We start from the raw sequence: 55,536 nt of genomic DNA on the forward strand, positions 1-55,536 counted from the left end.
GGGCTTAAAGGTATATGGCCCAAGTTGGAAAATCGCATCTTCAGATTGTTCGTGTTGGCGCAGTTGCGCGCGAATGCGCGCTTGCAACACCGAAAACTTGAACGGCTTGGTGACATAATCATTTGCGCCCGCATCGAGGCCCAAGATCGTATCAGCATCGCTGTCATGGCCTGTGAGCATGATGATCGGGCATTTGATCCCTTGCTTGCGCATCAAGCGGCACAAATCGCGGCCATCCGTATCGGGCAGGCCCACATCCAAAATCACCAGATCGTAAATTTCCTGCTTGGCCTTTTCCATCGCTTGCGCGCCCGTGCCCGCCTCGAACACATCGAAATCCTCAGTCATCACGAGCTGTTCTGACAACGCCTCGCGGATATCTTCGTCATCATCGACAAGTAGGATTTTTTTCAGGTTCGCCATGTCAGCCCTCCAAAGGCAAAATTATGCCCGTCTCACATGGGTGTGATGTACCCTATTTGAAAAGGGTTTGAAAAATATCCTCACGGCTCTGTGTTGTTCTGTGGCCAATTGTTTCAAATTCTGACAATCGGGGCTAAAGCTAATGCCCAGACCATAAGATCAGGACGGACAAGATGAGCCTTGCGCCAACCGCCAATGAAATCGCCGCCCGCGCCCGCGCTGATTTGCGCGCAGGCTTGCCTGTGGTGTTCAGCGATGGCGCAAAGGGGTTGATCGCATTGGCCTCAGAGACAGCAAGCACGGATCGGGTAGAAGATTTCCGCGCGCTTGGCGCGCCCTTTATCGTGCTGTCCGATTGGCGGGCGCGCACCTTGAATCTGCCACTTTATGAGAGCGATATCGCGCGTATCGCATTGCCCAAAGATGCAGGCAGCCGCATCCTAAAGGCACTGGCCGACCCGAAAGATGATTTGGATCGCCCGATGAAAGGCCCGTTCCAAAGCCTTCAAGGGCCGGAACACGGCTCGGCTGATGATGCGCGCACCGCCATTCATTTCGCCAAGTCGGCACAGCTTTTGCCCGCGATGCTTTGCGTGTTTCGGGATGACGCCGTGGCGATTGCGCGGGAACATGGGCTGACCGTTCTGCCATTCTCGGTGGCGCGGTCACAATTGGCAGAAAGCCAACCCTTTCACGCTGTAGCTGCCGCGCGTCTGCCGATGGTTGCCTCTGAGGCGGGGCGCCTTCATGTGTTTCGCCCCGATGATGGCAGCGCCGAGCATTACGCCATAGAAATTGGTCGCCCAGATCGGGACAAACCCGTTTTGGCGCGTCTGCACTCTGCCTGCTTTACGGGCGATGTATTGGGCAGTCTCAAATGTGACTGCGGCCCCCAACTTCACGCGGCATTGGCACAAATGGGCCAAGACGGCGCGGGTATCCTTCTCTACCTCAATCAAGAGGGGCGCGGGATTGGTCTGGCCAATAAAATGCGCGCCTATAGCCTTCAGGATCAAGGGTTCGACACAGTCGAAGCCAATCATCGTCTTGGGTTCGAAGATGATGAGCGCGATTTTCGCCTTGGGGCAGAATTGCTGCAAAAATTGGGTTTTGCCTCGGTGCGCCTGATGACCAACAACCCTCGAAAAGTTGAGATGATGCGCCAATCAGGCATAGAGGTCACAGAACGCGTGGCGCTCCATGTCGGCCAAAACGCGCATAACGCGCATTACTTGGCGACCAAGGCCGCGAAATCAGGACATTTGCTGTGACCCTGCCCCGCCCCGAAGACCTTGTGATCACCCATCAGGGTGCGCAGTTTATGGGACGGCGCTTTCCCTGCAGCATCGGGCGCGGCGGGATGAGCCGCAGCAAGCGCGAGGGCGATGGGGCCACCCCAGTCGGCATTCACCGCATCGTTGGCTGCCTCTATCGCGCAGACCGCATGGCGCGCCCTTGTGATTGGGCCCTCAAAATTGGGCCGCGTGATCTGTGGTCAGATGATCCGCGCGATGAAGACTATAATCTCCTGGTGCGTGCGCCCTACGCGCACAGCCACGAGAAACTGCGGCGCGCAGACCCGCTTTATGATTTGGTGCTGATCACCGATTGGAACTGGCCCTATGCGGAACGCGGGCGTGGCTCTGCGATTTTCATCCACCAATGGCGGCGCGCGGGCTATCCGACCGAAGGATGTGTTGCGTTCTCCCGTGCAGATTTGCGATGGATCACTGCGCGCATTTCCTACGAAACACGTTTGATCACGCGGGACGCGAAAAGCTATCCGTGAGGGGCGACACGCGCGCCGAATATGGCAGAGCCCACACGAATATGCGTGGCCCCTAACCGCAACGCTGTTTCATAATCTGCGCTCATTCCCATCGACAATTCCGAAAGCCCGTTGCGCGCAGCAATCTTGCCCAAAAGGGCGAAATGCAGGCTTGGCTCCTCGTCCACGGGCGGGATGCTCATCAAACCTTTCAGCGGCAAATCCATCGCGCGCGCAGTTTGGATAAAGGCATCTGCATCGGCAGGTAGGATGCCCGCCTTTTGCGGCTCGGCACCTGTGTTGACCTGAATGAACAGATCGGGACAGCGGCCCAATTCTTGGGCCATATCGGCTATGCGGCGCGCCAGTTTTTCGCGGTCGACTGTGTGGATCGCGTCAAACAGCTCCATCGCGGGGCGCACCTTGTTACTTTGCAATGGGCCAATCAGGTGCAAATCCACCCCCTCAAATTGGGCTTTGAAATCGGGCCATTTGCCCTGCGCTTCTTGCACGCGGTTTTCACCAAAACTGCGATGGCCCGCTTGCAACACCGCCTCAACCCGTGCGTTTGGCTGGACTTTTGAGACAGCGATTAGTTTTGCCGCATCAGGCGCGCGCCCCGCTTCGGTCAAAATTCGCGCAACATCTGCCTGAATATCCCCAAGCGCCATTTTACCCTCACCCGTCACCAAATGAAAAAAGAGCGGGCCAAAGCCCGCTCTTTCCCTAGCAGATAATTCGTGAGGATTAGAAGCTGAATGTCAGACCGAAATCTGCTGTATTGCAGTAGGCGCAGTATACACCAATTTGAACAAAACCGCCCGCGCAATAGCATCGAAATTGTAGGCTAATTATTATAATGACAATTATTCAGGTTTTTGGCTTGACGGGGGGCAGTCTCGTTTATATTACGCGGGCCTCAGGCGGGCCCGTAGCTCAGTGGTAGAGCAGTTGACTTTTAATCAATTGGTCGGAGGTTCGAATCCTCCCGGGCTCACCAATAGCAAGATATGACGCGTATCTGTTACCCCCAACTCAGACAGTCAGCCACATTAATGTGGGCGGTTTATCTCACGAAAATTGGTGTATTGGCCGGCGTATTTCCCGCCTGGTCACTCTCAATCCGTTTAAGGTTGATGCCTCCAAACAAAAACCGTAGGTGCAGCCCACTGCCTTGCTAGAGGCTGGGCCTCTGACAAAGCGGATGCGCTCATAGGCTTACGTCCCCATCGCAGCGCTATGAGCGGGCAGGGCATGATTTCTGATCACACTCCTTAGCGATTGGTCGCGCAGCGTGAGAAACGAGTCGGATTTATCACCATAGAAATCAGAAAAAATCGCATATCTTGACCCAAGGCGCAGCGCAGATCGGGGCAATTGCATTATGTTTCTGTCAGTTTTTGATATTTTCAAAATTGGGATTGGCCCCTCCTCCTCCCATACGATTGGGCCAATGAATGCCGCCGCGCAATTTCTCGACCGCCTGCGCCATGGCACTCGAGAGCCCGGCGCCGGTGAGGTGGCGGCCTTGTCATGTCATTTGCACGGATCGCTTGCCTTTACTGGCAAAGGTCACGCCACTGACCGCGCTGTAATTTTGGGCCTTGCTGGGTTTCGCCCCGATAAACTTGACCCAGACCAGGCGGATAGCGCCATTGCAGCGATCAAATCAGCAGGGCATGTTACCCCTGACGGGCTGCCGCAACTGCGCCTCAACCCAGAGGAAGATATCATCTTTGACTATGGCCCCGCCCTAGTGGGGCATGCCAATGGTATGATCCTCCGCGCTTATGACGCCAACGGGGCGCTCTATATGGAGGAAGTCTTTTACTCCATCGGTGGTGGTTTCGTAATGACCGCGAAAGAATTACAAGCGGCCAAAGCCGCCCGCAAGAATTCACTCGCCGCCCAAAAGGCGGATGCAGGATACCCCTATCCCTTTGGCACAGCTGAAGAAATGTTGATTATGGGGTCAAAGGCGCAAAAATCTATTGCGCAGATGAAATGGGAGAATGAATGCCACGGCGCGCCGCGCGCCGAGGTGCAAAAGCGCCTTGAGGCAATCCGAGATGCGATGCTGTCCTGCATTGAGCGCGGCTTGCGGATGGAGGGTGAATTGCCCGGCGGTTTGCGGGTCAAGCGCCGGGCAAAGGCGATCCATGATCAGTTACAGGCCGAGGCGGGGCGCAACATCACCCAACCCCATACAATCAACGATTGGCTTTCGGTCTATGCAATGGCCGTGAACGAAGAAAACGCGGCAGGGGGCCGAGTGGTTACCGCCCCCACCAATGGGGCGGCAGGCGTGGTTCCAGCAGTTTTGCATTATTATCTAACCCATTGCATCGGCGCGACCGCAAAGGGCGGGTTGGATTTCTTGATGGTCGCGGCGGCAATTGGCGGGTTGATCAAGCATAATGCCTCGATCTCTGGGGCCGAAGTTGGCTGTCAGGGCGAGGTCGGATCAGCCGCAGCCATGGCCGCAGCGGGGCTTTGCGCGGCACTTGGCGGCACCAACGAACAGATTGAAAACGCTGCTGAAATCGCGCTTGAACATCACTTAGGCATGACCTGTGACCCCGTAGCAGGATTGGTTCAGGTGCCCTGCATCGAACGCAACGGCCTCGGTGCGATCAAGGCTGTATCGGCCGCTTCATTGGCGCTGCGGGGCGATGGCACCCATTTCATGCCGCTTGATAATTGTATCGAAGCCATGCGGCAAACGGGCCATGATATGAACCTGAAATATAAAGAAACTTCGCTTGGGGGCTTGGCCGTCAATCTGCCTGAATGCTGAGGCGGGTCAGCCACGCTGACGCACGGTGTCACCCGCCAAGAATTCTGGCGACAATCCGATATCGGCCCCCGAAAGCGCGCGCCCTGCAATGATTTTGGCCGCCTCACGTCCAATATCTGCGCGGCGGCTGTCCATGGTGGCGATGCGCAAGGGCAGCCCGTCCAAAATGGCAAAGGAATTGAACCCCGCAATGCCAATTTGATTGGGAATATCATACCCCTTTTCCAACAGATAAAGCAGGCCGCCCGCCGCGTTCATATCCGTATTATAATAGAGGAAATCAAGATCAGGGCTGCGGCTTAGCAAATCTTCGGTCATCGCGCGGCCTGTGCCAAAACCCGAGGGGCCTGCATAAAAAATCTTATCCGCCAAGGAGAGACCCGCCTCCTTCAGCGCATCCTCAAAGCCCTGCTGCCGCTTTTGCGACCGAAAATCGCGCAAAGAGCTAGAACCCAGATACCCAATTTTGCGATAGCCACGGGCAAGGATTTCTTCGGCCATGGCGCGACCTGCCGCCACATGTGAGATGCCTACGCGGGCCGCCACACTTGGGCCGTCAATGTCCATCACCTCGACAACAGGAATCCCCGCATTCTCCATCATCTTCCGCGCGGCATCTGTATGTTCCAACCCCGCTACGATCAGACCAGAGGGCCGCCATGACAGCATTTCGAAAATGACTTTTTCTTCCTGCCCTAAATCATAATTTGAGGTGCCAACAACGGGCTGCAAATCCGTTTCATGCAGACCCTCACCAATGCCTGTAAGGACATCAGGGAAGACCATGTTGGATAGAGATGGGATCACCACGCCAACCAGATTGACGCGGTTCGATGCCAAAGCGCCCGCGATTTTATTGGGCACATATCCCAAGGCGCGGGCAGCTTCAAAAACCTTGCTGCGCGTGCGCTCAGAAACATCCCCCCGATTGCGCAAGACGCGGCTGACGGTCATTTCCGAAACCCCCGCTGCCTCAGCCACATCGCGCAAAGTCATCTGGGGTTTGCCATCAAAGGGATTGCGTCCGCGCACGTCTGGTATCCTGTCTTCGGTCGTCTGGTTCCTATTGATACGCCGAACCATCCCTATTTGCCAAGCGTTCGGTTTTTTGGATCGACTTGCGCGCCATAGCAAATTCCAGCAAAAAAGCAGACATGGCCCCGTGGCTCAACTGGATAGAGCAATCCCCTCCTAAGGGATAGGTTACAGGTTCGAGTCCTGTCGGGGTCACCATGCAATTTGTCTATTTTGATTGACAGTCTGGCTGTCGCGCCTGATCATTGATCTTGGACCAAAGGAAAGTTGACCAAGATCATGTTGGATGCGCAGCGGGGAACACTCGCGCCTAAACTTGGTAAAGGGCCGCGTGCGGGGCTTTGCACCGATTGCGGGGTCAGTCGCATGTCTGATGATCGCGCCTGCGGGCGGGCCTGTCAGTTTATCGCCCCAGATTATCCGCACGCCGAAGCCCGCATTCATGGGCGTATCAGTGATCCTGCGCGTCATGAAGAAGCGTTTTTTGGTGTGACCGAAGCGATGTATCGCGCAAGGCTGACCCCTGTGGCCGAAGGCGCGCAGTGGACGGGCATTACCACGGCGCTCGCGGAAACCTTATTACGGGCGGGGGCGATTGAGGCGGTCATCACAGTGGCGCCTGACCCAGACGATCAGTGGCGCCCTGTGCCTGTGTTGGTCACCGAACCAGACGACTTATCCGCCTGCCGCGGGATGCGCATGGGTTTTGCCCCAAGCGTGGCCTTGTTAGAACTCGCAAAGGCGCGCGGGATCACGCGCTTGGCCTTTATCGGCATCCCCTGTCAGACCTATGCCCTGCGTGCGCTTGAGGCCGAGTATGGGTTCGAGCGGCTTTATGTCATCGGCACGCCCTGTTCGGACAACACCACAACCGCGCGATTTCATGATTTCCTTGCACTGCTTGATGCCAAGCCAAATAGCATCAGTTATCTTGAGTTTCGCGCGGATTACTCAGTCGAGCTGCGCTTTTCAGATGGGCGCCCGCCCCGTTTCGTGCCTTTTTTGAAATTGCCAATCTCGCAATTGCCTGCGGATTTCTTTCCGATGACCTGCAAGACCTGTGTCGATTACACGAACCGCTTGGCCGATATCACGGTGGGCTATATGGGCGGCGATGGGGCGCAGTGGATCTTGGTGCGCAATGCCCGTGGCGCAGAGATGCTTGATGGCATCAAAGATCGGCTCTGCCTGTCGCCCTTGACCGATAAGGGGGATCGTACAAGCGCGGTCAAAGGCTTTTTGGCCAATACGGAGCGCGCGGCGGGCGGTTTGCCCCTGCGGAGGATGCCCAACTGGCTGCGACCATTGATGGCCTATCTGCAGCCCCGTCTTGGGCCGCGTGGCTTGGAATTTGCCCGCGCGCGGGTCGAGATGAAGGCGATTGAAACCATTTTACATTTGCGCCGCAGTCATCCTGCCAAGATGAAGAATATGGTTCCCGCCCATGTCTGGAGCCTCGCTGCGCGCTATGGGTTGGTGCCCAATCCATCCGAGATTGCGCGCGAGGATGGTAATCCGTAATCTCGCAGCTATGACCAAACCCAATCTCGCGCCAGATTTCAGTTTTGAGACGCAGATCGGCGGCCTTGTCGCGGGCGTGGATGAGGTGGGGCGCGGCCCGTTGGCGGGGCCTGTTATGGCCGCAGCCGTTATCCTAAACCCAAGCGATATTCCCGAAGGTTTGCATGATTCCAAAACCCTCAGCCAAAAGCGGCGCGAGGCGCTGTTCGATGAGATCGCCGCGCGGGCCGAGGTCAGTATCGCAGAGGCAAGCGTTGCCGAGATTGATGAGCTGAATATTCGCAACGCCACTTTTTTGGCCATGCGCCGTGCGGTGCTCGGTCTCTCCCGCTGTCCAGATCATGCGCTGATTGACGGCAATGCCATTCCCCCTGATTTGCCCTGCCCTGCCACCGCAATCATCAAAGGTGATGCCCGTTCCGTTTCGATTTCGGCGGCCTCTATCATAGCCAAGGTAACACGGGATCGGCTGATGGTGACATTATCGCAACAGTTTGCGGGCTACGGCTGGGAGAAAAACGCAGGCTACCCCTCAAAAGCCCATCTTCAAGCCCTTCAAGATATTGGGGTGACCCCGCACCATAGACGTTCATTCAAGCCCGTCCACAATATCTTGTATCAACGTCATCTTATAAGTCGTTGATTCAAAAAATAAATTGACGGCGAATCAGTTTCGACTCATCTTAGGCCTCAAGATGAGCGTCAAAAAATGGCGCCGTGACGATTAAAAGTCAGAGGCAGTAATGAAGACGAAAACCAATCCCGCGGGGGCGCATGCCCTGCCGCTTAACCAGATATTGGCTAGTGATTGCATTGATGTGATGAACAGCCTTCCTGAAGGTTCGGTCGATCTGATTTTCGCCGACCCGCCTTACAATCTTCAGCTCAAGGGTGATTTGCATCGCCCCGACAATTCGCTTGTAGATGCGGTGGATGATCATTGGGATCAATTCGATAGCTTCCGTGCCTATGACGAATTCACGCAAAACTGGCTCGCTGCGGCGCGCCGTATCCTCAAGCCTAATGGCGCGATTTGGGTGATTGGCTCGTATCACAACATTTTCCGCGTGGGGGCCGAACTGCAAAACCAAGGCTATTGGTTGCTGAATGATGTTGTTTGGCGCAAATCCAATCCGATGCCCAATTTCCGCGGCAAGCGTTTGACAAACGCCCATGAGACGATGATCTGGGCTTCGAAATCTGAAACTGCGAAATACACGTTCAATTATGAGGCGCTCAAATCTCTAAATGAGGGGATTCAAATGCGCTCTGATTGGCTTTTGCCGATTTGTAATGGCGGTGAGCGTTTGAAGAACGCGCGGGGCGAAAAGGCACATCCAACGCAAAAGCCTGAATCGCTGCTGCACCGCATTTTGATTGCCTCAACAAATCCAGGCGATGTGGTTCTTGATCCTTTCTTTGGCACTGGGACAACGGGCGCCGTTGCAAAAAAATTGGGGCGCGATTTCATCGGCATCGAGCGTGAGGAAGAGTATCGCGAAATCGCCGAAAAGCGTATCGCCAACACGCGCCGTTTTGACAGTGATGCGCTTGAAACCAGCCTCAGCAAAAGATCGGAACCGCGTATTCCCTTCGGTCAATTGGTCGAGCGGGGCTTGCTGCGGCCTGGTGAGGAATTGCACAGCGGTAATGGCCGCCATCGTGCAAAAATTCGCGCCGATGGCACGCTTGTCGCTTTGGACACCAAAGGGTCGATCCACCAAGTGGGGGCGAAACTTGAAGGCGCACCTTCGTGCAACGGGTGGACATATTGGCATTTCCGCCGTGACGGGAAAACCGTGCCGATTGATCACCTTCGTCAACAATTGCGTTCCGAGTTGGGCGAGTAACGCCACCTCCAAGACAGCTTTCGATATACCGCCCGTGCCTGTGGCTTTTGCCTCGGGGGCACGCACCTTACCCTCGCCCATCGGGCGGGGGTTTTTTATTCCGTTTGAAGCAGCCCTTTCGAATAGGGCGTCCAATCCTTGACTTGCGGATAATGTTGCTTGCGCCAAGCGCGCACCTTGGGGTTCATAACCCGCCGCCACAAAGGCAGGCAGAGGGCCAAAATCCCCATTACAGGATAGCCATAAGGCAGTTGCGGCGCGGCATCGTGATCATAGGTTTGTAACAGCGGATAGGCCCGATCTGGACGATAATGATGGTCTGAGTGACGCTGCAAGTTGATCAGCAACCAATTCGTGGCCCGATGATCCGCATTCCACGAATGGCGGGGTTTGACATGTTCATATTTCCCCGCGCCTTTGTAGGCCCGCGTGAGGCCGTAATGTTCGATGTAATTTGTGATTTCCAAATGGAACACCGCAACAAAGGCCTGCACAGCGAAGAAAGCAAGGCCCCATTTCCCGCCAATGGCATAGGCCAATCCCATCATGCCTGCCTGCAATCCCCCGTAACGCCAGAACGGATTGCTTTTATGCCATAGTGCAAGCCTGCGCTTTTCGAGGCGCTGCGCTTCGGCCCGCCATGCAGATTTGAACGACTGGATCAAAACGCGGGGGAAAAAGCGGTGAAACCCCTCATTATATCGCACAGAAGCAGGGTCACGCGGGTGGCCACATGGATATGATGCACCAAAAGATGTTCGGTTTTGAAATGCGAATAAAGCGTCATCGCCCGTAGGATATCGGCCAAGCCACGTTCCAACCGCGTGGGGCGGTGCATCAATTCATGGCTGTAATTGATGCCAATCATTCCCGTGACAACACCCAAAGAGGCCGCCAACCCGAATTGCTCGGTAAGCGTCAGATGTGCAGGATTGGTGGCGAGATATGCAATCAACCCAAAGACCAATCCGAATTGTAACGGTGCCCAGATCAAGGTGATTGCGCGATACCAAAACAGCGAGTTGAGACGCGCGGCCTCATCAGGGTTGGTTGGATCGCGGCCGAATACTTGATCCAACAGCGGAAACAGCCACCATGTGGCCGCAAGCACCAAAAGGATGCTCCACCCGCCCCATTGGCTGACTGCGACCAAAAGAGGGATGAGCATAAGCGAGACCCAAAACGGGGCTACATCACGAAGCGATGCCAAATAATTTGACCTGAACATCCCTCTACCTCACAGCTCATGCTGTCATCCTAAACGTAGATAGGGCGAAATATTATATATGAAAATATATAATTAGGCTCAGGGTGAAGGCCGTGTGTCGATGCGGCAAAGGTCAAACGCTTTGCGCATCACTGTTGGCATGTCCGCAACGCGGAACTTGGCGCGGGGCAGGAAATAACCTTGCTGCGGGCTCGCGTTTTCAGAGGCATGGCACAGATGCACGCGCAGGCGCAGATGGAAATGGGTAAAGGTATGGCGCACCTCTTGGCCCGTGTCGTGCCATTCGCCCTCAATGGGAGGCGCAAGCGCCTCCACGATCGGCGCCGCGGGATCATCTACCCCCGCCCAAGGGCTGGTGACAAAGCCAAGCATCCCCCCCAAAAGACCCGTTTCGGGGCGTTGCTCGACCAAAACCGAACCATCGGGCCGAAAAGCCAAGTAAATATGACCAACCCGCGTTGGTTTGGGCTGTTTTGGCTCCTTTCGCGGCAATTCCGCCGCAATGCCCGCTTTGTGGGCGGCGCATTGAGTCATGATCGGGCAAATGCCACAGGCGGGGCTGCGTGGTGTGCAAATCGTGGCACCCAAATCCATGACGGCTTGCGCGTAATCCCCCGTCCGCTGTGCAGGGGTGAGGGTGGCGGCATGGGCCTTCAACTCAGGCTTTGCACGGGGCAGCGGGGTTTCCACTGCGAAGAGGCGCGCCATGACACGCTCTACATTGCCATCCATGACGACTGCGCGGCGGTCAAAGGCAATCGCCGCGATCGCAGCGGCGGTGTAAGGACCAATTCCGGGAAGCGTCAAAAGCGCCTCTTCGGTTGTCGGGAATATCCCCGCGTGTTGATCATTAACCACGCGCGCGCATTTGAGCAGGTTGCGCGCCCTTGCATAATAGCCAAGCCCCGCCCAAGCCGCCATGACATCCGCATCTTCCGCTGCTGCAAGATCCTCAATCCGAGGCCAGAGAGAGATGAACTTGGTAAAGTAGTCACGCACAGCTGCCACGGTTGTTTGCTGTAGCATCACCTCAGACAACCACACATGGTATGGGTTTGGACGCTGCCCTGATTTGCGCGCCGCGGGCCCGACCCGCCACGGCATATCGCGCGCATGGTCATCATACCACGCCAACAAGTCACGCGAGAGGTCATCCGTTATTTCAATCTCGTCACGCAAGCTTTATCACCCTGTCTTCGGTTTTGATTGGTCAATCTGTCTCATACCCCCTAAATTGACCCGCAGATGAGAAAAGCAAGCGATCATATCCCGCCCAAAGAGGCAAGCCGCCGTAACCGTGGGTTTGAACCCGCGGCCAAGCTTGTTATGGCGCAAATAAAAAGCCCCGCAGAACGGCGTGGTTTCGCTGAGGCACGGCTGATCACCCAGTGGCGGGAGATCATGGGGCCTGAGATTGCAGATATCGCGCGCCCTGTAAAACTTTCGCATGGGCGTGATGGGTTTGGGGCCACCTTAGTGCTTTTGACGAGCGGGGCGCATGCCCAAATTCTTGAGATGCGCAAAGAAGATATCAGAACAAAGGTAAACGCGGCTTATGGTTATAATGCTGTGTCCAAAATATCCTTGACCCAAACGGCGGGACAGAGCCTTGCGCGTGACTTCATCGCACCACGCCCCCGGCCAGAATTGCCCCAAGAGGCAATAGAAATCGTGAACGCCAAGGCCAAGGCCGCAGCAGCGCACATCAACGATGAGGGGTTGCGCGATGCTCTTGAACGTCTGGCGCAGCGCGTCATAAGAAAACAGACATCCTAATTTACAGAGAGAGAATATTATGGATCGCAGACAGGCCTTGATCGCAGCATCCGCAGCGGCTTTTGTATCCGCCCTTCCCAGATTTGGCATGGCTCAAGACGCAAGCGCCGCCCCTGAGATTGTGGATTTTGCTCTTGGTGATCCGAATGCGCCTGTCGAGTTGATCGAATATGCCTCATTCACCTGTCCGCATTGCGCCACTTTTCACCTACAAGTTTTGCCTCAGCTAAAGCGCGATTACATTGAAACAGGCAAAGTGCGATTGGTTTATCGTGAAGTTTACTTTGACCGCCCAGGTTTGTGGGCGGCCATGGTGGCGCGTTGCGCAGGCGAAATGCGCTATTTTGGCGTGGCCGATATTGTTTACCGCACGCAGCGGGAATGGATCCAAGGTGATGCTGCGACCATCGCGGGCAATCTGCGGCGCATAGGTCTTTCTGCGGGTTTGACGGATGCAGAATTGGACGCCTGCATGCAGGATGCCGAAACCGCGCAGGCCATGATCGATAATTACGAAGCCAATCGCGTAGAATATCCGATTGAGGGCACCCCCGCCTTGGTCATTGACGGCACGCTGTATGGCAATATGGCCTATGAGGACATCGCGTCGCGGATCGAAGACGCGCTTGCCCGCAACCAATGAACAAAACCCCCCTTGCAGGTGTCAAAGTTCTAGAGCTTGCCCGCATTTTGGCGGGGCCATGGGCGGGGCAGGTTTTGGCAGATTTGGGCGCCGAAGTGATCAAGGTCGAAAGCCCCGATGGTGATGACACGCGCCATTGGGGCCCGCCCTTTATCTCTCGTGAGGGGGATGAAAGCGCGGCTTATTTTCATGGAACCAATCGCGGCAAAAAATCCATCATCGCGGACTTTAAATTTGCCAAAGACCGCGACCGCGTGATTGCTTTGGCGCGCGAAGCGGATGTTTTGATTGAGAATTTCAAACTTGGTGGCTTGGCCAAATTTGGCCTCGATTACCCAAGTCTGGCCCGCGAAAACCCTGCATTGATTTATTGCTCGATCACGGGGTTCGGCCAAAATGGGCCATATGCGCATCGCGCGGGCTATGATTACATCATCCAAGGCATGTCTGGGCTGATGTCTGTTACAGGCGACCCCGAGGATCATCCCCAAAAGGTTGGCGTTGCCGTCACGGATATTGTCACTGGTCTTTATGCCTCAAACGCCATTTTGGCTGCGTTGCACATGCGCGCGCGCGCAGGCCAAGGGCAGCATATTGATATGGCGCTTTTTGATGCCGCGACCGCGATGATGGCCAATCAGGCAATGAATTATTTGGCAACGGGGCAAGCCCCCAATCGTATGGGCAATGCCCATCCCAATCTCGCGCCTTATCAAACCTTTCCATGCGCGGATGGCTGGATCATCATCGCGGTTGGCAATGATGGGCAATTCCAAAAACTATGCGAGATTTTGGACTGTGCGGAGTTGGGACAGGATCCGCGATATCGCACCAATGCAGATCGTGTGAAGAACCGCGACAGCCTAAACGCCGCGCTTGAACCTAAGACGCGCAGCCTCAGCAAATCTGCCCTATTAGAGGCGTGCGAAGTGAAATCTGTGCCTGCGGGGCCGATCAATTCACTTGCAGAAACCTTCGCCGATCCGCAGGCCGTGGCGCGCAGGTTTCGCCTTGATCTTGAGGGCGTGCCAAGCACGCGGCCGCCTTTTCATTTTTCGGGGGCTGATTTGGCGCTTGAACGTCCCGCGCCGAAATTGGGCGAGGATGATGGCATCACAGGCTTTTCGAAAAAATCCCGCTAAGGCGATCCCGCAAAGCGTGGTCTTGGTCTAGTCGCAGGCGCACGGGCACCGTCAACACCTCACGCCGCAGCGCATCAGGCAGGCGCACCGCATCTTTTTCGGTTGTGACAGGCTGCGCCCCAAGGCTTTGTGCTTCGCGCAAAATCCGCGCCATCAAGGCATCGCTTAAAGGTTGGTGGTCGCTGAGGGCCTCAGCCCGCAATATACGCGCACCCATTTTGCGCAATGTGGCAAAGAACTTTTCAGGATGACCGATCCCTGCAAAGGCCAAAACGGGCATATCTTGGAAGGACATCCCCATATTTAACGGCGCCAGATGGCCCGTAAGATGGGGGCAAGGAAGGTCTGGATGGCGCATTGAAAACGCCGCCTGCTGATCTGCCTCACCAATGGATAGAACAAAATCTGCACGCGCGAGGCCTGTTGCAATCGGCTCACGCAGCGGGCCTGCGGGGATGACCAGACCATTGCCAAATCCACGCGCGGCATCCACCACAATCAAGGACAGATCATAAGCCAGACTTGCATTTTGAAACCCGTCATCAAGGATCAAAATATCGGCCCCCGCCGCAATGGCCGATTTGGCACTTTGCAGACGATCTTGGCCCACCCATACAGGCGCAAAAGCTGACAAAAGCAAGGGTTCATCACCACAGTCAGCTGCACTGTGACGGGTCGGGTCTACGCGTGTTGTTTGGGTGAGTGTTCCACCATACCCACGGCTGAGTATGTGGGGGGTGGCGCCAAGCCCTGCTAGGATTTCCCAAATGGCAATCACTGTGGGCGTTTTCCCAGTTCCGCCTGCGGTCAAATTGCCAACACAGACCACAGGCACGCCAAGTTTCGCCCAAGCGCCTGTTGCCAATTTGCGCGCCGTGCCTGCCGCATAAAGCGCGCTCAGTGGGCGCAAGGCATAGGCCACTGCATTAGGCTGCGCGCGATACCAAAATCTAGGTGCTTGCATTGCGCTGATCCGCTTCGCGTTGTTCCAACCGCTCTAGGATAGCATTGAGGGCACGATCCGTCACCGCAGCCCCTGTTGAGGATACTTCCCATGCGGCATTGGCCATAGCGGCTGCCCGTACTGGGTTCATCAACTCATCCACTGCACGGGCGAGGCTTTCGGAATCGCGCACCTGCCGCGCGGCATTGACCACCTGCAAGCGATCATAAATATCGGTGAAATTGCTAACATATGGCCCATAGAGAATGGCGGACCCAAGGGCCGCAGGTTCAAATGGATTATGCCCCCCGATATCAACCAAAGAGCCACCCAAAAAGGAAATCGGGGCAAGCCGATACCAAAGGCCCAACTCGCCCAAACTATCGGCAAGATACACTTGGGTGTCGCGATCAGGCAGAGCGCCTGTGCTGCGCTGCGCAAATGTCCAGCCATCGCTTTCTAAGAGTTTCGCAATATCTGCGCCGCGCTCAGGATGGCGTGGCACGAGCAACAGAATGGCCCGCGGGTTTGACCGCAACACGGCCCGATGCGCGGCCAAGACCAAGTCCTCTTCGCCCGCATGGGTGGAAGCCGCCACCCATGCGGGGCGGGTGCCAAGGCGCTGCGAGAGATCTTGGCGCTGCGCCTCATCATGGGGAAGCGCCGCCGCACCTTCCTTGAGGGTGCCTGTCACTTCGATGCGAGATGGCAACAAGCCCAACCCCCGCAATCGAGAGGCGGTCAGATCATCTTGCGCTTGCACCAAATCAAAGCGCGACAGCAGCGCGCGGGCCATTCCGCCCAACCACCGCCAATTGCGCGCTGACCCTTGCGAGATGCGCGCATTGAGCAACATCATCGGGCATCCTTGCAGATGCGTCTCAACGATCATGGCAGGCCACAATTCGGACTCTGTCCAGATGGCGAGGTCTGGCTGCCAATGGTTCAGAAAAGATTGAACAAAACCTATAATATCCAAAGGCACGAATTGATGGATTACATCAGCAGGCAAACGCCGCCCCATTACGGCCGCAGATGTCACGGTGCCTGTCGTAACCAGAATCGTGAGGTCTTCGCGCTCTTCACGGATGCGGCGGATCAGCTCAAGAAGGGAAAGCGCCTCGCCGACAGAGGCCGCATGAAACCAGATCAATGGCCCATCGGGTCGCGCTTGACTGGCAATACCGCGCCGCTCATTGATACGCGCCGCGTCCTCTTTGCCGCGCGCCAAACGGCCCGTCAAAATCCGTTCCGCCAAACCCGTGGCATGACGCGAAAACAGAAGATAAAGCCAAAGCAGCAAGGAGCGTGAACGCATCCGATGCAATCCCTTACTCGCTTTGCGCGGAATTGGCCTGCTCTTCATCGCGCAGGCGATGCAAATGGGCGATGAAGTAGCGCATATGCGCATTGTCTACTGTGCGCTGCGCTTCAGATTTCCATGCGTTATAGGCGCTGTCATAATCAGGGAAAATACCCACGATATGAATATCGTTCACATCGCGAAACTCCGTGCGGGCCGGGTCGACCAATTCGCCCCCAAACACCAAATGCAGACGCTGTGCCATAGATTATTTCCTTAACAAGAAGCCTTGAAAACCTGCGCGCACCCTAAGGTTTTGGCTCAGGCGGTCAAGCCAGTTTGACCCGAAAGCCGCGCCATGAATTTATCCACCAAGGCGCGTGATCCTGCAAAAACGCCCGCACTTCGCGGGTCGGGGCGGTTAAAGCGCAAAGCCTGCCCCTCCCGGTCGCAGACCTTGGCACCTGCCTCGGCGGCAATAAGACTGCCTGCGGCGCTGTCCCATTCCCAAGTTGGGCGAAAGGTCAGCATTCCATCATAGCGCCCTTCGCCCACAAGGGCCAAACGATAGGCGAGAGAGGATCGAAAATGGCGGCTCACAGGTGGCGCGCCATGTGGCCAATAGCGCGGTTCAAAATTGACCTTGGTGGTCAGAATGCGCGCGCCCGCTTCTTCACCATGACCTGAAATGCGCAAGGGTGTCTCATTGCACAGCGCCCCCCAATCGCGCGCAGCGGCGTAAAGCCTGCCGACAGCAGGCAGATAGACCACCGCCGCACGCACGAGCCCATCTTCCACAACGGCCAATGCATGCGAGAAATCACCAGAGCCATCCATAAAGGCGCGGGTGCCATCGATGGGATCAACGATGAAACCCCGCTCCGCGGCCAGACGGGCAGGGTCATCTTGGCTTTCTTCAGACAACCACCCGTAACTGGGACGCGCGGCCTGAAGATCGCGCGCCAACATCTTGTCGATTTCCAAATCCGCTTCTGTGACGGGGCCTGCCCCTTCGGATTTTTCCCACGCCTTGGGGTCATTTTGCCAATAGCGCAGGGCAATCTCGCCTGCGGCACGGGCCGCTTCTATCAATAGTGTCAGATCATCGCGATCTTGCCGCTCAGGCCCCTGCAAGCGTCATCTCCTCTACCAGAAGCGAGGGGATAACCCGCGACAGATGCGGGCGCGCATCATTTGCTGCACGGATCGTGCCAAGCATGTCGCGCAAATTTCCTGCAATGGTGCATTCATTGACCGCATAGGTGATTTCGCCGTTTTCAACCCAAAACCCTGACGCGCCACGCGAATAATCGCCTGTGGTTGGGTTGATGGAACTGCCGATCAAGGATGTCACCAATAGCCCCGTTCCCATCTCACGCAACAGCGTCTCACGTTCGACCTCTGGCCCGACCAAGGCGAGATTCCCAACGCTTGGCGAAGGCGGGCTAGTGAGCCCGCGCGCGGCATTGGCGGTGCTTTCCAGACCCAATTTTCGCGCAGTCGCCAGATCAAGCACCCATGAGGCCAGCTTGCCATCTTGTATGAAGGCGCGCTTTTGTGTCGCCAAACCTTCGGCGTCAAAGGGGCGCGAGCCGCCTGCACGCTTGCGCAAAGGGTCTTCCAGCAGATCAAACCCGACAGGCAAAACCGCCTCACCCAATGCATCGCGCAACCAACTCGACCCGCGTGCAATCGCGGTGCCATTGATCGCGGCCAAGATATGACCGATGAGGGTTGAGGAGACACGTTCATCAAAGAAAACCGGATATTTCCCTGTTTTTGGCTTTCGCGCCCCTGCGCGCGCTGCCGCACGCATCCCAGCTTCGCGCCCTATTTCTTCGGGGCTAATCAGATCACTGCGGAAAATACGGCCATCCCCGTAGTAATCCCGCTCCATGCCTGTTCCTTCGCCTGAAATCGCCACGCAGGAGAGGCCATAATCACTGCGGACGTAGCCGCCTGCAAACCCATTGCTGCCCGCAAGAAAGATCGTGCGGTGGCTGTAGCCTGCATTTGAGGACTGAATTTGGGTCACTTTGGCAATGGCACGGGCCGCAGCCTCGGCGCGGCGGGCTTCATCCTCCATCTCGGCGGGCAGAGGTGCCGCGCCGTCATCGCTTAACTCAAGACCTGATGCATCGCGCATTGAGCTGAGTTGCGCGGGATCGGCCAAGCCAACGGTTGAGTCTTCGGGGGCAAGCCGCGCCATAGTCACCGCGCGCGCGGCCATGTCACGCAGCGTGTCTCGGCGTAAATCTGCTGCCGAAACACAAGCCTGCCGTTGGCCCACCATGACACGAAGGCCCATTTCCGTGCCCTCGGATCGTTCTGCCTGCTCTAACGCGCCATTGCGCAAGCTCACTGTTTGCGAGACCCCTTGCACCACCATCGCATCTGCCGCATCCGCACCCGCAGATTTGGCAATGTCCAAAATCTGTTCCGCCAGATCCCGCAGCGCCGCTGTGTTCGAAGGGCTGTCTGTCATCGCAAAGCATCCTTTCTGGCCAAAACAGCCCGTCAGGGGCTATGCGTGACCTAAGCGCTGCAAGGACGCAGCGCAAGAACCCTTAACCTTTATTGCAAAGGCATTCCGCCAATCATGATCTTACCCTCTTGGGTCAGATCAATTGCGCTTTCAAGCTGATCTTGGCCTTCGGTTCGGGTGGCGAAAAGATCAATTGCGCCTGCGATCATCGCAAATTGGCTTGGATCAAGATGGCCTGACTGGGTCATCGCCTCCAGAAAGGTGAAAAGCCCGCGCGCGCTGATATCCACCCGCGATGGCCCTGCGCCAGATGTCAGATCAAACCCACCTGTCGCACGGAAATCAAGGCCTGCACCCGTGAGGGTGGCCCTGTTGATTTGCAGCCGCGCCAACGACAAAGGCAGAGGGATCCCCGTTTCGGGGGCAGGCCCCAGATCACCTGCAAGATCGAGATCAATCGCACCAGTTTCGCGGGGCAAACGACCTGCGCGATCTATCCAATCCCAAACGGGGGGTTCGGGCATGGCATCTGCCACTGACACTGTGATGGCAAACGGCCCGCCCTCGCGGTTCAATAATGGCAGATTAGCGGCCAAGCGGCTTGGCCCAATGCGCCACAAAATGGGGATTTCTTCGCCAAATTCGGCCCCCAAAAGCACGCTATCGGTGCTGAGGCTGGCGCCAAAACTTTCGTCTGCTTCCCTGTGGCTGAGATTACCCGCCCCAAGCGCGAAGCCAAGCCGCCCTGCTTGATCCAACCCAATCGGCTTTGCAAAAGCAGAAATCGGATTGCTGGCCACCAGTCCATTGGCCGCCTCAAACCCAAGTGAAGCTGTCTCGCCCCAGCCGTCAAGGGCAAGCGTAGCCCCCTCAAGCGCGAATTGGGCCAAAGCCCCGTCCCCGATTCCGCCTTGCACTGTGCCAAGTCCAAAACGATGCGCAATGGGTGTTTCCGAAAATACAGATTGTCCTTCAAAAGTGGTGCTGCGCAGGGCAAATTCACCCGCTTGGATCAATACGCTGCCCAAAGCCTGAAAGGCCAATTCTTCTGCTTCTGCATCCCACGTTAGCGTTATGCCGTTTGCACTTTGCACCGTCACCTCAGGCAATGCAGGCAGATCCACCACCAGATCCCGCGCGGGCCGGTCTGGAGGGGTCAGCGCGATCACAATCGCCTCAGGCAGTGTGATCACCACATCACCTTCCGCGTTTAGGGCAAAAAAAGCGCGGGCCGTTCTCATGCTTGTATCTACGGTCGAATGCGGATCATCCGCTTCGATAATTTGCAGGTTCTCTACCAACACCTGTGTGCCGATTACCTGTGGCGCATCAAAGCGGAACTCATGCCCTGCATCTGCGGCGATTTCGCGGAACGTCTCAAGCGCCATGTCAACGGGCGCGAGGCTTTGTGCAAAGGCAGGCAGCGAGGACAGGGCAAAAGCCATAGATAGAGCTGGACGCCAAATATATTTTGAATTCATCTTTGACATTCACAGGCCCAACGGCGACACCGACAGTATATCCCAATGTTTCGCCCCCTGCGCTTAAGGTCAAGCGCCTATCCGCCTGCCCAAGAAATAGAAAGCCCCGCGATCATGTCTCATCTCTTTGAAACCGACCTATCGGGAAAAACCGTTGCAATCACAGGCGCAAGCCGTGGGATTGGGGCAGAAACTGCCGCGCTCTTTGCGCAGTCAGGCGCAAAAGTTGCATTATTGGCGCGCTCAGGGGCAGATTTAAAAAACGTGGCAAACTCAATCAGTGAAGGGGCGCGGGGCTATCCCTGTGATTTAAGTGAGATAGGCAAGATTGCCCCGCTCTTTGACGAGATCAAAGCCGAGCTTGGCCACATTGATATCTTGATCAACAATGGCGCGCTTATTGCGCCCATCGCCCGCATGGGGGAGGCAGATTTGCAGGCGTGGGATAATCTGATGCGGGTCAATGTCACAGGGTTATTTGCAACCACACAGGCCTGTTTGCCCGATATGGTAGCGCGGGGCGTAGGCACCGTCATCAATATTTCGTCAGGGGCTGCGAAAAATGCGTATGAGGGGTGGAGTGCCTATTGTGCGTCAAAGGCGGCTGTGGCGATGCTGACACAAAGCCTTGATTTGGAATATCGTGATGCAGGTATCCGTGCGCTTGGGCTGTCACCGGGGACTGTCGCCACGCAGATGCAACGCGATATTCGGGCAAGTGGGATGAACCCCGTGTCGCAGATTGATTGGGCTGACCATATCGCGCCGCATTGGGTGGCGCGCGCGCTCTTGTGGATGACCACATCCGAAGCGGATGGGCATCTGGGCCAAGATATCAGCCTGCGCGATCCCGCTTTGCGGAGCAAATTGGGGCTTGTGTGAGGCGAAAAGGAATTTTGCGATGATCAGGTTAGAGAGTTTCCCAGAAAGCTTGCCCCAAAGCCAAGCACCGCTGTGGCGCGTGACGCTTGATCGTCCCGACAAAGCGAATGCCCTGACCGAAGATATGCTTGCCACCTTGGTCAGCATCGCCAAACAGGCACAGGCGCATCCAAACTTGCGCGCGTTGGTTATTACAGGGGCGGGCGAAAAGGTCTTTTGTGCAGGTGCGGATTTGGACGCGGCCCGCGCGGGTCTGGCTACCTCGCCCCTCTGGGAGGCGTTGTCAGGCGCGATTGCCGCGCTGCCCTGCCTGACGATTGCGGCTCTGAATGGCACATTGGCAGGCGGCGCTATGGGGATGGCATTGGCCTGTGATCTGCGCCTTAGTGTTGATCGCGCCTCATTTTTTTACCCTGTCGCAAAGCTTGGGTTTTTGCCGCAGCCCTCAGACCCCAAACGTCTGACTGCGCTCATAGGCCCTGCGCGCACAAAATTGCTGCTGCTGTCAGGCGCAAAATTTACCGCAAAAGAGGCCCTGTCCTTTGGGCTGATTGACAAGATCGTGCCACAAGAGGCACTTTGGCAGGAAGCGCAACATATGGCCGAGGCCGCGATTTCGGGCAAAGCCGAGGTGCTGCGCGCCATCAAGGCGATGATCCCTGACGGCACGGCATGATGGGCGGACGCGACCCTATCACATTGGACGTGATGATCATCGGCGCGGGGCCGAGCGCGCTGATGGCTGCCGATTATTTGGCCCATACTGGGCGGCGGGTTGTTTTGATGGAGGGCAAAGCCTCCCCTGCGCGTAAGTTTCTCATGGCGGGAAAATCAGGGTTGAACCTCACAATGGATGAACCGCTTGAGGCGTTTCTTGCGGCCTATGGGCCATCGGCTGCGCCGCTTGCGCCGATGATCCGCGCCTTTGGCCCTGAAGAAGTTATACGCTTTACCCGCGATACATTAGGGCAGCCAATCTTTACAGGCAGCTCACGGCGTGTGTTCCCCAAGGCGATGAAAGCCTCACCCATGCTGCGCGCCTGGTTGCAGCGCTTGGGCGGGCAAGGCGTGGAGATTTGGCGCAATTTCACATGGAATGGATGGGGGCCAGACGGGGCGTTTCGCTTTTCCACAGCAGAAGGGCCGCGTGAGATGACAGCCACCACAACACTCTTGGCCCTTGGGGGCGCGAGTTGGCCGAATTTAGGCGGGCGCGGCGAATGGCTTGAATATCTGAGCGCGCGCGGGGTCGAAACGGTTCCGTTTCAGTCAATGAATATGGGGTTTCATATCAAATGGTCAGACCATATGCGCCCGCATTTTGGTCATCCGCTCAAATCCTTGATCTTGCGCGCGGGCGAAAAATCTGTGGCGGGTGAGATCGTGATCACCGCCAAAGGCATTGAGGGCGGCGGGGTTTACGCCCTCTCGCGCGAGATGCGAAAGGGGGCGATGCTCAGCCTTGACCTCTGCCCTGACCGCAGTCTGGACGATGTTGCGGCGCGTCTTGAAAAAGGGGGCAGGCGTAAAGACAGTTTGTCGAATATCCTGCGCAAATCCCTTGGGATAGACAGGGCAAAGCGCGCAGTTTTGTTCGAAATGTGCAAATCCCTGCCCACTGAGCCGAAAGCGTTGGCAGAGCGCATCAAAGCCTTGCCCATCCCCCATAGCGGCCCGTTTGGATTGGATCGCGCAATCTCTAGTTCGGGCGGGGTCGCATGGTCTGCGCTAGACGATACTTTGCAGCTTCGCGCCCTAACAAATGTCTATTGTATCGGCGAGATGGTCGATTGGGATGCGCCTACGGGTGGCTATTTGCTGACAGCCTGTTTTGCCACGGGCCTTTGGGCGGCGCGTGCAGCAGCCTAGCGGGCGTTGCGCGGCATCATGGCCAAGCGGATGAGACTGCGCTCCATCACTGCCAATTGCGGGGCTTGTGAACTTGAACGGAGGGTCAAATCCGTCTCGATCAGGCTTTGCACCGCATCCTCAAGGCGTGTAACGCCCCAAGCCTGCGCTTGTTTCACCATGCGATCCCTGCGCGGGCCAAAGACCCCTGTTTTCGGAGAAAACCCAGCCGCTGGCCCCTGTGGATGACAGGCGGCCATATGCAGCGTGCGAAAATGGCGCAAGGCCGCGATACAAAGTGCAACCGCCGTGACCCCCTGACCACCAAGCCGTGCCATCAGGGCGCCGACACGCGCATGGGCGCCTTCGGCAGCAGCGTGTAAGATTTCGTCAATCTCCGCATCAATCGTGGCAGGCGCTAATGCTGCCACCTCCGCCGAAGAGAGAGGGCTCTCATCGCCCAGTTTATAGAGGGCTAGCTTTTCCAAGAGCTGCCTGAAATCGCCAGGATCAAGCGCGCAAGCGAGGGCAACCAAGTCACGAGAGGCGTCTTGCGCGATTGCAGATAGCCCCGCCTTTTTCAATTCGGCCTCGACCTCAGCCTGACTGGGCGGATCATCATAAACGGCGATACAAAAAGCCGATTTTTGGGTTTCAAACAATTTTCTCAGCGCCGAGCGTGGTGTCAGTTGCCCCGCCGTCACAATGATTTGGGCGTCACCTGCGCCCCATTCGTTTATGGCGCTTGTGATTGCGGTGGCGGCGGCATCTGTTGCATCTTCGACAAAGACGGCGCGCGGTCCTGGAAAGAACCCTGTCGCCTTAATCGCGTCCAAAAGAGCCGCAGGGTCACTGCGCAAAGATGCCCCCATCATACGGGTAAGGCGCATTTCGCCTTCGGCATCTGGCCCCAAAAGATTGGCAAGCAGGTCTTGGCGCTTAATTGCCACCCGCATCGCATCTGCCCCATGAATCAGAACGCCCGCCGCCCCTGTATCGGGGCGGGTGATAAACCGCGCCGCCTCTGAGGTGGAAAGCTTCATCGGGTTACATTGCCTCAAATAACGACATTCACAATCCGCCCCGGCACAACAATCAGCTTGCGGGGCGCGCGACCTTCAAGCGCCTTTGCCACAGCCTCATCCGCCAGAACCAATTTTTCAACCTCTTGTTGCGGCATATCTTTCGCAACTGTCAGTTCCGAGCGGCGTTTGCCGTTGATCTGGATGGGTAAGGTGACGGTATCGGACACCAACATCGCCTCATCGGCTTTGGGCCACGGTGCGGTGGCTACCAAACCAGACCCGCCCTGACGCGCCCAAATTTCTTCGGCCAAATGTGGGGTCATTGGTGACATGAGCTGCACCAAAGTCAGGATCGCCTCACGCTGTGCGGCGGCCGAGGCGTTCGATTTCGCCAAAGTGTTGGTAAAGGCATAAAGTTTGGCGATCGCCGCATTAAAGCCAAAGCTTTCAATGCCGCTTGTCACATCAACAATGGCGCGATGCATGGCGCGCAGTAGGTCTTGATCGCCTGAGCCTGCCGCATCTTTCGGCATATCCGCGATTTTTTCGCTCAAGGCCCAGACACGGCCCAAATGTTTAAACGCGGCTTCGGCCCCCGCAGCCGTCCATTCCACATCACGCTCGGGCGGGCTGTCAGAGAGGACGAACCACCGCGCGGTATCGGCGCCGTATTGGGCTATGATCGCCACAGGATCGACCACGTTGCGTTTCGATTTCGACATTTTGGCGGAAGGGATAATCTCAACCTCCCGGCCATCCTTGAGGAAACCTTTGCCTTCGCGCAGCTCGACTTCTTCGGGGAAGTGATAGAAGGGGCGACCATTTTGATCGCGGGTTTGATAGATCGCATGGGTCACCATGCCTTGGGTGAACAGTGCGTTGAACGGCTCGGCGCATTTTGCGGGCAAATGCCCCGTCTTTTGCATCGCACGCGCGAAGAAGCGCGAATAAAGCAGGTGCAAAATCGCGTGCTCAATCCCGCCGATATATTGATCTACATTCATCCAATATTCGGCCTCGGCGGCATCGGTGGGTGTTGCCGCGCGCGGCGCGGTGAAGCGGGCGTAATACCACGAACTGTCCACGAATGTGTCCATCGTGTCGGTTTCACGCTGCGCAGGCGCACCGCAGCTAGGGCAGCTGCAGTCGCGCCAAGTCGGGTGACGATCCAGCGGGTTGCCTGGAATGTCGAAACTGACATCGCGCGGCAGTTCGATGGGCAGGTTTTCCTTTTTCTCTGGAACAACCCCACAGGTGGCACAATGCACCACAGGGATTGGACAGCCCCAATAACGTTGGCGGCTTAAACCCCAGTCGCGCAGTCGGAACTTGGTCACGCCTTGGCCCCAACCCCTCGCCTCAGCGAGATCAATTGCGGCATCCACTGCGGTGTCACCTGTTTGCACCGCCTCGCCTGCAAAGCCGCGAATATAGCGCACACGCTCGGCTTTGGTTGGCACGAAGGCTTCGGCCAAGGCGGCTTCTTCCGCGCCCTCGGCCACAAAAACGGGGGTGATCGGCAGATCGAACTTGCGCGCAAATTCAAAATCGCGCTGGTCATGGGCAGGGCAGCCGAAAATCGCGCCCGTGCCATAATCCATCAAAATGAAATTCGCGATCCAAACAGGCAATTCCCAGGACGGATCAAGCGGGTGGCGCACACGCAGGCCTGTATCACGGCCCTTTTTCTCGGCCTTTTCCAAGGCTTCGGCGGTTGTTCCACCTTTGCGGCAGTCTTGGCAGAATACGGCAATCTCGGCGTTTTCTGCTTCGAGTGCTTTGGCCAAGGGATGATCGGGGGAGATACCCACAAAACTGGCCCCCATCAGCGTATCAGGGCGGGTGGTGTAAACATCAATCGTGCTGTGACCATGCGCAGGTGCGGTCAGCTCAAAGCCGAATTGCAGCCCGCGGGATTTGCCGATCCAATTCGCTTGCATCAGGCGCACTTTTTCGGGCCAATCGTCTAAACCATCCAGCGCGCCAAGCAAATCATCGGCCATGTCGGAGATTTTAAAGAACCATTGCGTCAACTCGCGCCGTTCTACGTCAGCACCCGAACGCCAGCCTTTGCCATCGATGACCTGTTCATTGGCAAGAACCGTCATATCGACCGGATCCCAATTCACCACCGCGTTTTTTCGGTAGACCAAACCCTGCTCTAGCATATCAAGAAACAGCGCTTGTTGCTGTCCGTAATATTCAGGATCACAGGTGGCAAATTCCCGATCCCAATCAATCGACAGGCCCAAGGGTTTCATCTGGCCGCGCATTGTATCGATGTTTTGATATGTCCAATCGGCAGGGTGGCCGCCATTTTCCATTGCGGCATTTTCGGCAGGCATCCCAAAGGCATCCCACCCCATAGGATGCAGCACATTAAATCCAGTGGAGGATTTGAAGCGTGCGATCACATCCCCCATAGTGTAATTGCGCACATGGCCGATATGGATGCGCCCCGATGGGTAAGGGAACATCTCAAGCACATAATATTTTTCACGCGCAGGATCGCGCTTGGCCTTAAAGATTGCGGCCGCATCCCATGCCTGCTGCCATTTCTCTTCAATCTGGGACGGATCGTAGCGCGACATTGCGAACTCCTGAAACATGGGGCTTTCGGGCCAAACGGGTATAGTCGGGCGCGTGTTTAAGCCGCCCGCTTAGGGAGGTCTAGGGGTATGGCGTGAATTCGCCGCTTGATTACAGGCCCGAGTCGCGGATGCGCAATTGGCGCGCGCGGGTCAAGATCGCATCTTCGATCTGACGCGTGGTTTCGCGGCTGACAGGGCCACCGCGCGTGGCCAATGCAACGCGCAGCGCACGCGCATCCAATGCGGGGTCACTGACATAGACGGTTGCGCGATAGGCTGTGCCGCCACCTGGTGGCGTGCCATAGCCAAAATCAATCACGCCTGAGAATGGATCAGCTGATTCAATCGGCAAGAAGTCTAGCACTTCAAGCGTGGCGTTCCAGATGTAGCGATTGACTTCAACGGTGACATTCGGGTCATCCACGTTTTGGAACAGGTCCCAGATGGTTTCGCGCTGTGGCTCTTGGGCATCTAGCGCGGCGCGCTGTTCTTCGGCGGCCTCAGACCCGCCCAAGCTGCCACCCAACCGCCCGCAAGACGCAAGCGCCAGTGCGGTCGCAACAACCAAGATAGCTTTGCCAAAGCTTGAAAATGCCATGTGACTTTGCCCTTTCGTCCATATTGCGCACTGCGTGCAACGCGGGGGGCAAATGACTGCGCCCGTTGCGTGCCTCTTGGTAACTTAGCCCCGCCATTGCGGCAAGGACTTTGATATTGTCATCAAATTAGACCTAAATAACACACTGTGGCATCTGTGCATCAGAGTTGAGCCAAGATGAAGATGTCTGTCACGGCTTCGTTGCAATGCGCGGCTTGATGCGAGAGACACAGGCATACTCAATTCGGACTTCCCCGTCTTGAGGTGCACCTTAGAAATCAATTACGAGGGAAAAACCATGAAAAAGGTTCTCTTCGCTACTACCGCTTTGATTGCAACCGCAGGCGTTGCATCTGCAGACGTTACTCTGTCCGGTTCTGCGCAGATTGGTATGGCATACACTGAAAATACCAACAACGCAGACAAGACTTCCGAATTCACAACGCAATCTGAAGCTGGTCTCGCCGTTTCTATGTCTGGCACCACTGATGGTGGTTTGGGCTTTGGCGCGACTTTCTCAATCGACGGTGACAACGGCAACAACGCCGACGCAAACGTATTCATCTCTGGCACATTCGGCAAAATCACTGTTGGTAACGATACAGGTCGCGCCAACGCGGTTGCGTCACTGCCTGATTTCGGTTTCGACGGCATGGGCTTCGATGACATCGTTGAAGACTTCCAAGAAACTGGTGGGCACGATACCCGTTGGTCTTACACAGTGGGCGCTCTGACAGTTGGCGCGAGTGCTGATCTAAACTCCAATACGTCGGTAAACTCCACAACCACCGCTTCCGAAGACAATGCTTGGGGCGTTGGTGCGTCTTATGTTGTCAATGACGCATTGACTGTTGCTGTAGGCTACACCGAACAAACCAACGCGAACGGTTTCGGCACTGGTGATGCAGCTGACGACTCAGCGACTTCGCTTGGTCTGACCTACAAAGCTGGCGCAGTGACTGTTAGCTTGGCTGGAGTTGCCCGCGAAGACGGCACAACTGAAACAGACGCAGCTGGCGCGACTATCGCATACGCAATCGATAGCGCGAGCACCATCACTGTTGGTTACGCATCAGCAGAGACTACAGTTGCAGCAAACGATGAAAACGGCTTTGCGATTGGCTACACACAAAGCTTGGGCGGCGGTGCCACTTTCAATGCTGCTTACGGTTACATCGACGACAGCGCACAGACCGAAGAGAATGGTCGTGCACAAGTTGGTTTGACATTCAGCTTCTAATCCTCACGGATTACTTGCTTGGGAAAGAGCGCACTTCGGTGCGCTCTTTTCTTTTGTGCGTGATGCAGAGACGCTCTGCTAATGCAGCTATGTTGATCTCACATCGCACTAACTGTGCACTGCCTGCTTGGACAGGCGCGTTAGCCGAGGGTGATCGCTTTACCGCAGGTTGGGCTACTTCAGTTTTGTCCGATAACAATCACAACGGGTTTGTGGGGTTCGGCATCTCTGCGGAGTATCAGATCAGCGGTCAAAATTTCATCGAGGCCAGCTTTATGCCTTGATATTACAAAGAGGGTGACGTTGATTTGGGGGGCCATATGCATTTTCGCAGCACCCTTGGGATTGGCACCAATATCACCGACAGCGCTGCGCTTTCATTCGCGTTCAGCCATATCTCAAACGGTGGCCTAAATGATCGCAACCCCGGAATGGATATGGTCATGCTGCGTTTGATCCGCCGCTACTAATCCGCACAAAGATTCGAGTCCCATTCACCGCGCGCTTGCGCTATAGGCGCATCCATGTCTGAGCCGCACACATATATCGGCCTGCCCTTCATGAAAATGCACGGGCTTGGCAATGATTTTGTCGTCATGGACGCGCGCAAGCGCGAGGTCACCGTGACGGCTGATTTGGCGCGCGCGCTTGCAGATCGTCATCGTGGGGTGGGGTTTGACCAATTGGCCTTGATCCAAAACGATCACGAGGCGGATTTAGCACTGACCTTTTACAATGCCGATGGGTCACTCTCTGCAACCTGTGGCAATGCCACACGCTGCATCGCGGCCTATGAAATGGCGGCACAGGGCCTTCATCAGATCCGCCTGCGCACAGAACGCGGGATTCTGATTGCGCAGGATCGCGGCAACGGCCTGACCGCTGTGAATATGGGGACCCCGCTGTTGGAGTGGCAGGATATCCCTTTAGCCGCGGCGATGGACACGCTGCATCTGCCCCTAGACGGGGATCCTGTTGGGACAGGCATGGGTAACCCTCATTGCAGTTTCTTTGTGGACGATGCCGAAGCGGTGGATTTGGCTGCCCGCGGCCCCGAAGTGGAACATCATCCGCTGTTCCCTGCGCGCACCAATGTGCAATTCGCCTCACTCATCGGGCCAGATCATCTGAGGATGCGGGTCTGGGAACGGGGAACGGGCATCACGCTTGCCTCAGGATCATCCTCTTGCGCGGTGGCGGTTGCCGCGGCGCGGCGGGGCCTGACAGGTCGTGCGGTGAAACTGACCCTTGATGGCGGTGATATTTTGATTGATTGGCGCGAGGATGGCGTTTGGATGACAGGGCCAACGGCCCATGTGTTCACCGCTGAATTGACCGCAGATTTCATAAGTCGCCTACAAAACCCATGACAAAGCCACCTGAATTTCGAACGCTTGGGTGTCGGCTCAATGCCTATGAAACCGAAGCGATGACCGATATGGCCACCGCAGCGGGCCTCAGGGATGCGGTGATAATTAACACCTGCGCCGTAACGGCCGAGGCCGTGCGCAAAGCGCGCCAAGAAATCCGCAAGGTGAAGCGCGACAATCCAAGCGCGCGGATCGTGGTGACGGGCTGCGCCGCACAGACCGAGCCCGAAACCTTTGCCGCAATGGGCGAAGTTGACCTCATCATTGGCAATCGCGAAAAGATGGAACCTGCAACATGGGCCAAGCTCAGCGGCCCTGATTTCATCGGCCAAACCGAAAAGATCATGGTCGATGACATCATGTCCGTGCGCGAAACAGCCGAGCATCTGATTGATGGCTTTGGCACCCGCGCGCGCGCCTATGTACAGGTTCAAAATGGCTGTGATCATCGCTGCACCTTTTGCATCATCCCATTTGGGCGCGGCAATTCACGCTCCGTGCCTGCGGGTGTGGTGGTGAATCAAATCAAACGCTTGGTCGACCGCGGCTATTTAGAGGTGGTGCTCACAGGGGTTGATCTGACCTCATGGGGCGCGGATCTCCCGCAAGCCCCCCATTTGGGCGATTTGGTCATGCGTATCTTGAAACTTGTTCCTGATCTGGCGCGCCTGCGGATTTCCTCTATCGACTCGATCGAAGCTGATCCGATGTTGATGGAGGCCATTGCCAACGAACCCCGCCTGATGCCTCATCTGCATCTGAGTCTTCAACATGGCGATAATTTGATCCTCAAGCGTATGAAGCGCCGCCATGCGCGCGAAGATGCCATTGCCTTTTGCGAGGAGGCGCGCCGCCTGCGGCCTGAGATCAAATTTGGCGCAGATATCATTGCAGGTTTCCCAACAGAAACCGAAACACATTTCGAAAATTCCCTCAAATTGGTTGAGGAGTGCGGGCTAACCTGGCTCCATGTGTTTCCGTTCTCACCGCGCCAAGGCACGCCAGCGGCGCGGATGCCACAATTGCAAAGCGCCACAATCAAAGACCGCGCGGCACGGTTGCGCGCCGCTGGGGATCGGGCCCTCGCCCAACATTTATCGGGCGAGATTGGCAAAACCCATCAGATTTTGATGGAAAATCCCCATCTTGGCCGCACCGAAGACTTCACTGAAGTCAGCCTCAATGAGGCGCAAGAAACAGGTCAGATCATCACTGCCACAATTTCAGGCCACAAAGACGGACGGCTTTTAGCCTAGATTGCTTCCGCCAAAAGTGCCTCGAAAAAGGCAAATGCCTCGGGGCTGTCCCAATGAGCATCTCCCATCAGCCGCGCAATCTCGCGTCCTTCGGGATCAATCACCAGCGTAATCGGCAAGCCCATCACCGACATTTGGCGCGCGATCTGTTGGTTGATGTCACGATACATCGGCAGATGTTCTACGCCAATTTCCTCAAAAAACCTGCGGATCGCCTGCGGGGAATTGCGCCCCGTGGCGAGCGTGACCACTTCAAACTGATCTGAGCCAAACTGACGTTGCAATGCCTCTAGGCTTGGCATTTCTTCACGGCAGGGCGCGCACCAAGTGGCCCAAAAATTGAGAACCACATATTTCCCGCGATAATCGCTCAAGCGCCCTTCAACTTCATCCTCATCAACAAAAGGCAAATCCGACACAGGCACAGGCTCTGAGGCGATCACCAGACCGCGCATATCCCCATCACGGGGCAGCTGCGAAAGATCTTGCGCAAAGGCGGCATTTGCACAGAAACCCAAGGCAATGTAGAGCAGGGCAATGATACGGCGCGGGAGCATCCTAGCGGCATCCTTTCTTTGATCGGCGGATAAAACAGAACATGGCACAGAAATCTTCAAACGCAATGTGGGGCGGTCGCTTCGCCGCAGGGCCAGATGCTTTGATGGAGGCGATTAACGCATCTATCGGTTTTGACCAAAGGCTCAGCGCGCAAGATGTCACTGGCTCACGCGCCCATGCTGCTATGCTCGCCGCCCAAGGCATCATCAGCAGTAAAGATGCCGAGACGATCAGGGAAGGCCTGCTCACGATCTTGTCAGAAATTGAGAGCGGCACATTCGAATTTTCCACCGCCCTTGAGGATATTCACATGAATATCGAAGCGCGGCTTAAAACCCTGATTGGTGAGCCCGCAGGACGTCTCCATACGGCGCGGTCACGCAATGATCAGGTCGCCACCGATTTTCGCCTATGGGTGCGGGATCAAATGGATGCGGCCATTGAGGGGCTGCAGGCCTTGATCCGCGCGGCATTGGCGCAGGCCGAAGCGGGCGCTGATTGGGTGATGCCTGGCTTTACCCATCTTCAAACCGCGCAGCCCGTCACATGGGGGCATCACATGATGGCCTATGTCGAGATGTTCGCCCGCGATTTATCGCGTTTTCAAGATGCGCGCGCGCGGATGAATGAATGCCCGCTTGGTGCGGCTGCCCTTGCAGGCACATCTTTTCCAATTGACCGCCACATGACCGCAGAAGCCCTAGGTTTCGATCGGCCTATGGCGAATTCCTTGGATGCGGTTTCAGATCGCGATTTCGCCCTAGACTATCTCGGGGCGGCCTCCATTTGCGCGATGCATCTGTCGCGCTTGGCTGAGGAATTGGTGATCTGGTCTTCGGCACAATTCCGCTTTGTGACCCTGTCGGATCAGTTTTCAACAGGCTCCTCCATCATGCCGCAAAAGAAAAACCCTGATGCGGCGGAATTAATCCGCGCCAAAATCGGGCGGATCATGGGGGCGAATGTGGCCTTGATGACGGTCATGAAAGGTCTGCCCTTGGCCTATTCCAAGGATATGCAGGAAGACAAAGAGCAAGTCTTTGATGCTGCTGACAACCTCATGATCGCAATGGCCGCAATGGCGGGGATGCTGGGCGACATGAGCGCCAATAAAGACGCACTAGAGCGCGCCGCCGCATCTGGCTTTTCAACCGCAACTGATCTCGCCGATTGGTTGGTGCGCGAATTGGGTCTGCCATTCCGTGAAGCGCATCATGTAACAGGTGCGCTTGTCAAAATGGCCGAAGATCGGGGCTGTGATTTACCTGATCTCAGCCTTGCGGATATGCAAACAGTGCAATCCAACATCACTGCGGCCGTGTTTGATGTTTTGGGGGTTCACAACTCGGTTGCCTCGCGTCAATCCTATGGCGGCACCGCACCCGATCAGGTGCGCCTGCAAATTGCACGATGGAAAGAAAGGTTGGCGTGATGGGGCGCTCTTTTGCATCATGGATTAAGCTAGGGCTATTGGCCCTGACTTTGGGTGGAACTTTGGCCGCCTGCGGCGCAGATGGCCCCCCTGAACCGCCAAGCGAAAACGCAGTGACCTACTAAGCCTGCGTGGCGTTTCGGTCATTTTCTTGCACCGCGTGTGGCGTTCTGCGTCTTGCCCGTTGAAACTAGGGCAAAGAGCCCCTAACGTCTGGGGTCAGACTGCTCATTTTAAGACGATTGACCATTCCAAGACCTAAGTTTGAGGCCCCGAGTTCCAATGGAAAAAATACCGATGACCCCGACAGGGTATAGCGCCCTTGATGCCGAGCTGAAGCATCTGCGTAGTGTTGAGCGCCCTTCTGTCATCAAGGCGATTGCTGAAGCGCGCGAGCATGGGGATTTGTCGGAGAATGCCGAATATCACTCGGCCCGCGAAAAACAGTCCTTCATCGAAGGCCGCATCAAAGAATTAGAGGGAATTTTGGGCCTTGCACAGGTCATCGACCCCAAGACCCTGTCTGGCCCGATTAAATTCGGCGCCACGGTTGTGTTGATTGATGAGGATACTGAGGAAGAAAAAACCTACCAGATTGTCGGCGAATCTGAGGCCGATATCGAAAAAGGTTTGCTCAATATCAAATCGCCCTTGGCCCGCGCTTTGATCGGTAAAGATGAAGGCGATAGCGTAGAGGTCAAAACGCCCGGTGGCAGCAAGGATTACGAGATCACGAAGGTGACCTACGTGTGATGATCCCCGCAGCATTGCCTCACCCCAGATTGATGCTTGCGCATCGCTTCACGCGGGACAAGCAGATTTGGGTAGGCCGTGCGGTTGGTTTTCTTCAATGCGCCGATGGCGCGATGTCCTTTGGACTGCGCGAAGGCATCTCGCTGGCCTTGGCCTTGCTTTGGATTGGGGCGCTCAGCCTCACGGCGCTGGGCTTTGGCGGTGACACCCCGAATATGGCCGAGATGCTGAGCGGGGTCATGGTTGCGGTTGGGGCAATCTTGCCGCTTGTTTTGTTATGGATTGTCCTAAGCCTCCTGCGCATCACGCAAAGCCTGCGTCTTCAGGCCCAAGATCTGCGGCTGAGGCTTAACAATATTGAGGACGCGCTTCACGGCGGGGCTGTGCCTGCTGATTTGCGAGAGACACAAAACCGCATAGAGGCTTTGGCAGAGGCACAATTGGCCACCGATACCAAGCTCGCCAGTTTTACATCTTTGCGCCTGCAAGACCCTGACCTGCGGGCGGCTGTGCCCCTAAGTCCGCCCCCTGCCCCAGATCGGCCACAATCGGATTTATCGCTTATCCCAGCCGAGCCCGCCTTGAACCATCCGGTCACGCCCGCTGACTTTATTCGTGCGCTCCATTTCCCGAATAATGATCAGGACAAGGAGGGCTTTCGCGCCCTTCGCGCGGCCCTAGAAGACCCTGCAACCCGCCCTTTGATCCGTGCTGCACAGGATGTGTTGACCCTGCTCTCGCAAGACGGGATTTTCATGGATGATGTCAATCCAGACCGCGCCCGCTCTGAGATTTGGCGCAAATTCGCGAAAGGCGAGCGGGGCCGCGCGATTGCATCGCTTGGCGGTATTCGAGATCGGTCTTCCATCGCACTTTCCACTGGTCAGATGCGGCAAGACACAACCTTCCGCGAAGCTGTTAATCACTATTTGCGCGAATTTGATCGCGTTTTTTGTCAGTTCGAGCAGGCTGCAACCGATGAAGATATTGTCAAACTCAGTGCCACCCGCAGCGCACGGGCCTTTATGTTGCTCGGGCGTGTGACTGGGATTTTTGACTAGGGCCCCAAGGCCGCATGGATCGCAGAGCGCAACAGCGCCTCATGCCCCGCACCCAAAACACCGCCCTCCTCGGCATCACCATCGACAAGCATTTTTGCAAGATCATCAGGGGCCAACGCGGCCAAACCCGCTGCAATCACCCGCACCTGCGCGGCATCTGGGATTTCGCCCGCAAAAGCATAATGTGCGATATCTTTAGCCATCAACGATGGCCAACATTCTGCCAAAACAATAGGCCGCTCGATCCCGTCATAAGGCGCCACGGCAAGCGCCGACCCAAACCGCCCGCGCAAGGACTGCAATCTTGCGATCCCAAGGATCGCCTGTGATCCCACAGATCCCGTGGTGTAAAGCTTCCAACCCGGCTGCATTTTGCCATAGGCCAATTCAACTTTGCGCCGTTCTGGCAGATGATGTCCGTGGCGCAGGTCGCGCGCGGGCAGATCAGGGCAGGCCTGTGTTTTGGGCACGCACCAAAAGGGGCCAACCCCTGGAAAACGGCGATTAAGCGTGCGGGCCACATCGAACCGATTATTCGCATTGTCTGGTTCATCCTTTACCATCTGTGCAAAAAGCGGCCAAACCGATAGCGCATCGGCCTTGCCTGTCAGATGCTGTGCAAAGCCCGCAGGGTAGGCGAAGGAAAAGTCAAAGGTCGCCAAGATACGTTCATCCCGCACAAGGGTGTCTATCATCACCTGCTCAAGCACGGCCATCGCATCAGCGCGCGTGCGATAATAGCTCACCTGTGGCGTTGCACCATTCGCCGAATGGGCAATGAAAATTGCGTCCTTCGTGGGGGCTTTGGGGCTTGGGGTGGCTCGTGCCGACCAATCGACCACCACGATATGATCAAAGCGTCCCGCGCTCATAAGGCCATCTCAGCGGCCTGTTCCAAATCAGCCTTTGTATTGATGTTGAAAAACGCCTGTTCACATGCATCGAGAGGGGCAGAAACCCCGCCCAATCGCGCCATGACATCGCGCATTTTGCGGCCACCCCCCCGCAATTCTGCTGCCAATGGATCGGCCAAATCCACATCCCAAAGCGCAAAGGTTGGATGTATGCCCCCGCTTTGATCCTCAGCAAAAACCAATGCGTCATGCCCTTGTGCGGCGCATAATTTCGCCACGATATCGCTTGGAAAAAACGGGCTGTCCGAGGCAAAGCTCATCACCCGCTGCGCCCCAAGCATCTTGGCTGCGCGCAAGGCCGCCAAAACGCCGCCAAGTGGCCCCATCGCGGCAAATGCGCCATCAGCAACCACATCAAGCCCAAGATCCGCATAAAGCGCGGGGTCGCCATTGGCAGAGAGGATCAAATGATCCACCTGCGGGCGCGCGCGGTCAATAACATGCGCATAGAGGCTTTGGCCCCGCAGCAGCAGCCGTCCCTTGTCTTGCCCGCCCATACGGCGCGCTTCCCCGCCTGCCAAGATCACGCCACAGATCATTGCTTTGCCCTTATCCATCCGCGCAGATTGCATCCTTCGCCCATCAAGGCTAGATCGCATGAGCAAAAACGACAATGGTGCAAGATGCGCAAAACCCCGTCAGACTCGGCCTATCTCTCTGGGATCATTGGTGGATTGCCGTTCCTATTGGTGCTCCTGCCATTTGGTCTGTTATTTGGGGTTCTTGGCACAGAAGCGGGCCTGCCCCTGTCGCAAGTCATGGGATTTTCTTTCCTTGTCATTGCGGGCTCGGCCCAATTCACCGCGCTGCAGCTGATGACGGAAAATGCACCCGTCCTCGTGGTTTTAGCCTCTGCTTTGGCTGTTAATCTGCGCATGGCGATGTATTCAGCCTCGATCACCCCGCATTTAGGGGCCGCGCCTTTGTGGCAGCGCGCGCTGTTATCCTACATGTTGGTCGACCAAACCTATGCAATGGCCATGCAAACCTATGAGGCACAGCCTGAACGCTCGGTCAGATGGAAAGTGGTCTATTTCTTCGGACTTGCGACCCCGATCTGCCCCCTGTGGTATGGCGCGACCTATGCAGGCGCAGTCTTAGGAGAAACCATACCACCTGAATTTGCACTCGATTTCGCAGTTCCGATCACCTTTCTTGCATTGGTGGCCCCAGCCTTGCGCACGCTTGCGCATATCGCGGCGGCAATGACCTCGGTGATTATGGCGGTCTTGCTAAATTGGATGCCCTATAACCTTTGGTTGATGGTCGCGGGGATCACCGCCATGATCGTTGGCGCAGAGGTGGAACGGCGCATGAGCCTTGCAAAGGCGAAGCTGACATGAGCGCCTATTCCGAAACCACGGTCTGGCTGATCATCGCTGCGCTTGGCTGCGGCACTTATCTTGTGCGGCTGTCTTTTTTGGGGATTTTGGGTAACCGCGATCTACCAGAATGGGTCTTGCGCCATTTGCGCTATACGCCCGTGGCGATCCTGCCCGCATTGATCACGCCCTTGGTGCTATGGCCGCAAGCCACAGGCGGCGCGCTAGATGCCCCCCGATTGAGCGCGGCAATCGTGGCCTTGAGCGTGGGGGTCTGGCGCAAAAATGCCATCGCAGCTGTCTTTGCGGGCATGGCCACGCTATACGGCGTGGGTCATTTCCTCGGCTAAATCGGCAAGGCAGTTGTTGAAAATACGTTTTTCAGAGCAAAGCTGGATTGCATCTTCGACACCCCCGGCAAACGCGCCAGATATTCGCGATGAACGCGGGCGAAATCTTCGCTGTCGCGTGCCACCACCTTTAGAAGATAATCCGCGCTGCCTGCCATAAGATGGCATTCCAACACATCTGGCACCCGCTTCACAGCCTGCTCAAAGGCTTGCAAAACCTCGTCCGCCTGTCCTGACAGGCTAATTTCCACAAAGACGGTTGTCATCCGACCAATCGCACGGTGATCCACCAAGGCGACATAATCTCGGATGATCCCCTCCTGCTCCAAGCGCGTGATCCGCCGATGACAGGACGAGGCGGACAAATTCACCTGTTCGGATAGCTCCGCATTGGTGATGCGGCCGTTCTTTTGCAAAACTTCCAAGATTTTGCAATCTGTGATGTCCAACTCAAAACCCATATCATCTCTCGCTAAAACAGCTTGCGCCCCGCCATGGTGACGGGGACGCATGTTTTATTCATGCTTACTTCTTGGCCAGAGCATCACGGATTTCAATCAGAATGTCCAATTCGCTTGGGCCTGCAGGGGCTGAAGCGGCTTCTTCCTTCTCTGCTTCTGTCATAGATTTGATGCGGTTGACCAAACGCACCAGCATGAAAACCACAAAAGCTACGATCAAGAAATTGATGACCGCCATCACAAATTTCCCAATCGCAAAAACAGGCGCACCTGCTTCGAGCGCCACGGCAAGCGAGGCATAGTCATTTCCGTCTAAGGCGTAGAACCAACCCGAGAAATCAATCCCGCCCGTAAAAATAGCGATCAATGGATTGATCAAGTCGCCCACGAGTGACGTTACAATCGCGGTAAAGGCAGCCCCGATGATAATCCCCACAGCCATATCCATAACATTGCCACGGGCAATGAAGCTTTTGAATTCTGCAAACATATCTTTCCCCTTCTTGGGCGCAGAGCGCCCTCTCCGTTTTTGAACCCATCATGCCGCCGCATAAGCGTACGGCAGATAGGGTCAGATTAGAGACAGCGGTGCCGATGGAACAATGGGGTTTGTGCAAAGTTTCAAAGAATTCCAAAAGCTGCGCGATGCCCGCCACTGGCAATCGAATGCTCAGCCATAGATGGCCCAAATGCGCTTGCGCGCTGCGCAAAGATGCGGGACAAGCTGAGATATGAGCAGCAGGGATCACATACCAAAGGCGGCATTATATTTAGGCTTGGCGGGGGTTTTGCCCTTTGCCTACGCCGCGCTGTGCTTAGTGATCCCTTCCGCCGCTCCCCTTGGCGACTGGCTTCTGCCGAATTTCGCACCCGATATACTGCTGCGCAATTATGGGATCGTGATCCTGTGTTTTATGGCGGGGGTCATATGGGGCTTTGCTGTGCATGCGCCATCACCGCAGATGATGGGATATGGTCTTGCGGCATCCACGGTTCCCGCATTGGTGGCGTTTTTCCTTGGATTTGGCCCAACCCATCAGGCTTTGCCCATTCTGATCATGGGCTTCTTGGCGCTTTTGCCCCTTGATGCATGGGCGATGCGTGCGGGCCTTGCACCGAACTGGTGGCTGCGATTGCGCAGGCTTTTGAGCAGCCTTGTCATTTTGTGCCTAACACTGGGCGTGCTCTATGCCTGAGCTATTCGCCTATACGGATGGGGCCTGTTCAGGCAACCCTGGCCCTGGTGGATGGGGTGCGCTGCTGCAGGCCAAGGCTGGCGATGCCATTGTCAAGGAACGCGAGCTCAAAGGCGGTGAAGCAGACACCACCAATAATCGAATGGAGCTTTTAGCCGCGATTAACGCACTTGAGGCGCTGGAGCGTCCAAGCACGATCACCGTGGTGACAGACAGCGCCTATGTCAAAGGCGGCATCACCGAATGGCTGCGCAGTTGGAAACGCAATAATTGGCGCACCGCCACAAAAAAGCCTGTCAAAAACGAAGACCTTTGGCGGCGTTTGGATGAGGCGGCAGCGCGCCATCAGGTAACGTGGACATGGGTCAAGGGCCATGCAGGCCATCCCGAGAACGAACGCGCGGATGCCTTGGCCCGTGCGGGCATGGCCCCCTTCAAATAATCACAAGCCCAAAATTGTCCCTGCAGGCAGATCTGCGCCACGCAAGAAATCGGCCGTGGCCATGCGCGGCTTGCCCTCGGGTTGCAGTTCGGTGATCTCAATCGCGCCCGTGCCGCACGCGATTGTCAGGCCATCAATGACCGACCCTGCCGCAGCCCCATCGGGCCGCGCCTGCGCCCTTCGGCAGGCAAGGAATTTCAACCGCCGCCCCGAATGCGTTGTCCATGCACCAGGAAAGGGTGAAAGGCCGCGAATTTGGCGGTCAATCTCTGCGGCATCATTCGACCAGTCTATGGCAGCCTCGGCCTTGTCGATCTTTTCGGCATAGGTCACGCCCTCTTGCGGCTGCGGAACAGGAGTGAGACTGTCAAAATCGGCAAGCGCGGCAACAATCGCCTCAGCGCCAAGCTGCGAAAGACGATCATACAGAGCGGCGGTGGTATCCTCCGCGCCGATTGGCAGGGTGCGGGTCAATAAAACTGGCCCCGTATCAAGCCCCGCCTCCATTTGCATAATGGAAATGCCTGTCTCATCATCCCCCGCCATAATCGCACGATGAATAGGGGCCGCGCCACGCCAACGCGGCAAAAGCGAAGCATGGATATTCACACAGCCCAAGCGCGGCGCATCAAGCACCGCCTGAGGCAAGATCAAACCATAAGCCACAACCACGGCAATATCGGCAGCCCATGCCGTGAATTCGGCCTGTGCCTCGGCATTGCGCAAGGTTTTGGGATGGCGCACCGGCACGTGAAGATCTTCGGCCAAGGCCTGAACAGGGGTCGCGCGGGGTTTCTTGCCGCGCCCTGCGGGACGGGGGGGCTGACAATAGACCGCAGCAATCTCATGCCCTGCTGCAATCAAGGCGCGCAAAGGCGCACGAGAAAATTCAGGCGAGCCCATGAAAACAATGCGCAAAGCTACACCTTATCGCGCGCGATGTCGCGCTTGAGCTTTTGCATCTTTCGGGTGATCAATTGCCGCTTCAAGGGCTTGAGATAATCGATAAAGAGAACCCCATCGAGATGGTCAATCTCATGCTGCACGCAAGTGGCCCATAGCCCCGTAAATGTCTCGCGCTGCAAAACGCCATCGCGATCCAACCATTCCACGGTCACATCGCGCGGACGCTCGACATCAGCATAAACATCTGGGATCGACAAACAGCCTTCCTCGTGGATGTTTTTTTCATCCGAAGATTCCACGATCTTGGGGTTGAACATCGCGGTCGGGCGGGGTGTTGCCCCTTCCTCTTTGACGCAATCCATCACGATCACGCGCTGATCAATCCCAATCTGTGGCGCAGCCAGACCAATACCGGGCGCGTGATACATCGTCTTGAGCATATCATCTGCAAGAGCGCGCAACTCATCCGAGAGGTCGGGCACGTCTTGTGCGACCTTTTTCAGACGAGGATCAGGATGGATTAATATTGGGTAAATCATGGCCTGTGGCATAATCGAATTCTGCGACCCGCGCAACCAGCGCGACTGGGATTTGCGCAGGACAGGCGCGCCTGATAGGCTCATGTGAGAAATCCTATAAATTTAGAACGAATATTCTAATATAATGCTAAATATAAATACATTGTTCTAGTAAATTTTATTTATTTAGAAAATATGTCCATTTATATGATGTATCAAAGAACGCGCAGCACATACCGCCAAAGAATGGATAACACCGATGAACTTTGACGAAATCATCAATCGCCAAAACACCCATTCAATGAAATGGGATATGATGTCGTCAATTTACGGGATTGGCCCAGAAGATGGGTTGTCCATGTGGGTGGCAGATATGGATTTCCGCCCCCCTCAATCTGTGCAAGCCGCGCTGCAAAACATGCTCGATCATGGCATTTACGGCTATTACGGCGATGAACGCGCCTATCGCGCCGCCATTGGATGGTGGATGGCAAACCGCCACGGTTGGGAGATTGAGCCCGACTGGATCTTCACCACCCATGGTCTGGTCAACGGAACGGCCCTTTGCGTGGATACCTATACGCAAGAAGGGGATGGCGTGGTTCTAATGACGCCCGTCTATCATGCCTTTGCCCGCGTGATCCGCGCCGCCAATCGTCAGGTGGTCGAATGCCCGCTTGCACTGATTGAAGGCAAATATCACCTCGACATCCCCGCATGGGATGCGGCGATGACAGGGCGCGAAAAAATGTTGATCCTCTGCTCCCCCCATAATCCAGGCGGCAGGGTTTGGACTGTTGAAGAATTGCAGGCAATTGCCGATTTCGTGCGGAGACATGATCTGATCTTGGTTTCAGATGAAATCCACCATGACCTGATCATGCCAGGCCATACCCATACGCCAATGGCGAAAATTGACGGGATCATGGATCGTTTGGTGATGATGACCGCGACCACCAAAACCTTTAACATTGCGGGTGGCCATTCGGGCAATGTGATCATCCCTGACGCGGAGCTGCGCAAACGGTTTGCCGCGCGCATGGGCGCTTTGGGGATTTCGGCCAATTCCTTTGGCCTCGCAATGGCCGAGGCGGCCTATAGCCCCGAAGGTGCAGAATGGGTCGATGCACTTTGCGCCTATCTCGCAAAAAACGCAGAAACCTTTGATGCAGGCATCGCCAAAATTCCAGGCCTAAAGCCCATGAAATTAGAGGCGACCTATTTGTCATGGGTCGACTTTTCGGGAACTGGCATGAGCCATGAAGAATCCATAGCCCGTGTGGAAGGGGACGCGCGGATCGCCACCAATTACGGGTCAAGCTTCGGCTTGGGTGGCGCGCCATTCCTGCGATTTAATCTCGCCATGCCCCATGCGCAGATTGAAGAGGCGGTTGCGCGGATGCAAAAGGCTTTTGCTGATTTGCAATAGTCACGCAGCGCGGGCCGCACGCCCCCGCGCAAAGCGCATATGCAGCAAATATGTTGCCAGTGAGGCGACCACAATCGCACCGCCCACCATCATCAAAGGGGTCGGTGCCTCGCCCACGCCAACCCAGACAAGGATCGGGCCAAGCACGGTTTCTAACAGCATCAAAAGGCTGACATTGGCCGATGCCGTATATCGGTTTGCCAGCGTAAGCAGGAAGAAACTGGCAGGCAAAATCACCGCGCCCGTCACCAAAATCAAAAACACATCAAAGCTGCCTGCCCCGCTTGGCACGCCAAAGGCCCACCCCACCATGCCCGACACAAAAGCCCCAAGGCCCATACCGAGTAAAATCGGCAATTGATGGTGTTTGCGGATCAGAACAAAGGTCATGGCCAGAAACCCACCCATAGACAGGCCCATCAAGCCGCCCCAAAGCGTGGCTAAATCAAAGGGCAGGCCTGCATCAGATTTGCCGAATATCGCCAGAGCAATCCCGAAAAGAACCGCCCCAATCGTAAACCATGTGGCGCGGGTCGTAGGCTCGCCCAACATCAAATGAGACAGCACCGCCGAGAAAATCGGGACGGTTGCAACGCCCATCAATACCACAGTGACGGGGGCCACCGCGATAGCCACGCTGAAAAGCGCCCCATTCAGCGCCTGACACAAAACCAACAAAGCGCCTGCGCCCGTGGCAAGGGCTGACACTTCAACAAGATGCCGCCCACGCACGGCTATAAGCCAAGCCGCAATCAGCACCAAACCCATCGCCGTGCCGCGCCAGCCCAACATCTCAAACCCGCCCATACCAGACAAGCGCATCAACAAAGTATCAGGCGCGATGATCAACGCGCCCGTCAGTGCAAGCAATAAACCATATGCAGGATGCTGTTTCATAGGTGGCTCCGCAAAATATTTACTTCGCCGCTATAGGCATGATCGGGATCAGCGGCAACGGCACGGGGGTAAACGGGGTCTAATTTCCAGAAATTTCTATTTTGCCGCAGTGCAGCACTTGCGAAACTCCACGTAATATCATACTCAAAGATCAGCAAAAAACGAAACTTCCTTGCGCGACCCTAGCGCATCATCCGCCGAAGGAACATCTGATGAGCTTCCGTCTCCAGCCCCAACCTGTGGCCCGCCCAAACCGTTGTCAGCTTTTCGGGCCTGGCTCAAATGTGAAGCTTTTTGAGAAAATGGCAGCCTCGGCAGCGGATGTCATCAACTTAGATCTCGAAGATTCCGTTGCCCCCAGTGACAAAGAAGCGGCCCGTGCGAATGTGATCGAGGCCATCGGTGCAGTTGATTGGGGCAAAAAGACCCTCAGCGTGCGGATCAACGGGCTTGATACGCCCTATTGGTATCGGGATGTGGTTGATCTGCTGGAAAACGCGTCTGACCGTCTGGATCAGATCATGATCCCAAAGGTGGGAAATGCCGCTGATATTTACACGGTCGATGCGCTTGTTTCAGCGATTGAAGCCGCCAAAGGCCGCCAAAAGCGGATCAATTTCGAGGTCATTATTGAATCTGCGGCAGGCATTGCCCATGTCGAAGAAATCGCCGCGGCATCGCCCCGCCTTGTCGCCATGAGCCTAGGGGCTGCGGATTTCGCGGCCTCAATGGGCATGCAGACCACGGGCATTGGCGGCACGCAGGAAAATTACTATATGCTGCACGATGGGGCGCGGCATTATTCTGATCCATGGCATTGGGCACAGACCGCGATTGTCGCCGCCTGCCGCACTCATGGCGTCTTGCCCGTAGATGGGCCATTTGGCGATTTCTCGGATGATGAAGGCTATCGTGCGCAGGCCCGCCGCTCGGCCACTTTGGGTATGGTTGGAAAATGGGCCATCCATCCCAAGCAAATCGCACTCGCCAATGAGGTGTTCACCCCGTCAGAGGCAGCGGTGGCCGAAGCGCAGGAAATTCTGGCCGCTATGGAAGACGCTAAGCGCAGCGGCGCAGGGGCGACTGTCTATAAGGGCCGCTTGGTCGATATCGCCTCGATCAAACAGGCTGAGGTGATTGTCAAACAAGCACAGATGATTGCGCAAGGCTAATCAAGCGCGCTTGTTCGTTGCATCTTTGGTCAGGCTTAGCCATATAGGCATAAGCCAGTAACGACCCATGCCGCATACGCGGCCATGCCCTGCGGAGGTGTGATGAACTATCTCGATTTCGAAAAACCCTTGGCCGAGATTGAAGGCAAGGCAGAAGAGTTGCGCGCAATGGCGCGTGGCAATTCTGAAATGGATGTCGAGGCAGAGGCAAAAGCGCTGGATAAAAAGGCGCAAGATATCCTGAAGGATCTCTATAAAAACCTCACCCCTTGGCGCAAATGCCAAGTTGCGCGTCACCCCGACAGGCCACATTGCCGCGATTACATCAACGCGCTGTTCACCGAATATACCCCGCTTGCTGGGGATCGGAACTTTGCCGATGACCACGCCGTGATGGGGGGGATTGCACGATTCAATGATCGCCCCGTTGTGGTGATTGGTCACGAAAAGGGCAATGACACCAAATCACGCATTGAACATAACTTTGGCATGGCGCGGCCCGAAGGCTATCGCAAAGCCGTGCGTTTGATGGATATGGCTGATCGATTTGGCCTGCCTGTTGTCACTTTGGTCGACACCCCTGGCGCCTATCCTGGAAAAGGGGCTGAGGAACGCGGCCAATCTGAGGCCATTGCGCGGTCAACGCAGAAATGCCTCGAAATTAGTGTGCCTTTGATCAGCGTGATTATTGGCGAAGGCGGATCAGGCGGCGCCGTGGCCTTTGCCACCGCAGATCACCTCGCCATGTTGGAACATTCGATTTACTCGGTCATCAGCCCCGAAGGCTGCGCCTCAATCCTCTGGAAAGACGCCGAACGGATGCGCGAAGCCGCAGAGGCCTTGCGCCTAACTGCACAGGATTTGCAAAAATTGGGCGTCTGCGACCGCATCATCCCCGAACCAATGGGCGGCGCGCAGCGCGACAAAGCGGCAACCATCGCGGCAGTTGGTCAGGCCATCGAGGCGATGCTTGCCGCAACAAAGGGCATGGATCGCAAAAAGCTGATTTCTGCACGGCGCAAGAAATATCTTGATTTGGGCTCGAAGGGCTTGGCGGCCTAAAGCCCCGTTTCGTCCATCAGTGCATCTGAGGCGGCCTCGATCTCGCGTTCGAGATGCGCCATCACCTGCTGCACATCTTGCCCTGCGGGGATCGGTGGCAAAAACTTAACCACCGCGAGACCAGATTTGCGCGCAATGCCGATGCGGGGCCAGAACAGGCCGACATTGGTCGCCGCGGGCACACATGGCATTTTTGTGCGTTCGACCAATACGCCCACCCCAACCCTATAGGGCTTACTGACACGCGGGGCCACACGGGTGCCTTGCGGGAATATGATCAACTGCCCCTCATCGCCCATGCCCGCCAACACGCCATCGACCATAGCTTGAATGGCCTGCCCCCGCTTGCCGCGGTCAACCGCAACACAGCCAAGCCGCGCTGCATACCAGCCCAAAAAAGGCGCGTTTTTGAGGGATTTCTTCATGATGAATCGCGGGCGCGGAAGCACCGAGGTCAGGATGATAATATCAAAAAAGCTTTGATGCTTTGAGGCCACAATCACCTCACCCTGAGGCACATCCCCCCGCACCTCTGAGCGCAGACCAACCAATAGCGCCGCCGTCCACCGCACATAACGCGCATAAAACCGCACGCCTGCCACAGCGCCTTGGCGCGAGACAATCGCCCATGGGGCGAAGGCCAGCGCGACAAACGGGATCATCAGATACATCTGACCAACAAAGATCAGGGATCTTACCCATTGGATCATGGCATGCCTCGCAAAGTTCGGAAGGCCGCAGCCTTGGTCGCTTGGAAAGACACAAAAGCGATCATCACGGGAATAATCAAGGGCAAGAACCACTCAAGACCCGAAAAGCTGAGACCCACCATAAAGCTTTGCGCGCTTGCTTGATTTGGAAAAACCAACAGCGCGCCTATCCCAAGCGCAGCGCCGCACCCGCCCCCAATCAAACTGCGCAAGGCAAATCTTCGCACGAAGGCCCCCGCGATATAGGCATCACGGGCACCAACCAATCGCAAGACGCGGATCACCTGCACATTGGCCGCAAGCGCTGCTTGCGCCGCCAAACTGACCATTGCAACCGTTGCGGCAAAGATCAAAGCCAGCGCCAGATACCCCATCATGCGCAACCGCCCCGCCGCCGAGATCAACGCCGTGCGCCATGTATCATGATTATCCAAAACAGCATCAGGCGCCTCAGCTTCCAAACGCCAAGGATAGGGCCAAAGCGAATACGGCCAAAAAGGCCATCGCTGCAGATGCAAAAATTGTAAAGCGTGCCGCCGTGCCTGTGAGGGCACCACCCGATCCGAGGCTGCATCGCCGAAGAAAACAGCCAGCATATTCAGGAGGAAGCTCAAAAATCTGCCCCCGCACATTGCAGCTTACCGCCCACAATCCGCAACACCCGCGCCGCCACATGCTTCTTTGCCGCGCGGATAAAGGCGAGATCATGTGTCGCCACCAGAACCGCTTTGCCGAGGCGGTTCAACTCCACCAAAAAGCGCAACTGCCGCATCGCCATTTCCCAATCGACATTGCCCGCTGGCTCATCCGCCAAGATCACATCAGAGTCCATGATAATCGCCCGCGCCAATGCCGCGCGCTGCCGTTCCCCGCCTGATAGTTCGAGGGGCAACGCGGCAGAGCGGTGACGCAGATCAACCCAATTCACCAATTGCGTGAGATTGCGCCGCTCCGCCTCGGATATGTCACGCCCCGCCACATAAAGCGGCAACGCGATATTTTGTACGACATCCAAATGATCCAAGAACTGGCAATCTTGATGCACAACACCGATCCTTTGACGCGCAAGCGCCAGATCATCGCGGGCCATTGTAGCACTGTCATGCCCCATCAAACGAACCTGCCCAGAAAGCGGGCGTAATTCGCCATAACACAATTTGAGAAAGGTGGTCGTGCCTGACCCCGAGGGGCCCGTCAGAAAATGGAACGAGCCTTTGGCCAACCGCAAAGACATTTGCGACAGAACCATATCAGATCCATAGCCATAAGACACATCTTGTAATTCGATCACGAATTTCCCCAAAGCACAGCTAGCACCTTCCTTTGATGCCCGATGCTGTGTTCTGTTGCAATCGCACTGCAACAAATACTTGCGCATCACTGCCTTGGATTGCCCATGCAGCATTGCTAAATGGGGAAGAATACCGCCATATAGAGGCGTTACGCGGCCCCCGTGCAAAGATTGAACTCAAAGGGATTATACCACCCATATGCGCCTAACTTGTACAAATTGCGGCGCGCGTTACGAGATTGATGACGCGCTAATCCCTGCTGAAGGGCGGGATGTGCAATGTTCCAATTGTTCGACCAATTGGTTCCAGTCTGGTGCGGTTGCGGTTGACCCGTTGAGCGCAGCACCTGCAAGCCCTGAACCTGCAAGCCCCGCGCCAGAGGCCCCACGCCGTGAGCTTGACCCAAGCTTGCGGGCACTCCTGCGCGAAGAGGCGGAGCGCGAAGAGCGCCTGCGCCGCGAAGAAGCCGAAGGTTTGGAGCGGCAGGATGAAATGGCGCTGCATGACCCTGCGCCGACAAATACAGCCGCGCCAGAGCCGCGAACTCCAGAACCGCAAACCAAAGATCGCGCAACGCTGTTGCCAGATATTGAGGAAATCAACGCCTCGCTTCAGCCGCAAAAGGCTGCGCCACGCCCCGCGCCGAAACAGCAAAGCGCAAGCCAAGCAACGGCACCTGACGCAGCACGCCGCAAGGGTCGCAATGCAGGTCTATTGCTGAGCTTGGGATTGGGCATGATTGCAATAGGGGTTTACAGCAATGCCGCCCAGTTGGGCGAAGCTGTGCCCACCGCCGCGCCTTATCTAACCCAATATGCCAACGGTGTAGATGCACTGCGTGACCAAATCCTAGACTGGCTGCGCGAAACTTTGCCTGCGCTTCAGGCACAGATTACAGCCTTGATCGCCTCTTTCACTCAGTAAGGCTCAATCAAACGTCTGAGATAATCACGCTCTTGATCTGGGCGCGTGGTTTCACCCGAGCGGCGGCGCAGTTCCTCAAGCAATTCCTCTGCACGCCGCGCGGCCTCTTGGCGGGACAATGGCCCGCCTGCCACACCTGCCCCTTCGCCCCCCGTGGCGCGCCCAAGCGGGTCGGTCAATGGGCGCGCAGATCCTTGCTGCTGCCCACCTTGCTGCGCCTCACCCATCTGCGGCGCATCATCCTCGCGTGGGGTGCCGCCCTCATCGGCAAAAGCGCGCCCCAACTGATCCATACCCTCGCGCAATGCATCCATAGCGTCCGCCTGACGATCTAAAGCACCCGGCATATCGCCCTCTTCCAAAGCGCGCGCCGCATCACGCATCGCGCGTTCCGCCTCGTCTAAGCGATCCCGCGCCGCTTGGCCTTCTTCACGCCCTTGGCCCGGCAAGTTTTCTGCCTGCTCGCGCAAGCTGTCGCGCAATGCCTCTTGGCGATCGGCAAGGGATTGTTCCCCATCTTGGTCAGAAGGCTCGCCCTGACCAAAACTATCTTGGAAAGACCGAAAACTGTCATCCGCCAAACCCTGCTGTTCACGCAACGTGTCGCGCAGATCTTCCATCGCGCGTTCGCCCGCGGAACCCTGCCCCTGCCCTTGGGTCACTTCCATATTTTCAAGCATTTGTGACAAGGCATCCAGCATCGCCTGCGCCTCGGCCATGCGCCCTTGCTCCATCAACTCCTGAATTTGATCCATCATCTGGGACAGATCATTCATCGACAACTCCATCCCCTCTTGTCCTTGATCGGGGCTGTCCGTGGGGGTGTCACTGGGTTCGGCAGATTGCGCCAATTCACGGATGTAATCATCCATGGCACGCTGTAAATCTTCCATCAGCTGAGCGATCTCTTCGTCACTGGCCCCGCGCCGCATCGCCTCGGATAAGCGTTCTTGCGCTTGGCGAAGGGCCGCCAAAGCATCATCTAAATCAATCTCCTCGAGATCTACCGCCACCTGCCAGAGGATTTCCGCCAATTCATTACGTGTTTCACGAGCCAGGGGCGCAGGGGCCGCCTCTATGCGGCGAATAACACTGCGCAGGGGCAAATAGGTTGCCTCATCCTCTAAATAGGTCTGCGGTGCATAGGTGATGGCGCGCAAAACCTGCGCCACGCGCGGCGCATTTTCAACCGACCACAAAAGGTCACGGCGCTGTTCAATGAGGCTCGCCGCGAGCGGGTCAAAAAACCTTCGGGATGGCAAACGTGCCACCTGCAAGGTCGCCCGACCCGTTTGGCCCAAACCATCTTCAACTGTGACAGTGAGGGTCACGGGTAAGTTCGCCAAAACGGATTTGGAGAGATCTTCGATCAAGGTTTCCGAAAAAGCCGCCCGATCCCCCGAAAACGGCATCGGCAAATCAAAAACCAAATCATCGCGGGGTTCAGGCGGAACGCTCAACCCATAGCGCCGCGTCACAGCCTCTAGATCAAGCGATAGGGTGGCCGCCCCGCCTAAAATTGCAAAATCATCTTCCGCGCGATAGGCAATCGCCGTTTGATCAGGTGCCTCAAGCTGCGGCGCCCCTAATATCGTGACGCTTGGGGGCGCATCAGGGGTCACGATAAAACGCCATGCTGCGTCACCAATCGCGACATCCCCTGATTGCGAGATGATCAGATCATCGGCTAAAGCACCTGCCTGATCGCCAAAGCTATGGGTGACCTCCATCGCATCTGCACTGTCATATATGCGCAAAATCAGACGCGTGCCCGTGACAACTTCAATCGCGCTTGCATCCGCATGTGGTAAATCCTGCAGGTAAAGCGTGGGCAGCCCTGTGTAACGCGGCGGCTCAACCCATGCTTCCCAACTGGGGCCTGCAGCAATCTCTGATCCTTGAGACGGTTGCACCTCACGCGCGGCGTTGCCAAAAATCAGCGCCATCGCCAAAGCGGTCAGCGCAATTAAGCGCAGCGCATAAGGATCACGGCGGGCCAAGTGTGGATCGGGTTTAATCGCCTCAAGCCCCGCAAGATCACGCTGCATCCGCGCCAAATGCGCCTCCCACAGGGCCGCAGTGCGGATTTGACCACGGCCGACCGATATCTCATCCAAATATGCGCTAATCGGGCGATGAGGGTGGCTGTGGTCAAGCCATGCAAGGGCTGCATCACGGCGGGGCCATTGAAATGCGGCAACCCCGCGCCACAGCGTTGTGACAAGTAAGCCCGCCAAAACAATCCAAATCGCAGGGTGCAAAAGAGCCGCCCCCGCGAAAACCCAAACCGCATAGCACAGCGCAACAAGGGACAAAAACGGCCAAAAGGCACCCAAGCCGCGCTCCCAGATCATGGCGGCCCATGTCAGGCGCAGAGGCCAGCGGATCTGCTGTATCACCTGTGCGGTTTTGTCGATCTCGTCCATCAGCCCCATCATCTGCGGCCTGATTCCAACCCAATCAGGCGGGTTCTGGCATTATAGCCATTCAGGAACGATATCGCGGTTGATGATTTCGTCAAACTCTGGACGTTTGCGGATGACGCTGAATTGATCGTCTTTCACCAAAACCTCTGGGATCAGAGGCCGCGTGTTATACTCGCTCGACATAACCGCGCCATAGGCCCCTGCCGACCGAAAGGCCACAAGATCCCCCGCGGCAAGTTTCGGCAGATTGCGGGCTTTGGCGAATGTGTCGCCTGTCTCGCAGACAGGGCCAACCACGTCATAGGGGCGCTGCTCGGCGGCGGCGTCTGCCTCAATCACGGGGATGATATCATGCCACGCGCCATACATCGCAGGGCGGATCAGATCATTCATTGCCGCATCCAAGATCAAGATATCGCGCCCCTCGCCCGATTTCAAATAGATCACCTCGGACACCAAAATCCCTGCATTTCCTGAAATCAAGCGGCCAGGTTCGATTTCAACCTCAACACCCAAATCCCCAACACAGCGCTTGATCAAATCCCCGTATTCAACGGGCAAAGGAGGCGCAGAATTTGACCGCTCATAGGGGATACCCAACCCACCCCCCAAATCTAGACGGCGAATATTATGCCCGTCTGCACGTAAAGCGCGCGTTAAATCGGCCACTTTGTTATAGGCCAACTCGAACGGGGCAAGGTCGGTAAGCTGGCTGCCAATATGCACATCAACCCCGATCACATCTATCGCAGGCAGGCTTGCCGCATAGGCGTAGACCTCATGGGCGCGGGCGATGGGGATACCAAACTTATTTTCAGATTTGCCTGTGGCGATCTTTTCGTGCGTTTTCGCATCAACATCGGGATTAACACGAATGGTAATCGGTGCCGTCACGCCAAGGCTTTGTGCGACCTCGGACAAAACCGCCAATTCAGGCTCCGATTCCACGTTGAATTGCCGAATGCCACCTTCGAGAACGGTGCGCATCTCTGCGCGGGTCTTACCCACGCCAGAAAACACGATTTTCGATCCATCAACACCTGCAGCACGTGCGCGGGCGTATTCGCCGCCAGACACCACATCCATACCCGCGCCCAAATTGCCCAAATGGCGCAATACCGCTTGGTTTGAGTTGGATTTCACGGCGAAACAAACAAGATTGTCCAAGCCTGCAAGCGCGTCTTTGAACAAACTATAATGGCGGGTCAGCGTGGCGGTAGAATAGAGGTAGAACGGCGTGCCAACCTGAGCGGCGATTTCGCGCACGGCAACATCCTCGGCATAAAGCTCGCCGTTCTTATAAAGAAAATGATCCATTGCCCGACCTCCGCACGGCATCTTTTGGGTGCGCCTCGCGCTTATCACCCTTGCGCGCGGTTTCAAACCCTCTCTGGACAGGTAGGGGTCTGCGCCCTAGGTTCCGTGCAACGATATTTCTCCAAAGGGAAACGCATATGAGCGATCAGGCAAAAACCATCATCATCGAGGCACATGGTGGATCTGAGGTCTTGAAATTGGTTGAACGGCCCGTGGGTGACCCACAGGCGGGCGAGGTTAAAATCCGCCACAAAGCCGTTGGGCTGAATTTCATTGATGTTTATCAACGCTCTGGCCTGTATCCAATGGCGCTGCCCCGTGCTTTGGGTATGGAAGCCGCAGGGATTGTCGAGGCGGTTGGCGCAGGTGTAACCCATCTCAAAGAAGGCGACCGCGTGGCCTATGCGGCGCAACCGCCCGGGGCCTATACCGAGGCCCGCGTCATGCCTGCCGCGCAAGTCTGCCTTCTGCCAGATGCGATTTCCTTCGAGGAGGGCGCGGCAATGATGCTGAAAGGTCTGACCGCACATTACCTGTTTCGCCGCACCACCGAGATCAAGCGCGGGGATCGGGTGTTGTTCCACGCGGCGGCAGGCGGTGTTGGTTTGATTGCCTGCCAATGGGCGCGTTCCGAAGGGATCGAATTGATCGGAACTGCAGGGTCTGACGCAAAATGTGCGCTGGCGCTTGCACATGGCGCGACCCATTGCATCAACTACAGCACCGAGGACTTCACCGCGCGCACCCGCGAGATCACTGGTGGGACAGGCGTTGATGTTGTGATGGATTCCATAGGCACCGCCACATTTGAAGGCTCGCTTGACTGCTTGCGACCCTTGGGGATGATGATATCCTTCGGCAATGCCTCAGGCCCTGTGCCGCCCGTATCCCTGGCGACATTGGCGGGCAAAGGATCGCTCAAGATCACACGCCCCACATTGTTCACCCATATCGCGGATCACGATACCTGCCAAACCATGGCGCGCGAGTTGTTCGAAAAAGTCACGGCAGGGGACGTGACAATCCGCATTGATCAGCGATTTGCGCTTGAGGAGATTTCTAAAGCCCATGATGCGCTAGAAGCGCGGGCCACCACAGGATCAACCATCCTGACGTTGGATTAAGCCTCAGACTTCGTGGCGGGAGCGCAAGAACAAATAAAGCGGCAGGCCGCAGCTGACCCCGATCCCGTAAATAGCGGGGATTGCCAAAAGCGACACCCAATCGCGCCGCGCAATCCCCTCAACCAATATCCAAACGGTCAGGGTGACAGCGGCAATGGTCAAATCCCAGACCAAACCCGATGAAGCATCATTGGCGTGCCACGCATCCACCATCGCCATAATCGACCAGTCATTCGCGGCCAACCAAGGCAGGAAATATTGCATTGGCAAAATCGTTCCCAAAATAGCAAAGCCTAGGTAGATCATTCGCAGTTTCGACATTCGGCTTCCCCTTTTGCCCATCTTCTGCGCAGCAGATAGCACGCGCGCAAGTTTTGCAAATTATTCAGTCGTAACGCGACAATATATTGTCGCGTATCAATTGACCCCCTGACCCAGATCGCGCTACCTGTTCCTGACAATTTACGCCCAGACCACCCGACTGTCGGAAGGAACGAGACCCATGGCGGATATAGAACGCGAATCCGTAGAATATGATGTCGTCATCGTTGGCGCAGGCCCATCAGGCCTATCTGCCGCGATCCGTCTCAAGCAACTTGACCCCGATCTCAGTGTGGTCGTGCTTGAAAAAGGGTCAGAGGTTGGGGCGCATATTCTGTCAGGTGCGGTGCTTGACCCCGCAGGGCTTGACGCGCTGATCCCTGATTGGAAAGCCAAAGGTGCGCCTGTTACCGTGCCTGTGCGCGAAGATAATTTCTACATGCTCGGCGAAGCGGGCGGCATTCGTCTGCCCAATATGCTGATGCCACCCTTGATGAACAATCACGGCAATTACATCGTTTCGATGGGCAATGTCTGCCGTTGGTTGGCCGAGCAGGCCGAAGGCTTGGGCGTTGAGATTTTCCCGGGCATGGCCTGTTCTGAATTGGTTTATGCGGATGACGGGTCTGTTAAAGGGGTCGTTGCGGGCGTGTTTGGTCTGAATGCGGATGGCACCCCTTCAGACGGCTTTGAACCGGGTATGGAACTGCACGGCAAATATGTCTTCTTGGGCGAAGGCGTGCGCGGCTCGCTGACCAAAGAGGTCATTTCAAAATTCGCCCTTTCCGAGGGCAAAGAACCGCAGAAATTCGGCCTTGGGATGAAAGAGATTTGGGAAATTGACCCCGCTAAGCACCGCGAGGGGACTGTGACCCATACGATGGGTTGGCCGCTTGGGAATAATGCAGGCGGCGGCAGCTTTGTATATCATCTTGATAACAATCAAGTTTATGTGGGTTTCGTGGTGCATTTGAACTATGAGAACCCGCATCTCTACCCCTACATGGAATTCCAACGCTTCAAACATCATCCGATGATTGCTGCGTTGTTGAAGGGTGGAAAACGTGTTGCCTATGGCGCGCGCGCGATTTCCGAAGGCGGCTATCAATCTATGCCAAACCCTGTCGCGCCAGGTGTTGCGATTTTGGGCTGTGGCGTGGGCCTTGTGAACGTGCCGCGTATCAAGGGCAACCATAACGCGATGCTCTCGGGTATTGCGGCCGCCGAAGCGGCGCATAGCGCGATCAAGGCGGGCCGCTCAAGTGACAGGCTGGACGATTACGCCACAGCACTCACCGATGGCCCGATTGGCAAAGACCTAAAGCGCGTGCGCAACGTCAAACCGCTCTGGTCAAAATTTGGCCTTTTGGGCGGCCTGAGCTTTGGTGGTTTGGACATGTGGATTGCGAACCTGACGGGGTTCAATCTTTTTGGCACAATGCGTCACGGCAAAACCGATGCCGCCGCAACGGGCAAAGCCAAGGATTTCGCGCCAATCGATTATCCAAAACCAGATGGGGTTTTGTCCTTTGACCGCCTGACCAATGTCAGTTTCTCAATGACCAATCACGAAGAAAGCCAACCCGCGCATCTGCGTCTTGCTGATGCCTCGGTGCCGATTTCAATTAATCTGCCCGAATATGCCGAACCTGCACAACGCTACTGCCCCGCAGGGGTTTACGAAGTTGTGGAGGAAGCGGGTAAAGACGCGCGCTTTGTGATCAATTTCCAAAACTGCGTGCAT

57 protein-coding genes, 2 tRNA genes and 2 pseudogenes (2 of these 61 only partly in view) are annotated in these 55,536 nt (G+C 56.3%); 33 read left to right on the forward strand and 28 right to left on the reverse strand.

Annotation, left to right across the window (positions count from 1 at the left end; genetic code table 11):
- A protein-coding gene (locus tag AAC637_RS07275; RefSeq protein WP_340302940.1) for a response regulator transcription factor crosses the window boundary here: on the reverse strand, nt 1-423 show its 5' portion. The gene continues 264 nt to the left of window position 1, outside the view; only the first 423 of its 687 coding nucleotides appear in the window; its start codon is at nt 421-423; its stop codon lies beyond the left edge, outside the window.
- Between the two features lie 173 nt (nt 424-596).
- Between AAC637_RS07275 and ribA the strand changes: the two genes are divergently transcribed.
- Together ribA and AAC637_RS07285 are read left to right on the forward strand one after the other, a co-directional pair.
- Complete coding sequence (gene ribA, locus AAC637_RS07280; RefSeq protein WP_340302941.1) at nt 597-1,694, forward strand: GTP cyclohydrolase II; 1,098 nt, start codon at nt 597-599, stop codon at nt 1,692-1,694.
- 50 nt (nt 1,695-1,744) lie between these two features.
- Nucleotides 1,745-2,212, forward strand: a complete 468-nt coding sequence (locus tag AAC637_RS07285) for a L,D-transpeptidase family protein (protein ID WP_340303173.1) — start codon at nt 1,745-1,747, stop codon at nt 2,210-2,212.
- Here the strand turns inward: AAC637_RS07285 and AAC637_RS07290 are convergent.
- The gene (locus tag AAC637_RS07290) at nt 2,203-2,862 is read right to left on the reverse strand and encodes a YggS family pyridoxal phosphate-dependent enzyme (protein WP_340303174.1); all 660 of its coding nucleotides are present in this window, start codon (nt 2,860-2,862) and stop codon (nt 2,203-2,205) included. The two genes, AAC637_RS07285 and AAC637_RS07290, sit on opposite strands and share 10 nt — an antisense overlap.
- A 254-nt stretch (nt 2,863-3,116) precedes the next feature.
- Between AAC637_RS07290 and AAC637_RS07295 the strand changes: the two genes are divergently transcribed.
- Both AAC637_RS07295 and AAC637_RS07300 read left to right on the forward strand, forming a co-directional pair.
- A tRNA-Lys gene (locus tag AAC637_RS07295) sits at nt 3,117-3,191 on the forward strand.
- A 384-nt stretch (nt 3,192-3,575) separates the two neighbouring features.
- Nucleotides 3,576-4,988, forward strand: coding sequence for an L-serine ammonia-lyase (locus AAC637_RS07300; protein WP_340302942.1), 1,413 nt, complete (start codon nt 3,576-3,578; stop codon nt 4,986-4,988).
- A 6-nt stretch (nt 4,989-4,994) separates the two neighbouring features.
- On the opposite strand, the gene AAC637_RS07305 is transcribed toward AAC637_RS07300, so the two are convergent.
- Nucleotides 4,995-5,984, reverse strand: coding sequence for a LacI family DNA-binding transcriptional regulator (locus AAC637_RS07305; RefSeq protein WP_340263039.1), 990 nt, complete (start codon nt 5,982-5,984; stop codon nt 4,995-4,997).
- Nucleotides 5,985-6,144: 160 nt separating this feature from the next.
- On the opposite strand from AAC637_RS07305, the gene AAC637_RS07310 reads away from it, so the two are divergent.
- The 4 genes from AAC637_RS07310 to AAC637_RS07325 all read left to right on the forward strand — a co-directional run bounded on the left by AAC637_RS07310 (nt 6,145) and on the right by AAC637_RS07325 (nt 9,394).
- A tRNA-Arg gene (locus AAC637_RS07310) sits at nt 6,145-6,221 on the forward strand.
- Between the two features lie 81 nt (nt 6,222-6,302).
- A complete protein-coding gene (locus tag AAC637_RS07315; RefSeq protein ID WP_340303175.1) occupies nt 6,303-7,544 on the forward strand; it encodes a Coenzyme F420 hydrogenase/dehydrogenase, beta subunit C-terminal domain in 1,242 nt (413 codons plus the stop codon).
- Nucleotides 7,545-7,554: 10 nt separating this feature from the next.
- On the forward strand, nt 7,555-8,187 hold the full coding sequence (locus tag AAC637_RS07320) for a ribonuclease HII (RefSeq protein ID WP_340302943.1): 633 nt from the start codon (nt 7,555-7,557) through the stop codon (nt 8,185-8,187).
- A 100-nt stretch (nt 8,188-8,287) separates the two neighbouring features.
- Nucleotides 8,288-9,394, forward strand: coding sequence for a site-specific DNA-methyltransferase (locus tag AAC637_RS07325; protein ID WP_340302944.1), 1,107 nt, complete (start codon nt 8,288-8,290; stop codon nt 9,392-9,394).
- A 95-nt stretch (nt 9,395-9,489) separates the two neighbouring features.
- On the opposite strand, the pseudogene AAC637_RS07330 reads toward AAC637_RS07325, so the two are convergent.
- Together AAC637_RS07330 and mutY are read right to left on the reverse strand one after the other, a co-directional pair.
- Nucleotides 9,490-10,622: pseudogene (locus AAC637_RS07330) on the reverse strand (alkane 1-monooxygenase).
- A gap of 78 nt (nt 10,623-10,700) precedes the next feature.
- The gene (gene mutY, locus AAC637_RS07335; RefSeq protein ID WP_340302945.1) at nt 10,701-11,801 is read right to left on the reverse strand and encodes an A/G-specific adenine glycosylase; all 1,101 of its coding nucleotides are present in this window, start codon (nt 11,799-11,801) and stop codon (nt 10,701-10,703) included.
- A 66-nt stretch (nt 11,802-11,867) separates the two neighbouring features.
- On the opposite strand from mutY, the gene AAC637_RS07340 reads away from it, so the two are divergent.
- The 3 genes from AAC637_RS07340 to AAC637_RS07350 are packed head-to-tail and all read left to right on the forward strand — an operon-like array spanning nt 11,868 to nt 14,183.
- Nucleotides 11,868-12,398 carry a DUF721 domain-containing protein gene (locus AAC637_RS07340; RefSeq protein WP_340302946.1) on the forward strand — a complete coding sequence of 177 codons (531 nt, stop codon included), beginning with the start codon at nt 11,868-11,870 and terminating at the stop codon, nt 12,396-12,398.
- 19 nt (nt 12,399-12,417) lie between these two features.
- A complete protein-coding gene (locus AAC637_RS07345) occupies nt 12,418-13,041 on the forward strand; it encodes a DsbA family protein (protein WP_340302947.1) in 624 nt (207 codons plus the stop codon).
- The gene (locus AAC637_RS07350; RefSeq protein ID WP_340302948.1) at nt 13,038-14,183 is read left to right on the forward strand and encodes a CaiB/BaiF CoA transferase family protein; all 1,146 of its coding nucleotides are present in this window, start codon (nt 13,038-13,040) and stop codon (nt 14,181-14,183) included. The genes AAC637_RS07345 and AAC637_RS07350 overlap by 4 nt, the downstream gene beginning before the upstream one ends.
- Here the strand turns inward: AAC637_RS07350 and lpxK are convergent.
- From lpxK to AAC637_RS07380, 6 genes are all read right to left on the reverse strand, one after another.
- A complete protein-coding gene (gene lpxK / locus AAC637_RS07355) occupies nt 14,155-15,147 on the reverse strand; it encodes a tetraacyldisaccharide 4'-kinase (protein ID WP_340302949.1) in 993 nt (330 codons plus the stop codon). The two genes, AAC637_RS07350 and lpxK, sit on opposite strands and share 29 nt — an antisense overlap.
- Complete coding sequence (locus AAC637_RS07360) at nt 15,134-16,444, reverse strand: 3-deoxy-D-manno-octulosonic acid transferase (protein WP_340302950.1); 1,311 nt, start codon at nt 16,442-16,444, stop codon at nt 15,134-15,136. Before AAC637_RS07360 ends, lpxK begins: the two co-directional genes overlap by 14 nt.
- 13 nt (nt 16,445-16,457) lie before the next feature.
- Nucleotides 16,458-16,694 carry a DUF4170 domain-containing protein gene (locus AAC637_RS07365; protein WP_317656784.1) on the reverse strand — a complete coding sequence of 79 codons (237 nt, stop codon included), beginning with the start codon at nt 16,692-16,694 and terminating at the stop codon, nt 16,458-16,460.
- A 56-nt stretch (nt 16,695-16,750) separates the two neighbouring features.
- Entirely contained in the window at nt 16,751-17,563 is an 813-nt protein-coding gene (locus AAC637_RS07370; RefSeq protein WP_340302951.1) for a 3'(2'),5'-bisphosphate nucleotidase CysQ, read from the reverse strand.
- Nucleotides 17,550-18,914 carry a TldD/PmbA family protein gene (locus AAC637_RS07375; protein ID WP_340302952.1) on the reverse strand — a complete coding sequence of 455 codons (1,365 nt, stop codon included), beginning with the start codon at nt 18,912-18,914 and terminating at the stop codon, nt 17,550-17,552. Before AAC637_RS07375 ends, AAC637_RS07370 begins: the two co-directional genes overlap by 14 nt.
- A gap of 89 nt (nt 18,915-19,003) precedes the next feature.
- Nucleotides 19,004-20,359: a hypothetical protein gene (locus AAC637_RS07380; RefSeq protein ID WP_340302953.1), complete on the reverse strand. Its 1,356-nt coding sequence runs from the start codon at nt 20,357-20,359 to the stop codon at nt 19,004-19,006.
- Nucleotides 20,360-20,509: 150 nt separating this feature from the next.
- Between AAC637_RS07380 and AAC637_RS07385 the strand changes: the two genes are divergently transcribed.
- From AAC637_RS07385 to AAC637_RS07395, 3 genes are read left to right on the forward strand one after another with little or no spacing between them, the layout of a single operon-like run.
- The gene (locus AAC637_RS07385; RefSeq protein ID WP_340302954.1) at nt 20,510-21,277 is read left to right on the forward strand and encodes an SDR family oxidoreductase; all 768 of its coding nucleotides are present in this window, start codon (nt 20,510-20,512) and stop codon (nt 21,275-21,277) included.
- Between the two features lie 19 nt (nt 21,278-21,296).
- Nucleotides 21,297-21,953, forward strand: a complete 657-nt coding sequence (locus tag AAC637_RS07390; protein ID WP_340300237.1) for an enoyl-CoA hydratase/isomerase family protein — start codon at nt 21,297-21,299, stop codon at nt 21,951-21,953.
- A complete protein-coding gene (locus AAC637_RS07395; RefSeq protein WP_340302955.1) occupies nt 21,950-23,146 on the forward strand; it encodes a BaiN/RdsA family NAD(P)/FAD-dependent oxidoreductase in 1,197 nt (398 codons plus the stop codon). The genes AAC637_RS07390 and AAC637_RS07395 overlap by 4 nt, the downstream gene beginning before the upstream one ends.
- Here the strand turns inward: AAC637_RS07395 and holA are convergent.
- From holA to AAC637_RS07410, 3 genes are all read right to left on the reverse strand, one after another.
- Nucleotides 23,143-24,168 carry a DNA polymerase III subunit delta gene (gene holA, locus AAC637_RS07400; protein WP_340302956.1) on the reverse strand — a complete coding sequence of 342 codons (1,026 nt, stop codon included), beginning with the start codon at nt 24,166-24,168 and terminating at the stop codon, nt 23,143-23,145. The genes AAC637_RS07395 and holA overlap by 4 nt on opposite strands.
- A gap of 14 nt (nt 24,169-24,182) precedes the next feature.
- Entirely contained in the window at nt 24,183-26,741 is a 2,559-nt protein-coding gene (gene leuS, locus AAC637_RS07405) for a leucine--tRNA ligase (protein WP_340303176.1), read from the reverse strand.
- Between the two features lie 109 nt (nt 26,742-26,850).
- Entirely contained in the window at nt 26,851-27,339 is a 489-nt protein-coding gene (locus AAC637_RS07410) for a DUF3576 domain-containing protein (protein WP_317656793.1), read from the reverse strand.
- 298 nt (nt 27,340-27,637) lie between these two features.
- Between AAC637_RS07410 and AAC637_RS07415 the strand changes: the two genes are divergently transcribed.
- The 5 genes and pseudogenes from AAC637_RS07415 to mtaB all read left to right on the forward strand — a co-directional run bounded on the left by AAC637_RS07415 (nt 27,638) and on the right by mtaB (nt 31,205).
- Nucleotides 27,638-28,579 carry a porin gene (locus AAC637_RS07415; RefSeq protein ID WP_340302957.1) on the forward strand — a complete coding sequence of 314 codons (942 nt, stop codon included), beginning with the start codon at nt 27,638-27,640 and terminating at the stop codon, nt 28,577-28,579.
- Between the two features lie 89 nt (nt 28,580-28,668).
- Nucleotides 28,669-28,863 (forward strand): hypothetical protein, encoded by a 195-nt coding sequence (locus AAC637_RS07420; protein WP_340302958.1) that lies wholly within the window; start codon nt 28,669-28,671, stop codon nt 28,861-28,863.
- Between the two features lie 21 nt (nt 28,864-28,884).
- A pseudogene (locus AAC637_RS07425) lies at nt 28,885-29,049 on the forward strand (acyloxyacyl hydrolase); the annotation flags it as partial.
- A gap of 54 nt (nt 29,050-29,103) precedes the next feature.
- The gene (gene dapF, locus AAC637_RS07430) at nt 29,104-29,949 is read left to right on the forward strand and encodes a diaminopimelate epimerase (protein WP_340302959.1); all 846 of its coding nucleotides are present in this window, start codon (nt 29,104-29,106) and stop codon (nt 29,947-29,949) included.
- On the forward strand, nt 29,946-31,205 hold the full coding sequence (gene mtaB, locus AAC637_RS07435) for a tRNA (N(6)-L-threonylcarbamoyladenosine(37)-C(2))-methylthiotransferase MtaB (RefSeq protein ID WP_340302960.1): 1,260 nt from the start codon (nt 29,946-29,948) through the stop codon (nt 31,203-31,205). Before dapF ends, mtaB begins: the two co-directional genes overlap by 4 nt.
- Here the strand turns inward: mtaB and AAC637_RS07440 are convergent.
- On the reverse strand, nt 31,202-31,762 hold the full coding sequence (locus tag AAC637_RS07440; RefSeq protein WP_340302961.1) for a TlpA disulfide reductase family protein: 561 nt from the start codon (nt 31,760-31,762) through the stop codon (nt 31,202-31,204). The two genes, mtaB and AAC637_RS07440, sit on opposite strands and share 4 nt — an antisense overlap.
- Before the next feature lie 41 nt (nt 31,763-31,803).
- Here AAC637_RS07440 and argH point away from each other — a divergent pair, with 41 nt between their 5' ends.
- From argH to AAC637_RS07460, 4 genes are all read left to right on the forward strand, one after another.
- Complete coding sequence (argH, locus tag AAC637_RS07445; RefSeq protein WP_340302962.1) at nt 31,804-33,195, forward strand: argininosuccinate lyase; 1,392 nt, start codon at nt 31,804-31,806, stop codon at nt 33,193-33,195.
- Nucleotides 33,195-33,320 carry a hypothetical protein gene (locus AAC637_RS07450; RefSeq protein WP_317656814.1) on the forward strand — a complete coding sequence of 42 codons (126 nt, stop codon included), beginning with the start codon at nt 33,195-33,197 and terminating at the stop codon, nt 33,318-33,320. The genes argH and AAC637_RS07450 overlap by 1 nt, the downstream gene beginning before the upstream one ends.
- A gap of 157 nt (nt 33,321-33,477) precedes the next feature.
- The gene (greA, locus tag AAC637_RS07455) at nt 33,478-33,948 is read left to right on the forward strand and encodes a transcription elongation factor GreA (RefSeq protein ID WP_317656815.1); all 471 of its coding nucleotides are present in this window, start codon (nt 33,478-33,480) and stop codon (nt 33,946-33,948) included.
- A gap of 32 nt (nt 33,949-33,980) precedes the next feature.
- Nucleotides 33,981-35,009, forward strand: coding sequence for a hypothetical protein (locus tag AAC637_RS07460; protein ID WP_340302963.1), 1,029 nt, complete (start codon nt 33,981-33,983; stop codon nt 35,007-35,009).
- Here AAC637_RS07460 and AAC637_RS07465 read toward each other — a convergent pair.
- Nucleotides 35,006-35,881 carry a molybdopterin guanine dinucleotide synthesis gene (locus tag AAC637_RS07465; RefSeq protein WP_340302964.1) on the reverse strand — a complete coding sequence of 292 codons (876 nt, stop codon included), beginning with the start codon at nt 35,879-35,881 and terminating at the stop codon, nt 35,006-35,008. The two genes, AAC637_RS07460 and AAC637_RS07465, sit on opposite strands and share 4 nt — an antisense overlap.
- Nucleotides 35,878-36,522, reverse strand: coding sequence for a molybdenum cofactor guanylyltransferase MobA (mobA, locus tag AAC637_RS07470; protein WP_340302965.1), 645 nt, complete (start codon nt 36,520-36,522; stop codon nt 35,878-35,880). The genes AAC637_RS07465 and mobA overlap by 4 nt, the downstream gene beginning before the upstream one ends.
- Before the next feature lie 24 nt (nt 36,523-36,546).
- Here mobA and AAC637_RS07475 point away from each other — a divergent pair, with 24 nt between their 5' ends.
- Together AAC637_RS07475 and AAC637_RS07480 are read left to right on the forward strand one after the other, a co-directional pair.
- The gene (locus AAC637_RS07475; protein ID WP_340302966.1) at nt 36,547-37,266 is read left to right on the forward strand and encodes an AzlC family ABC transporter permease; all 720 of its coding nucleotides are present in this window, start codon (nt 36,547-36,549) and stop codon (nt 37,264-37,266) included.
- Nucleotides 37,263-37,595, forward strand: coding sequence for an AzlD domain-containing protein (locus tag AAC637_RS07480; protein ID WP_340302967.1), 333 nt, complete (start codon nt 37,263-37,265; stop codon nt 37,593-37,595). The genes AAC637_RS07475 and AAC637_RS07480 overlap by 4 nt, the downstream gene beginning before the upstream one ends.
- Here AAC637_RS07480 and AAC637_RS07485 read toward each other — a convergent pair.
- A complete protein-coding gene (locus AAC637_RS07485) occupies nt 37,592-38,056 on the reverse strand; it encodes an Lrp/AsnC family transcriptional regulator (RefSeq protein ID WP_340302968.1) in 465 nt (154 codons plus the stop codon). The two genes, AAC637_RS07480 and AAC637_RS07485, sit on opposite strands and share 4 nt — an antisense overlap.
- Nucleotides 38,057-38,120: 64 nt before the next feature.
- Nucleotides 38,121-38,546: a large conductance mechanosensitive channel protein MscL gene (gene mscL, locus AAC637_RS07490; RefSeq protein WP_317656822.1), complete on the reverse strand. Its 426-nt coding sequence runs from the start codon at nt 38,544-38,546 to the stop codon at nt 38,121-38,123.
- 241 nt (nt 38,547-38,787) lie between these two features.
- On the opposite strand from mscL, the gene AAC637_RS07495 reads away from it, so the two are divergent.
- Complete coding sequence (locus tag AAC637_RS07495) at nt 38,788-39,252, forward strand: DUF3429 domain-containing protein (protein WP_340302969.1); 465 nt, start codon at nt 38,788-38,790, stop codon at nt 39,250-39,252.
- Nucleotides 39,245-39,694 carry a ribonuclease HI gene (rnhA, locus tag AAC637_RS07500; RefSeq protein WP_340302970.1) on the forward strand — a complete coding sequence of 150 codons (450 nt, stop codon included), beginning with the start codon at nt 39,245-39,247 and terminating at the stop codon, nt 39,692-39,694. Before AAC637_RS07495 ends, rnhA begins: the two co-directional genes overlap by 8 nt.
- Here rnhA and fmt read toward each other — a convergent pair whose 3' ends face one another.
- Nucleotides 39,695-40,612, reverse strand: coding sequence for a methionyl-tRNA formyltransferase (fmt, locus tag AAC637_RS07505; RefSeq protein ID WP_340302971.1), 918 nt, complete (start codon nt 40,610-40,612; stop codon nt 39,695-39,697).
- A gap of 2 nt (nt 40,613-40,614) precedes the next feature.
- Nucleotides 40,615-41,139 (reverse strand): peptide deformylase, encoded by a 525-nt coding sequence (gene def, locus AAC637_RS07510; protein WP_317657294.1) that lies wholly within the window; start codon nt 41,137-41,139, stop codon nt 40,615-40,617.
- 238 nt (nt 41,140-41,377) lie between these two features.
- Here def and AAC637_RS07515 point away from each other — a divergent pair, with 238 nt between their 5' ends.
- A complete protein-coding gene (locus AAC637_RS07515; RefSeq protein WP_340302972.1) occupies nt 41,378-42,547 on the forward strand; it encodes a MalY/PatB family protein in 1,170 nt (389 codons plus the stop codon).
- Here AAC637_RS07515 and AAC637_RS07520 read toward each other — a convergent pair whose 3' ends face one another.
- Nucleotides 42,548-43,444 (reverse strand): DMT family transporter, encoded by an 897-nt coding sequence (locus AAC637_RS07520; protein WP_340302973.1) that lies wholly within the window; start codon nt 43,442-43,444, stop codon nt 42,548-42,550.
- 212 nt (nt 43,445-43,656) lie between these two features.
- Between AAC637_RS07520 and AAC637_RS07525 the strand changes: the two genes are divergently transcribed.
- Both AAC637_RS07525 and AAC637_RS07530 read left to right on the forward strand, forming a co-directional pair.
- Complete coding sequence (locus tag AAC637_RS07525) at nt 43,657-44,616, forward strand: L-malyl-CoA/beta-methylmalyl-CoA lyase (protein ID WP_340302974.1); 960 nt, start codon at nt 43,657-43,659, stop codon at nt 44,614-44,616.
- A gap of 102 nt (nt 44,617-44,718) precedes the next feature.
- On the forward strand, nt 44,719-45,678 hold the full coding sequence (locus AAC637_RS07530) for an acetyl-CoA carboxylase carboxyltransferase subunit alpha (protein WP_340302975.1): 960 nt from the start codon (nt 44,719-44,721) through the stop codon (nt 45,676-45,678).
- Here AAC637_RS07530 and AAC637_RS07535 read toward each other — a convergent pair.
- Genes AAC637_RS07535 through AAC637_RS07545 form a run of 3 tightly spaced genes read right to left on the reverse strand, consistent with a single transcriptional unit; the run spans nt 45,675 to nt 47,679 of the window.
- Complete coding sequence (locus tag AAC637_RS07535) at nt 45,675-46,388, reverse strand: lysophospholipid acyltransferase family protein (RefSeq protein ID WP_340302976.1); 714 nt, start codon at nt 46,386-46,388, stop codon at nt 45,675-45,677. The genes AAC637_RS07530 and AAC637_RS07535 overlap by 4 nt on opposite strands.
- Entirely contained in the window at nt 46,385-46,984 is a 600-nt protein-coding gene (locus AAC637_RS07540; protein WP_340302977.1) for a cell division protein FtsX, read from the reverse strand. The genes AAC637_RS07535 and AAC637_RS07540 overlap by 4 nt, the downstream gene beginning before the upstream one ends.
- A 14-nt stretch (nt 46,985-46,998) precedes the next feature.
- Nucleotides 46,999-47,679: a cell division ATP-binding protein FtsE gene (locus AAC637_RS07545; protein WP_340302978.1), complete on the reverse strand. Its 681-nt coding sequence runs from the start codon at nt 47,677-47,679 to the stop codon at nt 46,999-47,001.
- A gap of 199 nt (nt 47,680-47,878) precedes the next feature.
- On the opposite strand from AAC637_RS07545, the gene AAC637_RS07550 reads away from it, so the two are divergent.
- Nucleotides 47,879-48,604, forward strand: a complete 726-nt coding sequence (locus AAC637_RS07550; protein ID WP_340302979.1) for a zinc-ribbon domain-containing protein — start codon at nt 47,879-47,881, stop codon at nt 48,602-48,604.
- On the opposite strand, the gene AAC637_RS07555 is transcribed toward AAC637_RS07550, so the two are convergent.
- Together AAC637_RS07555 and lysA are read right to left on the reverse strand one after the other, a co-directional pair.
- The gene (locus AAC637_RS07555; RefSeq protein WP_340302980.1) at nt 48,598-51,042 is read right to left on the reverse strand and encodes a DUF4175 domain-containing protein; all 2,445 of its coding nucleotides are present in this window, start codon (nt 51,040-51,042) and stop codon (nt 48,598-48,600) included. The two genes, AAC637_RS07550 and AAC637_RS07555, sit on opposite strands and share 7 nt — an antisense overlap.
- A 39-nt stretch (nt 51,043-51,081) precedes the next feature.
- Nucleotides 51,082-52,347, reverse strand: a complete 1,266-nt coding sequence (gene lysA / locus AAC637_RS07560; RefSeq protein ID WP_340302981.1) for a diaminopimelate decarboxylase — start codon at nt 52,345-52,347, stop codon at nt 51,082-51,084.
- 137 nt (nt 52,348-52,484) lie between these two features.
- Here lysA and AAC637_RS07565 point away from each other — a divergent pair, with 137 nt between their 5' ends.
- The gene (locus AAC637_RS07565) at nt 52,485-53,471 is read left to right on the forward strand and encodes a quinone oxidoreductase family protein (RefSeq protein ID WP_340302982.1); all 987 of its coding nucleotides are present in this window, start codon (nt 52,485-52,487) and stop codon (nt 53,469-53,471) included.
- Between the two features lie 3 nt (nt 53,472-53,474).
- Here the strand turns inward: AAC637_RS07565 and AAC637_RS07570 are convergent, their stop codons facing one another.
- On the reverse strand, nt 53,475-53,792 hold the full coding sequence (locus AAC637_RS07570; RefSeq protein WP_340253046.1) for a DUF2834 domain-containing protein: 318 nt from the start codon (nt 53,790-53,792) through the stop codon (nt 53,475-53,477).
- 181 nt (nt 53,793-53,973) lie between these two features.
- On the opposite strand from AAC637_RS07570, the gene AAC637_RS07575 reads away from it, so the two are divergent.
- Nucleotides 53,974-55,536 carry the 5' portion of an electron transfer flavoprotein-ubiquinone oxidoreductase gene (locus tag AAC637_RS07575; RefSeq protein WP_340302983.1) on the forward strand. It continues 90 nt past the right edge of the window, so 1,563 of the gene's 1,653 nt are visible here — the first part of the coding sequence; it begins with the start codon at nt 53,974-53,976; the stop codon falls past the right edge of the window.

The organism is Roseobacter sp. HKCCD7870 (assembly GCF_037830315.1).
In the GTDB taxonomy this organism is placed as follows: Bacteria; Pseudomonadota; Alphaproteobacteria; order Rhodobacterales; family Rhodobacteraceae; genus M30B80.

Bases quoted from the DNA above. Each gene is read 5' to 3' on its own strand.
- mscL (WP_317656822.1), bottom strand. From the start codon at position 38,546: ATGTTTGCAGAATTCAAAAGCTTCATTGCCCGTGGCAATGTTATGGAT.
- AAC637_RS07410 (WP_317656793.1), bottom strand. From the start codon at position 27,339: ATGGCATTTTCAAGCTTTGGCAAAGCTATCTTGGTTGTTGCGACCGCA.
- AAC637_RS07345 (WP_340302947.1), top strand. From the start codon at position 12,418: ATGGATCGCAGACAGGCCTTGATCGCAGCATCCGCAGCGGCTTTTGTA.
- AAC637_RS07315 (WP_340303175.1), top strand. From the start codon at position 6,303: ATGTTGGATGCGCAGCGGGGAACACTCGCGCCTAAACTTGGTAAAGGG.
- AAC637_RS07390 (WP_340300237.1), top strand. From the start codon at position 21,297: ATGATCAGGTTAGAGAGTTTCCCAGAAAGCTTGCCCCAAAGCCAAGCA.
- ribA (WP_340302941.1), top strand. From the start codon at position 597: ATGAGCCTTGCGCCAACCGCCAATGAAATCGCCGCCCGCGCCCGCGCT.
- AAC637_RS07395 (WP_340302955.1), top strand. From the start codon at position 21,950: ATGATGGGCGGACGCGACCCTATCACATTGGACGTGATGATCATCGGC.
- AAC637_RS07305 (WP_340263039.1), bottom strand. From the start codon at position 5,984: ATGACTTTGCGCGATGTGGCTGAGGCAGCGGGGGTTTCGGAAATGACC.
- AAC637_RS07380 (WP_340302953.1), bottom strand. From the start codon at position 20,359: ATGGCTTTTGCCCTGTCCTCGCTGCCTGCCTTTGCACAAAGCCTCGCG.
- AAC637_RS07375 (WP_340302952.1), bottom strand. From the start codon at position 18,914: ATGACAGACAGCCCTTCGAACACAGCGGCGCTGCGGGATCTGGCGGAA.
- AAC637_RS07495 (WP_340302969.1), top strand. From the start codon at position 38,788: ATGAGCAGCAGGGATCACATACCAAAGGCGGCATTATATTTAGGCTTG.
- AAC637_RS07340 (WP_340302946.1), top strand. From the start codon at position 11,868: ATGAGAAAAGCAAGCGATCATATCCCGCCCAAAGAGGCAAGCCGCCGT.
- AAC637_RS07320 (WP_340302943.1), top strand. From the start codon at position 7,555: ATGACCAAACCCAATCTCGCGCCAGATTTCAGTTTTGAGACGCAGATC.
- argH (WP_340302962.1), top strand. From the start codon at position 31,804: ATGGCACAGAAATCTTCAAACGCAATGTGGGGCGGTCGCTTCGCCGCA.
- dapF (WP_340302959.1), top strand. From the start codon at position 29,104: ATGTCTGAGCCGCACACATATATCGGCCTGCCCTTCATGAAAATGCAC.
- AAC637_RS07285 (WP_340303173.1), top strand. From the start codon at position 1,745: ATGGGACGGCGCTTTCCCTGCAGCATCGGGCGCGGCGGGATGAGCCGC.
- AAC637_RS07465 (WP_340302964.1), bottom strand. From the start codon at position 35,881: ATGAGCGCGGGACGCTTTGATCATATCGTGGTGGTCGATTGGTCGGCA.
- mtaB (WP_340302960.1), top strand. From the start codon at position 29,946: ATGACAAAGCCACCTGAATTTCGAACGCTTGGGTGTCGGCTCAATGCC.
- AAC637_RS07440 (WP_340302961.1), bottom strand. From the start codon at position 31,762: ATGCTCCCGCGCCGTATCATTGCCCTGCTCTACATTGCCTTGGGTTTC.
- AAC637_RS07325 (WP_340302944.1), top strand. From the start codon at position 8,288: ATGAAGACGAAAACCAATCCCGCGGGGGCGCATGCCCTGCCGCTTAAC.
- greA (WP_317656815.1), top strand. From the start codon at position 33,478: ATGGAAAAAATACCGATGACCCCGACAGGGTATAGCGCCCTTGATGCC.
- AAC637_RS07535 (WP_340302976.1), bottom strand. From the start codon at position 46,388: ATGATCCAATGGGTAAGATCCCTGATCTTTGTTGGTCAGATGTATCTG.
- AAC637_RS07555 (WP_340302980.1), bottom strand. From the start codon at position 51,042: ATGATGGGGCTGATGGACGAGATCGACAAAACCGCACAGGTGATACAG.
- holA (WP_340302956.1), bottom strand. From the start codon at position 24,168: ATGAAGCTTTCCACCTCAGAGGCGGCGCGGTTTATCACCCGCCCCGAT.
- AAC637_RS07365 (WP_317656784.1), bottom strand. From the start codon at position 16,694: ATGGCACAGCGTCTGCATTTGGTGTTTGGGGGCGAATTGGTCGACCCG.
- AAC637_RS07525 (WP_340302974.1), top strand. From the start codon at position 43,657: ATGAGCTTCCGTCTCCAGCCCCAACCTGTGGCCCGCCCAAACCGTTGT.
- AAC637_RS07360 (WP_340302950.1), bottom strand. From the start codon at position 16,444: ATGCGTTCACGCTCCTTGCTGCTTTGGCTTTATCTTCTGTTTTCGCGT.
- AAC637_RS07485 (WP_340302968.1), bottom strand. From the start codon at position 38,056: ATGGGTTTTGAGTTGGACATCACAGATTGCAAAATCTTGGAAGTTTTG.
- AAC637_RS07540 (WP_340302977.1), bottom strand. From the start codon at position 46,984: ATGCTGGCTGTTTTCTTCGGCGATGCAGCCTCGGATCGGGTGGTGCCC.
- AAC637_RS07300 (WP_340302942.1), top strand. From the start codon at position 3,576: ATGTTTCTGTCAGTTTTTGATATTTTCAAAATTGGGATTGGCCCCTCC.
- AAC637_RS07475 (WP_340302966.1), top strand. From the start codon at position 36,547: ATGCGCAAAACCCCGTCAGACTCGGCCTATCTCTCTGGGATCATTGGT.
- lysA (WP_340302981.1), bottom strand. From the start codon at position 52,347: ATGGATCATTTTCTTTATAAGAACGGCGAGCTTTATGCCGAGGATGTT.
- mobA (WP_340302965.1), bottom strand. From the start codon at position 36,522: ATGCGATCTAGCCTTGATGGGCGAAGGATGCAATCTGCGCGGATGGAT.
- AAC637_RS07520 (WP_340302973.1), bottom strand. From the start codon at position 43,444: ATGAAACAGCATCCTGCATATGGTTTATTGCTTGCACTGACGGGCGCG.
- AAC637_RS07450 (WP_317656814.1), top strand. From the start codon at position 33,195: ATGGGGCGCTCTTTTGCATCATGGATTAAGCTAGGGCTATTGGCCCTG.
- AAC637_RS07530 (WP_340302975.1), top strand. From the start codon at position 44,719: ATGAACTATCTCGATTTCGAAAAACCCTTGGCCGAGATTGAAGGCAAG.
- rnhA (WP_340302970.1), top strand. From the start codon at position 39,245: ATGCCTGAGCTATTCGCCTATACGGATGGGGCCTGTTCAGGCAACCCT.
- AAC637_RS07515 (WP_340302972.1), top strand. From the start codon at position 41,378: ATGAACTTTGACGAAATCATCAATCGCCAAAACACCCATTCAATGAAA.
- AAC637_RS07350 (WP_340302948.1), top strand. From the start codon at position 13,038: ATGAACAAAACCCCCCTTGCAGGTGTCAAAGTTCTAGAGCTTGCCCGC.
- AAC637_RS07550 (WP_340302979.1), top strand. From the start codon at position 47,879: ATGCGCCTAACTTGTACAAATTGCGGCGCGCGTTACGAGATTGATGAC.
- lpxK (WP_340302949.1), bottom strand. From the start codon at position 15,147: ATGCAAGCACCTAGATTTTGGTATCGCGCGCAGCCTAATGCAGTGGCC.
- AAC637_RS07420 (WP_340302958.1), top strand. From the start codon at position 28,669: ATGTTGATCTCACATCGCACTAACTGTGCACTGCCTGCTTGGACAGGC.
- AAC637_RS07460 (WP_340302963.1), top strand. From the start codon at position 33,981: ATGCTTGCGCATCGCTTCACGCGGGACAAGCAGATTTGGGTAGGCCGT.
- AAC637_RS07570 (WP_340253046.1), bottom strand. From the start codon at position 53,792: ATGTCGAAACTGCGAATGATCTACCTAGGCTTTGCTATTTTGGGAACG.
- AAC637_RS07385 (WP_340302954.1), top strand. From the start codon at position 20,510: ATGTCTCATCTCTTTGAAACCGACCTATCGGGAAAAACCGTTGCAATC.
- def (WP_317657294.1), bottom strand. From the start codon at position 41,139: ATGATTTACCCAATATTAATCCATCCTGATCCTCGTCTGAAAAAGGTC.
- leuS (WP_340303176.1), bottom strand. From the start codon at position 26,741: ATGTCGCGCTACGATCCGTCCCAGATTGAAGAGAAATGGCAGCAGGCA.
- AAC637_RS07415 (WP_340302957.1), top strand. From the start codon at position 27,638: ATGAAAAAGGTTCTCTTCGCTACTACCGCTTTGATTGCAACCGCAGGC.
- AAC637_RS07480 (WP_340302967.1), top strand. From the start codon at position 37,263: ATGAGCGCCTATTCCGAAACCACGGTCTGGCTGATCATCGCTGCGCTT.
- AAC637_RS07565 (WP_340302982.1), top strand. From the start codon at position 52,485: ATGAGCGATCAGGCAAAAACCATCATCATCGAGGCACATGGTGGATCT.
- AAC637_RS07290 (WP_340303174.1), bottom strand. From the start codon at position 2,862: ATGGCGCTTGGGGATATTCAGGCAGATGTTGCGCGAATTTTGACCGAA.